Consider the following 56,153-nt stretch of genomic DNA (forward strand, 5'->3'; position numbering starts at 1 on the left):
CCACATGGAGTTGATGCGCAGCGCGAGTTCCGCGTGATCGTCCGTCTTGACCGACTCGTGGACCAGCATCGTGTGATGGCGGAAGGCGCCGGACGGGACGCCGTGGTCGGCGCGGAACAGCTTCAGGGCGCCCGCCAGGAGGAAGGCGTCCATCGCCTCCTGAAGACGGTCGTCGCCCGTCGTGTCCTCGTAGATGCCGCGGACGTGCGCCTTCTCCTGGGAGTTGGTGACGTCGCGCTCCTCGTACGGCACCGGGTTGTCCAGGTCGTGGAAGTCCTGGACGCCCATGTAACCGGCCGGGCGAGGCAGGGAGATCAGGAAGTCGGAGGGGAAGATGTCCTCGCCGTCGGACGGGTCGACGAAGACGTTCGCGAACGGGGTGGCCGTGTAGCCGACGTACTGGGCGCGGGGGAGCAGCGAGAGCAGCTGGGAGATCTGGGCGTTGATCGCCGTCCGGTCCGTGCTGCCGGCCTGCCACTTCTTGGGGTTCGACGTGTTCACCGACGCCTGATCGGACTCGTCGTCGATGATCAGCGTGGGGAGCTCACCGAGGAGAGCCTTGATCTGCTTGAGGTCCTTGACCAGCTTGCTGAGGACGGCCTTGTTCTTCTTCACGACCATCACGCGGGCCGCCGCGTGGTGCAGGTTCGCCGGGTCGTGCAGCGGACGGGTGGGGTCGCGCTTCTCGTACTCCAGGGCGCGGATGCCGGTGGCCAGCGACTTGTAGTCGTCGTCGCGGGTCGTGAGGCGTTCGATGTCGAAGGCGCCGCGGGTGGAGGGGCGCCCGCCGTGGGAGACGAACTTCGGCCAGTCCGGGTCGTCGTCACCGACGTAGTCCACACCGACGAGCGAGTCCAGATCGGTGGGGTCCGCCCCGCGCAGGATGTTCTCCTGCCCGATCAGTTCCATGTCGAGACGGCGCTGGGTCTGGGCGCGCAGCATGTTGAGGGTGCCGCCGAGAACGATGACCAGTCGGTAGCCGGCGTCGATGGCCTTCGCCGTGACGCCGGTGAAGTTGGCGGTCTTGCCGGACTGCACGTAACCGACGACCAGTCCCTTCACCTGGCGGGCCGCGGGCTGCTCCGGGTCGGCCAGGCGCTCGACGACGGCACGGCTCGCCTCGTCCAGGCTCGCGATCGCCTCGGCCGACCAGCCCTTGGCGCGGAGCTTGTCCTCGTAGGCACGCCAGTAGAAGGAGCGGGCCGCGGCGCGCTCGGGCGTGTACCAGTCGGGGAAGTCGCGGGTGATCACCGTGGGGGCCGGTATCTCGGAGACCGGTATCGCCGTGTCCAGCACCTTGCGCAGGTCGCCGCCCAGGCGCAGTTTCTCGTACGCGGCTTCACGGCGGGCCCGGGTACGGGGCGCGGTGTCCGGTGCCCAGGGCGCGTCCTGCGCGAAGTCCCAGTCGTTGAGGTGGCGTCCCCACAGGGCGGTGAGCCGCTCGTCGCCGGCGAGGACGCGGGTGCGGAAGACGTCCTCGGAGAGGTCGATGTCCGGGTGGTCCTCGTCGGCGACGAAGGCGGCGAACTTCTCGAAGTGGCGCGGCGTTCGGCCCATACCCGCGAGGGTGTCGGTGTGGATCTGGAGAAGGGCGTCGTCGGTGGTCATCGTGGCTGCGGACTTTCCTCGGGTGAAGGGGCGGGGCGCGGGGTGGAACGGCTCAGGCGTCGGTCGCCCGCTCGCGTCGTTCGCGCTGCGCGCGGACGGAGGCCAGCAGGATCGTGTTCCAGTACTCGATCCGGTCCTGGCGGGCCTTCTCCCAGCGGCCCAGGCCGAAGCAGTCCTCCAGAAGCAGATAGAGCAGCGTCTTGGTGACGGGGGCGTCGTTCGAGCCGCCCCTGCGGCCGTCGTTGAAGTCCTCGCGGTACGCCTTGTTGAGAAGGATGGCGTTGGTCTCGCGGTCCAGGGCGAAGAAGACGTCGTCGGGCAGGGACGACCAGGTGAACGAGATCGGGTCCTCGCCGGGCTTCTCGGGGAGCTCCTCCCTGATGACCCGCTTGATCTTGGGATCGAGGCCCTTGCCGGGCGGAGTGACCGGCTTGCGGACGATCTCGGTGCGCTTGGCGCCGTCGCGGTACGCCGCCTCCGCCTCGATGAGGAACTGGTGGAACGTACCGCCTCGGGAGTCGACCGCCTTGTCCACGCCGAGCGTGAAGGCAGGGGTGACGGTGACACCCTCCTTCTTCACGTCCAGGCTGAAGACACTGTTCGGCGTCGCCGGCAGATCGACTTCCACACGGGCCAGGACCAGGTGTCCTTCCGCGCTGCGCAGGTCGTTCCAGCCGCCTGCCTGGACGAGCCGGTCGTTGCGGTAGAAGTAGAAGCCCTGCCGGTCGGCGAGCGGGCCGATCTGGCGGAATCCTGCCTGCTTGGACTTCGCGGGCCACACATGCGCCGTGAGCGCGACATCGCCGACGCCCTCCACGGGCGCCGCGAACGTACGGGGGTAGCCCCTGTGGCCCGGCACCTTGTAGCCGAACGGGTCCAGGGGCGCGACGGCTATGTGGTCGACCTCCTCGCCGAAGCCGTCGCCCGCGCCGGTCACGTCCCACACCGCGATGTCCAGTTTCAGGCCGCGCTGGAGAAAACGGTGCAGGTAGAGGCCGAGGTGGGTTTCCAGTCGGGATATCGCCTTCGACAGGAACGTCTCGCTCTGGCCGCGTGCGACCGTCGCGAAGGCGCGCACCCCGTCCCAGCGCACGACCGTCCCCTGCCATTCGATGATGCCGTCGTAGCGGTCCACCATGTCCTGGGCGTAACCCGCGTCGACCGTGTCGCAGCGGAAGGAGTCCTCGATCCCCTCGGCCGTCAGGCGGCGCCCGGCGGCCCGGCTGCGCCGGGTGCGGCTGATCACGGTCAGCGACGACGCGTGGGACAGGGATGCCGCCTTCAGACCCGTCCCGTACATGCCGAGAGAGCCCGCGCCGTAGTCACGGCGCCGGCCCACGGTCATCGCCGCGTCGAGCCCGGCGTCGTCCATGCCCCGGCCGTTGTCGATGATCAGCAGAGTCAGGATGCGGTCGGTGTCGCGGAGGAAGTGCACGACGACCTCGTCCGCGCCCGCGTCGATCGAGTTGTCGATCAGGTCCGCGACGGCCACCTCGAACCCGTATCCCTGGTTCGTGAGGGCCTTGCCGTAACCGGCGTCCGGAGGGAGGTGGGTGCTTCCGGTGGTGGGTACGTCGTACTGCCACGCGGTGCCGGATCGGTACGCCATGTGATTCCTTGTGCACACAGGTCGGGGCCTGCGTGGGGGAAAGCGGCCCGACAACTACTTCAGTCAGTGCTTGTGACGGTACTGCAAAGGTGCGACATAGCGCTCTGAAGTGCGGAAACTCGAGACGTCGGTCCGGGCCTCCCGTCCCTGACCTGCGACGCTCCCCGGCGCGATGTGTGTCGGAGGGAGTGAACGGCGGCGCGCGCCGGCCCGAACCCGTCCCGCTCAAGACTTCAGGCCGTAGCCCCGTGGCAGCTCGCGTACGAGGTTCCCGACCCGCACCAACACCCCCCGTCCCCCGCCGGCGGCCAAGTCGCAGCGCGGCCGCGGGCTGCCAGGGTCGTTGCGTACTGGGGGAGCAGCGAGACGTCTTCCGGGGACGAGCCTTCAGATGCCGCGAATGCCTCGTACGACGGCACCGTGCCCGTGACGATGCCCAGGTTTCCCGTTCCGGAGGCGGACAGCTCCCTCAGCGATTCCTCTATTGAGGACAAGTGGGCCTCGTACGACGGGTATTCGGACGTGAGGGACGGGTACGCCGAGAGGAGTTCTGCGTATTCCGTCGACGGCCAGTGGAGGACCGCCACCGGGAACGGGCGGGAGAGGGCTTCGCGGTATGAGCCCAACTCCGCGCGCAGGCGGGTGATTTCGGCCCTCAGGTCCGCCGGGTTGGAGGAGCCGAGGGACCACAGGCGCTTCGGGTCGTGGAGTTCGTCGAGGGAGACCGAGGCGCGGTTGACGCGGTCGGCCAGGGCGTCCCAGTCGTCGTGCGAGGCGCCCAGGAGGCGGCGGACGCGGTGGCGGCCCAGGAGGAGGGGGTGCTTGGCGTAGGGAGGTTCGCCCGATTCGCGTTCGGACTGCGTGATCAGGAGTTCCAGGGCCTCCGTGAACGTCTCGTGGGCCTGGTCCAGTTCGTCGTGGGACTCCAGGGACTCCGCCGCGATCACCCACGGGGCGGGCTCGCGCGGGGCCGTCGTGCGGATGCCCGTGATGATCGCGCGGGCCTCGGCCTCGTGGCCGTACTCCCAGAGGTTCGACGCCTTGAGGGCGCGGATCAGGGCCGGGTCCTGGACGTCGGGCGAGGCGAGCAGGGCGTCGTAGTGGGCCGTCGCGCGCTCGCGGGCGCCCGCGAGTTCGTAGTGGGCCGCGGCCTGGAGGAGCAGGGGTTCGGCGTCCTCGGGGTACATCGCCGCCGTGCGCTCCAGGCGCTCGGCTTCCGCGACGTGGTCGGCGGACTCGTTCTCGGCGGGCGTGGCAGGCGTGTCGGGGCGCATGGAGGACACGGTAGCGCCGGACGGCGGGAGACGGACCGGATGGTTCGCGTCGGGCCGGCGGGGAACGGCAGGTGCCAGGGGCCGGCGTCCCGTGTGTGCGCGGGCCTGGTGAATTGCGGCCGCGCGATCTATCTTGCGCGCGTGCCGCGGCGTACGAGCGATACGAGGACGACCAGCAGCGATACGAGGATGCCTCGCGTCGTCGCCCAGGGGCGCCCCGGCCCGCTCCCGCGTGCCCGCCGCCTCGTCTGGACCGGCGCCGAAGTCGCCGTCACCCTCGGGCTCGTCCTGCTTCTGCTCGTCGTGCACCAGCTGTGGTGGACCAACCGGCAGGCCAAGGCCGACGCCGGGCACCAGGTGCAGGCCCTGGAGCGGGAGTGGGAGGCGGGGAGCGGCGCCGGGGCCGGCCACGAGGAGTCCCCGCCGAGCAGCCCCGCGTCCTCCGGGCCCGCCGGCCGGCCCGCCCTGTCCGCCGAAGAAAAGGGCACCCCGGGCCCAGGCACACCCCGCCCCCGCACCCCCGCCCCCCGCTGGGACCAGGCCTACGCCATCCTCTCCATCCCGCGCCTCGGCCTCCGCGTCCCCGTCGCGCAGGGCGTCAGCAAGGCGAACGTCCTCAATCACGGCTACGTCGGTCACTACCCGGGCACCGCGCAGCCGGGCCGCGCCGGGAACTTCGCCCTGGCGGGGCACCGCAACACCCACGGCGAACCCTTCCGGTACATCAACCGGCTGCGGCGCGGCGACACCGTCAGCGTCGAGACCAGGAGCGCGACGTACACGTACGTCGTCGACAGGAGTCTGGCCCGGACGTCCGCCGGCGACGGGGGCGTCATCAACCCCGTGCCGCGCAGCCGCGTGGTGCCGTCCGCCGGGTACAGCGAACCCGGGTACTACCTCACCCTCACCACCTGCACCCCCGAGTTCACCTCCAAGTACCGGCTGGTGGTGTGGGGGAAGCTCAGCCGGATGACGCCCCGATAGGCTGCCTTCCCGTGATCAAGCGGCCCCATCTCCTCTGGCTCCTCGTGCCCTTCGTGCTGTACATCGGCGCGCTCCCGTTCGTGAACCGGGTCGAGCCCGTCGTGTTCGGGCTGCCGTTCCTCTTCGCGTGGCTGCTCGCCGCGACCCTCCTCACGCCCGTCGCCGTCTGGCTGACCTGGCGAGGCGACCAGCGGCCGCGGAAGGAGCGCCGGTCATGAGTGACGGAGCCGTCGCCACCACCCTGTTCGGCGTCTTCATGGTCGCCACCGTCGCCCTCGGGCTGCTCGCCGTGCGCGGAAAGGGCAGCGGTGGCGGGCTCGCCGAGTGGTCCGTGGGCGGGCGGTCGCTCGGGGCCGTGTTCATCTGGGTGCTGATGGCCGGCGAGGGGTACACGAGCTTCTCGTACCTCGGCGCCGCCGGCTGGGGGTACAACTTCGGCGCCCCCGTGCTGTACGTCGTCGCCTACATGTCGTGCGGATACGCCGTCGGCTATGTCGTCGGGCCGACACTGTGGGCGTACGCGCGGCGACACGGGCTCGTCTCCATCACCGACATGGTCGCGCACCGGTACGGGAGGCCGTGGGTCGGTGCCGCCGTCGCCGTCCTCGTCACCGTGTTCCTGTTGCCGTACATCCAGTTGCAGATCACGGGCATGGGCGTGGTCGTCTCGACGATCTCGTACGGTGCCATCAGCCTCAACTGGGCCTATTTCATCGGCTTCGCGGTCACCACGGGGTTCGTGGTGGTGAGCGGGCTGCGCGGCAGCGCGTGGGTGTCCGTCCTGAAGGACGTGCTCGTCATCGTCACGCTCGCCTTCCTCGCCCTCTACGTTCCCGTGCACTACTTCGACGGCTACGGGGACTTCCTGGGGCGGATCGTCGAGGAGAAGAGCGCCTGGCTGACGCTGCCCGGGAGCGGCGGATCGCCTTATGGGGAGGGGTGGTTCGCGACGACCACCTTCCTCAACGCCCTTACCGTCGTCATCTTCCCGACCACCGTCGCCGGGTATCTGGGCGCCCGCAGCGCCGACGGGCTGCGACGCAACGCCATGTGGCTGCCCGCGTACAACATCCTTCTCTTCGTGCCGATGCTGCTCGGGATGGCGGCGCTGTTCGTGGTCCCCGGGCTGACCGGCGCCGAGTCGAACCTCGCGCTCTTCAAGCTCGTCGTCGACTCGCTGCCGGCCTGGGCGGTCGGCATCATCGGGGTCGCGGCGGCCCTCTCGTCGATCGTGCCGATGGCGGTGTTCATGCTGGTCATCGGGACGATGTGGGGGAGCAGCGTGTTCCCGCTCGTGCCGCGGTGGCGGGACGCGCCCGGTGGCGGCCGCAGTCCGCAGAAGGCCGGTTCGCAGATCGTGGTCGTCGTCGCGGGGGCGCTCGCGCTCGTCCTCACGTATGCGGCGCCCAACACCCTCGTACGGCTCTCCCTCATCTCCTACGAGGGGATGGCGCAGCTCGTGCCGATGCTGCTCGTGGGGCTTGTGTGGCGGCGGTTGAGTCTCGTGGCGGCGCTGAGCGGGCTGGCCGTGGGGGTGGGGGTCGTGTGCGCGCTGGTGTTCAGTGAGCACGATCCCGTCTTCGGGATGAACGCCGGGATCGTCGCCCTCGCCGCGAACCTCGTGGTCACGCTCGTGATGACGTACGTCGGTCCGGCCGATCGTGACGAACGGCCGGACCGTGACGTACTCGCCCGTGACCCGCTCAGTGATCCTGCCGGGTCGCCGGACGCCGTTCCCGCAGGGTGAGCAGGAGGCCGGCCGCCGTGAGGGCCAGGGCGCCGGAGACGACAAGCGCGGTGTTCGTGCCGTGGCCGAGGGCGTGCCGGGTGGTGCCCGTCGACGTGGAGACCGCGATCATCAGGGCGACGCCTGCGGCCGAACCGATGTAGCGGGCCGCGTTGTTGGCGCCGGAGCCCATGGCCGCCCGTCCGGCCGGGACCGACTCGACGGCGAGCAGCGGCAGCGCGGCGTTGAGCAGGCCGCTGCCGATGCCGGAGATGGCGAGGCCGGGCAGCAGCCGCGTCCACTGGCCCGAGCCCGCCGCGCCCAGCATCGTCACGACGGCGAGCGCGTGCAGGGCGAAACCGACCGCCAGTTGATGGCGCGGCGAGACCCGCCCGGCGAGCCGCCGGGCCTGGAGCGCGACGAGGAACGACATCCCGGACCAGATCACGAACAGCCCCGCCGTCCCCATCGGCGTCACGCCCATCGTGTGCTGGACGAGCGTGGGCACGTAACTGAAGAGCGCGATGACGGCCAGGCCGGTGAAGAGCGCGCCCGCCGTGGACGCGAGGAAGAGCGGGCGGCGGAGCAGGGTGAGGTCGAGCATGGGGGTCGTGCTGCGGCGCTCGACGGCGACAAATGCCGCCAGGAGTACGGCAGTTGCGACGAGCAGTACGGCGATGGGCGCGCGCAGCCAGCCGTCGCGGCCCAGCGTGAGCGCGGCCAGGAGGGCGACCAGGGCGAGGCCGAGGGTGAGGGCGCCGGGGAGGTCGGGGCGGCCGCCGCGCGGGGAGCGGGACTCGGTGAGCGCCTTCGGGGCGAGGGTCGCCACGACGAGGGTCACCGCGGCCAACACCCCGTACGACCAGCGCCAGTCGGCGGCGTCGGAGACGGCGCCCGCGACCAGCGGGCCGAGCGCGATGCCGCCGCTGACGAACGCGCCCCACACGCCCGTGGCGCGGACCCGGCCCGCCGCGGTCGGGAACGCGTGCACGATCAGGCCGAGGCTCGCCGCGAGGATGGCCGCCGATGCCGCGCCCTGCGCGATCCGGGCGAGGGTGAAGAGCAGCGTGTTCGGGGCGAGGGCGCCGAGCGCCGTGGTGAGGCCGAGCGCGAACGTGCCGAGCACGAACGCGCGGCGCCGCCCGTAGTCGTCCGCGAGGCTGCCCGCGACCAGGAGCAGTGCGGCGAGCCCGAGCGGGGTGCCGTTCAGGAGCCAGGCCTGCGCGGACAGCCCCGTGTGCAGGGAGGCCGCCGTGTCGGCGAGCGTGATCATCGGGGCGGTGTACGTCATGAGGGTCACGGCGGTCGCGGCGCTCGTGACGGCGAGGGTGGCGGCGGGGCGGACGGCAGGGGTGGCGGATGCGGATGCGGGCGCGGGGGCCGGGGCGGGCTTTGTGAGTTCGGGCTGCTGCATGGCGGACCCATCTGAAGTGGTGAGGTTCAGCGGAGTGGTGAGGTTCAGCGGGTGGCTGGGTTCAGCGATGGCTGGGTTCAGCGACTGGTTAGGTTCAGTGAATGAACTGACCGGGCGGCATGACCGTAGCACGGTAGGTTCGGTGACTGAACCAAGTCGCGGAAAAGTGGCTACAGTGGGGCCATGGCTCTCGGCAAGGACTACGCGGCACAGGAGTGCTCCATCGCCCGCGCGCTGGAGATCGTCGGCGAACGCTGGACGCTCCTCGTCGTCCGCGACGCCCTCTACGGCGTGCGGCGCTACAACGACTTCCTCGTCCACCTCGGCATCCCCCGCGCCGTCCTCGCCTCCCGGCTCCAGGCGCTCACCACCGCCGGCATCCTGGACAAACGCCGCTACCAGGAGTCGCCGCCGCGCGACGAGTACGTCGTCACCGAGCGCGGGCGCGAACTGTGGCCGACGCTGCGCGCGCTCGGCGCGTGGGGCCGTGGCATCTCCGGGACCGCCCCGTTGCGTGAGTTCCGGCACGCCGCCTGCGGCACCCCGCTCGGCGTCGTGGGGGAGTGCGCGACCTGCGGAACCCTGGTGCCGCCGGAGGACGTCGAGATGCTGCCGGGCGAAGGGCTCGACCCGGACCCCGCCGATCCGGTCAGCCGGGCGCTGCTCGCACCCCGACGGCTGCTTCAGCCGATCGTGACCGAGCCTGTATAACTGGAAACCGCATCACTGGCCCGAGAGCCCGGAGCCAGAGCCCGGAGCCCGGGAGCCCGACAGCCGAGAGGAGGAGCCCATGCCGCGCACCAACGCCTGGTCCACGACCCTGCGCCCGGTAGCCCTGCTGCTGTTCCTCCTCGTCGAGGCCGTCCTCGTCGACACCGGCAGCCTCGCCGGGGCCGTCGCGCTCGCCGCGACCGCGGCCGCGGGCTCCGCCCTCGCGGTCTGCTCCCTGCTGGCCGCGCGCTCCGCGCCCGCCGTGCCGCCCACCAGGGTGCGCACCGCGATCCGCGACCGTGAGCACCGCACCGCCTTCCTGCCGCAGCGCGATCCCGACGCCGCGGGGCGCACCAGGCCCCGAGCGCCCGGACGTCTCGTCCCGACGGTCTAGAGCCCCCTTTTTCCCGCGCGGGTCTCCAGCGCCGTCACGCCGAATCCCCTGCCGGCATCGATTCCGATCCCGGCGCCGTTTTGGCACGACGAGACCCCCGGAGGGCTCACCCATGTCGTCGTTCATGTCCGTTTTCGCGAGCCTGGTCGAGCACTTGGCCGACCTGCTCCAGCCGCTGTTCCACGCCTCGGCCGCGGCCGCCGCGATCATCCTGTTCACCGCGTTCGTACGGCTCCTCGTCCACCCCCTGTCGCGGGCCGGGGCCCGGGGCCAGCGCGACCGCCTCAAGCTCCAGCCGCGCATCGCCGAGCTGCGCAAGAAGCACAAGAAGAACCCGGAGGCGCTACAGAAGGCGATCATGGAGCTGCACCGGGAGGAGAAGGTCTCGCCGCTCTCCGGATGCCTGCCGATGCTGTTCCAGATGCCGGCGTTCTTCCTGCTCTACCACCTGTTCTCCAACAACAGCATCGGCGGCGAGCCCAACGCCCTGCTCGGTCACACCCTCGGCGCGGCCCCGCTCGGCGGGCGGTTCAAGGACGCGCTCGCGCACGGCGGGCTCTTCGGGGAGCAGGGGCTCGTGTACGTGGCGCTGTTCGTGCTCGTCGCGGCCGTGGCGACCTTCAATTACCGGCGTACGAAGCGGCAGATGGCGCTGTCGGCGGCCGCGGCGCCGGCGCCCGACCCCGACCAGCCGCAGGTGCCGGGCATGGGGGCGATGACGAAGCTCATGCCGCTGATGTCGTTCATGACGCTGTTCACGGTCGGCGTCGTGCCGCTCGCCGCCGCGCTGTACGTCGTCACGTCGACGACCTGGAGCGCGATCGAACGGGCCGTCCTGTACCGGGACATGCCGTACGGGGCCGGGGCCGCGCTGCCCGTCTGACGCACGAGCGGGTCCAGTCCGTGAACGGGGTATTGCGGACTGGACGCCGAACTTGGAGGATCGACCAGACCTCCGATGGCTGTCGGCCGCACCGGGCCATGGAGGCTCCTCCGAAAACAGAGGGAGTTACCTCATGAAGCTGCTGCGAGTCGGACCCGCCGGAGCGGAGCGCCCCGCGCTCCTCGACGCCGAAGGGACCCTGCGCGACCTGTCGGGCCTGGTCACGGACATCGACGGGGCGCTGCTCGCGGACGAGGCCGCCCTGGACCGGATCCGTGCCGCCGCCGCCTCCGCGGAGCTGCCCGCCCTTGATTCCGAAGGGCTGCGGGTGGGTCCGCCGGTGGCGCGGATCGGCAAGGTCGTGTGCATCGGCCTGAACTACCACGACCACGCGAAGGAGACGGGCGCCGAGCCGCCCGCCGAGCCCGTCGTCTTCTTCAAGGCGGCGGACACGGTGGTCGGGCCGTACGACACGGTGCTCGTGCCGCGCCGCTCCACCAAGACCGACTGGGAGGTGGAGCTGGCCGTGGTCATCGGACGTACGGCCCGCTACGTCGAGTCGGCGGAGGCGGCGCTCAGCCATGTCGCCGGATACGCGGTCGCGCACGACGTCTCCGAGCGCGAGTTCCAGATCGAGCGCGGCGGCACGTGGGACAAGGGCAAGAACTGCGAGACGTTCAACCCCCTGGGCCCGTGGCTCGTCACCGCCGACGAGGTACCCGACCCGCAGAACCTCGGCCTCAAGCTCTGGGTCAACGGCGAACTCAAGCAGGACGGCACCACCGCGGAGCAGATCTTCTCGGTGGCCGAAGTGGTGCGCTACGTCAGCCAGTTCATGACGCTGTACCCCGGGGACGTCATCAACACGGGCACGCCGGCGGGGGTCGCCATGGGGCGCCCCGAGCCGAAGCCGTACCTGCGGTCCGGGGACGTGGTGGAGCTGGAGATCGAGGGGCTCGGGCGGCAGCGGCAGGAACTCAAGGACGCCTAGCAGTCACCCCCCTCTGGAGCGCGGGTCACGGGGCTCTGCCCCGGACCCCGCTCCTCAATCGCCGGAGGGGCTATTTATTGGTCAATGCCTCCAGCGCCTGTACGACGAGGGCGTGGTCCTCGATCTGGGGGAGCCCCGAGACCACCACGACCCCCACGACACCCGCGCCCCGCACCGTGATCGGGAAGGCGCCGCCGTGGGCCGCGTACACGTCCGGGTCGAGGCGCGAGGACTCCTCGAACGTCGTGCCCTTGGCGCGGAAGCGGCTGCCGACCAGGTACGACGAGGCGTGCCAGCGCTCGACGACGCGGCGCTTGCGGGCGATCCACGCGTCGTTGTCCGGGGTCGATCCGGGCAGCGCCGCGTGGAACAGCTGCTGGCCGCCGCGGGTGATGTCGATCGCGACCGGGGCGCTGCGCTCCCGGGCCAGTTCGACCAGGAGCGTGCCGAGCCGCCACGCGTCGTCGTACGTGAAGGAGTCCAGCGTCAGGCGCTGCTCCTGGGCCTCCAGCTCCTCGATCGTCGGCGCGCTCACAGGGTCACCGTCACCTGCTGGTCGGCGGAGCGGCGGGCCGCCTCCAGGACGTCGAGCGCGGCGGCCGCCTGCGTGGCGGGCACCGGGTTCGGGGCGCCGTCGCGCAGGGCCGCGGCGACGGCGGCGTAGTACGCGGGGTAGTCGCCGTCGATGGTCGGGACCGGGCGGCCGCCGCCGGTCAGCGGGGACTCGCCGGAGCCGACCCGGCCCCACATCGACTCGCCCTCCGCGCCCCAGCGCTCACCCGGCACCGGGCGCCTGCCGTCGCGCAGCGCCGCCTCCTGCGGGTCGAGGCCGTACTTCACGTAACCGGCCTGCGAGCCCAGCACGCGGAAGCGCGGCCCGAGCTGGGCGGTGGTGGCGGAGACGTACAGGTGCGAGCGGACGCCGCTGACGTGGGTGATCGCGATGAACGTGTCGTCGTCCGCCTGGGCGCCGACACGGCGCACGTCGGACTCGGCGTACACGGCGGCCGCCGGGCCGAACAGGGTCAGTGCCTGGTCGACGACGTGGCTGCCGAGGTCGTACAGCAGGCCGCCGATCTCCTCCGGGTTCCCGGACTCGCGCCAGCCGCCCTTGAGCTGCGGACGCCAGCGCTCGAACCGCGACTCGAACCGCTGGATCTCGCCCAGCTCGCCGTCCGCGAGGAGCTTCTGGAGGGTCAGGAAGTCGTTGTCCCAGCGGCGGTTCTGGAAGACGGAGAGCAGCAGGCCGCGCTCGTCGGCCAGCGCCGCCAGCTCGCGCGCCTCGGCCGCCGTGCCCGCCACCGGCTTGTCGACGACGACCGGCAGGCCGGCCTTGAGGGCGGCCGTCGCGAGCGGTACGTGCGTCTTGTTCGGGGACGCGATGACGATCAGGTCGAGATCGTCCGCGCGCTCCCACAGCTCGTCGGGGGAGGCCGCGCACCGCAACGCGCCCCCGGCTGCGACATCTGAGTACGCGGCGCGGGCCTGGGCCTGCCGCTCCGGGTTCGACGTGACGACCGTGTCGAGAACGAGGCCCTCGGTCGCGGCGATCAGCGGCGCGTGGAAGACGGAGCCCGCCAGGCCGTAGCCGATCAGGCCCACGCGCAGGGGAGCACCGCTCTTATCGGTCATGTCAGTCATGCGTTCCATGCCCTCCACTTAAGCAACGGTGTTGCCAAAGTGCAAGCCAGAGAGACAATGGGCCCGTGAATGCGCATGTCACGCACGTACGGTCCACCGCGGGCGTCAACCTCTCCGCCCTGCGCGGGCACAATGCCGCGCTCGTCCTGGACCTGCTGCGCACCGCGGGGGAGCCCGGCATCAGCCGCCTTGAGCTCGCCGAGCGCACCGGTCTGACCCCGCAGGCCGTCAGCAAGATCACGGCGCGGCTGCGCGGCGAGGGCCTCGCCGTCGAGGCCGGGCGGCGCGCCTCCACCGGCGGCAAGCCGCGCACCGTACTGCGCCTGGTCGCCGGGGCGGGGCACGCCATCGGCCTGCACCTCGACCGGGACGAGCTGCGGGCCGTCCTCGCCGACCTGTCCGGCGCGGTCGTCGCCGACCGGCGTGCCCCGCTCGACCTGGGCGCGGGCGCCGAGGTGGTGCTCGCGGCGGTGGCCCGCGAGGTGGACGCGCTGCTCGGCGAGAGCGGCGGCTCCGTGCTCGGGGCGGGCGTCGCCGTCCCCGGACCGCTGGACCACGCCGACGGCGTGCTGCACCGGGTCACCGGCTTCCCGCAGTGGGACGGCTACCCGCTGCGCGACGCGCTCGCCGAGCGGCTCGGCATGCCGGTCGTCGTCGACAAGGACACCAACGCGGCGGCGCTCGGCCTCGCCCTCGACGCCGCCACCGGCGACTGCCGTGACTCCTTCGCCTATCTGCACCTCGGTACCGGCCTCGGCGCCGGGCTCGTCCTCGGCGGCGCGCTCTATCGCGGGGCGCGGACCGGGGCGGGCGAATTCGGCCACCAGGTGATCCAGTTGGACGGACCGGAATGCGACTGCGGAAACCGCGGCTGCATCGAAGCGCTCTGTCTCGCCGCCGTGGCGGACGGCACGGACGACGGCCTGGACGAGGCCGCGCGGGTGCTCGGCGAGGGCGCGGGGAACCTGGTCAGCCTGCTCGACATCGACGCCGTACTGCTCGGCGGACGTACGGTTTCCGCTGCCGAGGAGCGGTTCGTACGGGGAGTGGCCGGTGTGCTCGACGCGCGTGCGCGGCGCGAGGGCGGCGGGTCGGTGATACCGGTGAGGGCCGCGCCCGGCGGTGCCACGCTCGTCGTGGAGGGTGCGGCACAGCTGATCCTCGCCCCGCTGTTCGGCCGTGGGAACGTCGCCTTCCCCGCCAATCGAAAATCACTGAAAGTGAGCTGATCGAGGGGTCTTTGACCGCCATTGGGCCGTACGGGGGCGTGGCGCAAGGGTCGTGTCACGCGCGCGTGACAGATTCCTGGGCCATGGCCATCGGTGCCCGTGAGTCCGGCGATGGTCGTTCAACTCCGCGACCAGCAAAGGCTCTTCATGCGACTGCGCCGCCCGATCGCCCTCGGCATCACCGCCACCGCCATGACGCTCGCCCCCCTCGTCCCCGTTTCGGCGGTGGCGGACGGCGGCCTCCTGTCGAGCCGGGTGTGCGCGGTGGCGGATGTGCTCGGCGCGACGGTGCCCGGCGTGACGGCATGCGGGGGCACGGGGGCCGGGATCACGGCGCAGGACGTGGGCACGCGTCAGCCGGCGGGGGAGACGGGCACCGGTACGGATACGGATACGGGTACAGGTACGGGTGCGGACACGGTGACCGGTACCGGTGCGGACACCAGCAGGGGCACGGACACCGCCACGGGCACCGATACGGGCGCGGACCCGTCCACCGGCACCGACACCGGGCAGAGCGCCGACGACACGAGGGCCGTGCGTACCCCCTTCACCGCGGCCGACGTCGCCGTCCTCGCACCGCAGGGTGGCACCGGCGTCCGTGTCGAGCAGGACCAGGCCGGTGTCCAACAGCCCCTCGCCCACGACGCGTCGGCCGGCACCGGCACCGTCACCCAGGCCTCCGCCTCCCGCGAGTCCGCCTGCCAAGTCGCCCCGGACAGCAGCGAGTTCCCGATCGGGACGACCATCCACAAGGGCCCCGCCGTCTACCACCCCGGCGGCGGCCGCCAGAACTGGTCGATCGACCTCACCAACGCCACCGCCGCGAGCTGCGGCAGCATCCACCCCGTGCTCGTCCTCGTCGACCGGCAGCGGCAGTTGAAGCCGTCGCAGATCCGGCTGGAGTTCTTCGACGGGAGCGCCTGGCGCCCCGTGCCGTTCGAGAAGACCGGCGCGGACGAGATCGTGGGCGTCTTCGACGACGGGTTCCCCGGGTTCTCGATCGGCCCCGGCGGGACGGTCACCGTGAAGGTCCGGCTCGCGTTCACCTCCGGCACCGCCCCCAACCACGTCGTCGCCGACGCCGCGCTCGTGCAGCGCCGGGACGACGACGGGGACTGGGTGGGGGAGTCCGACGACTACCCGTTCGACATCCTCGCGGACGGCGCCGACCCGGGTGCGTCCTTCGCGGACGAGCTCGCCAGGACGGGGCCGGCCTCCCTGCTCGGGCTGGGGGCCACCGCCGGCGCCTTCCTCCTCGGCGGCGGGGCCCTCGTGGTGGGATCCCGGCGCCTTCGCGTCGGAAGGCGCTGAGATCCCACCGGGCCGTTCACCCCGATCTGCGAACATCCCTGCGTGGACTACCCGAACGACCAGGCCCCCGGCGCCCCGGTGCGCGGCGGCATCCCCGAGCACGGCCGCATCCCGAAGTACTACGCGGTCAAAGCCCAACTCGACCTGCTCATAGGTGAGTTGGGAGAGGGTGAGACGCTGCCGACCGAGCGCGATCTCGCCCTGCGGTACGCCGTGTCGCGCGAGACCGTGCGGCAGGCGCTGCGCGAGCTGCTCCTCGAAGGGCGGCTGCGGCGCCAGGGCCGGGGCACCGTCGTCGCGGACCCCAAGCTGGAGCAGCCGCTCTCCCTCGCCTCGTACACCGAGGGCGTCCGGCGCCAGGGGCGGCGCCCGGGCCGCACCCTCATCGGCCTCGAACGCTTCCCGTGCCCGCCCGCGCTCGCCGCCGAGATCGGCCTGGAGTGCGGCGCACCCGTGTGGCACATGGAGCGCGTCCTGCTCGCCGACGACGAGCGGGTGGGCCTGGAGTCCACCTACGTGCCCGTCGCGCGGATGCCGCGCCTCGACGTCGACTTCGACCCCGACTCGTCCTTCTACTCGTACGTCCATGAACGCCTCGGCATCGACTTCGGCTCGGCCGACGAGCGCATCGAGACGGTGCTCGCGACGCCGCGCGAGGCGCTGCTGATCGGGACGCCGCCCGCGCTGCCCATGCTGCTCATCCACCGGGTCTCGTACGACACCGCGGGGCGCGCCACCGAGCGGGTGCGGACGCTTTACCGGGGTGACCGGTTCTCGTTCACCACACGTTTGGGCGGCGACGGGTACTAACACCCCTTTTCCTTCCGAGAGTTGACCTCCGCCGACCCATATCGATAACGGGAATGTAACGGGTCTAGGCCAACCTTGGGTGCCCGTTCACCGTCCCGTTGCCGACCGGACCGGCGCGGGACACCCGTCCCGAGGAGCGTGGTCGCCGTGAGAGAACGGATATGCAGGGGAGTTGAGAGCTGATGGCGCAGCGGAGCAGCGGCATCCGGTTCGACCGGGTCTCCGTCGCGTACGGCGGCGGGAGCAGCGCCACCATCGCTCTCGACGCCCTCGATCTGACCGTCGAGCCGGGCGAGGTGATGGCGCTCCTCGGCCCCTCGGGGTCCGGCAAGACCACCGCCCTGCGCGCGGTCGCCGGGTTCGTGAGGCCCACGCGGGGGCGGGTGTTCATCGGCGAGCGCGACGTCACCGACCTGTCACCGCACCGGCGCGGCATCGGCATGGTCGTGCAGCAGTACGCGCTGTTCCCGCACATGCGGGTCGCGGACAACGTCGCCTTCGGGGTGAAGGCCCAGAAGGTGCCGAAGGGCGAGATCCCCGGGCGCGTCGCCGAGGCCCTGGAACTGACCGGCATGGCCGCGTACGCCCGGCGCCACCCGCGCGAACTCTCCGGCGGCCAGCAGCAGCGCGTCGCCATCGCGCGCGCCCTCGCCATCCGCCCCGGCGTGCTCCTCCTCGACGAGCCGCTCTCCGCCCTCGACGCCCAGCTGCGCTCCGGGATGCTCACCGAACTCGCCCGGCTGCACCGGGAGTTGCCCGACGTCTCCATCCTCTACGTCACCCATGACCAGGTCGAGGCGCTGACCCTGGCCGACCGGATCGCCGTCATGGACAAGGCGCGCCTCCAGGACGTCGGCACGCCGCAGGAGCTGTACCGGCGCCCGCGCACCGAGTTCACCGCGTCCTTCGTCGGCAACGCCAACCTCCTTCCGGTGACGGTCGGTTCGGCGGAGAAGGGCACGGTGTCGTTCGGGCAGGCCGAGCTGAAGGTGCCCACGCAGGACGTGGCGTCGGGCGCCACGGCGACGCTGTGCGTGCGCCCGCACCTCGTCGGGCTCGGTGACGGGCCCAACTCCCTGACGGGCGAGGTCACCGAGGTCCAGTGGCGCGGCTCGACCCATCGGCTCCACATCGATGTGGACGGGCATCGCGTCAAGGCCGACCTGCGCGAACTGCGGGAGCCGCCCGGCCTCGGCGAGCGGGTCACCGTGCACTTCGCACCGGAGGACGCGGTGCTGCTCGCGGCGGGGGTGGCCAAGGATGGCTAGCGCCGGCACCCTCGCCGCTCCGGTCAAGGTCGTCGCCGACTCCCGTAGAAGCATGGGTGGTTGGGTGTGGGCCGTGCCGCCTGTCGCCGCGCTCGCGGTCGTCTTCCTCTATCCGCTCTTCCTCGTCGTCCAGCAGTCCCTCCAGCCGGACACCGGCGGTACGTCCCTGAAGCCGTACGCCGATGTCTTCGCGTCGTCCGCGTTCCGCGAGGCGCTCGGCACGACGGTGTGGCTCGCGGTCGGATCGACCGTCGGCTGCCTGGTCCTCGGCTTCGTGCTCGCGCTCGTCATCGCGTTCGTGCCGTTCCCCGGCGGGAAGGCCGTCGCCAAGTTCATCGACGTGTTCCTCTCCTTCCCGTCCTTCCTGATCACGCTCGCGCTGCTCTTCGTCTACGGGCAGGTGGGCATGGCCAACGGGCTGTGGACGGACGTCACGGGCGCCGCCACCGGTCCTTTCCAGTTCCTGGCGACACCCTGGGGCGTGCTGCTCGCCGAGATCACGTACTTCACGCCCTTCGTGATGCGGCCGCTGCTCGCCGCGTTCTCCCAGGTCGACACGGCGCAGCTCGAAGTGGCCTCGTCGCTGGGGGCGCGGCCCGTGCGGATCGTGCGGCAGGTGATCCTGCCCGAGGCGCGGCCGGCGCTGGCCGCCGGCGGGGCGCTGGTCCTGGTGATGTGCCTGAACGAGTTCGGGATCGTGCTGTTCACCGGGGCGAAGGGGGTGACGACGCTGCCGATGCTCGTGTACGGCAAGGCGATCCTGGAGTCGGATTATCCGGGGGCCTGCGTCGTTGCCGTGGTCAACGTCCTTGTATCTGTCGGGCTTTACGGGGTGTACCGGGTGGTGAGTCGCCGTGTCGATGCTTGATCGGTTGTCGGGTGCGGTTTGTCGTGGGCTGGCCGCGCCCCGCGGCGGAGCCGCTGATCGTCACCGTCCCGCGCCCCTGAGGGGCTGTAGCTGATGCTCGTACACAGCAAGCCGGGCAAGTGGGCCGTCTGGGGCGTCTTCTTCGTCCTCTTCCTGCCCCTCTTCGCCCTGCCGTTGCTCGTCATCGTCGCCGCCTCCTTCGCCACGAACTGGAGCGGCGTGCTGCCCTCCGGGTTCACCGGCGGCCACTACGCCGCCGCGACCCGCGGTGACTCGCTGGCCGCGCTCACCACCAGCCTGGTCACCGCGGTGACGGCGAGTGTGCTCGCGCTCGTCGTGGGCGGGTGGGCCGCGCTGGCCGCGGCCGGGCTGGGGAAGCGGGGGCGGCGCGTCATGGACGCCCTGTTCGTGCTGCCCGTCGCCGTGCCCTCGGTGGTCGTCGGGCTCGCGGTGCTCGTCGCGTTCAGCAAGCCGCCGATGCTGCTCAACGGCACCCGCTGGATCGTGATCGTCGCCCACGCCGTCCTCGTCACCGCGTTCGCCCATCAGTCCGTCACGGCCGCCCTCGTACGGCTCGACCCGGCGTACGAACAGGCCGCCGCCTCGCTCGGGGCCCGGCCCGCGTACGTCCTGTGGAAGGTGAGACTGCCGCTCCTGCTGCCGTCCCTGACCGCCGCCGCAGGCCTCTGCTTCGCCCTGTCCATGGGCGAGTTGAGCGCCACGATGATGCTCTACCCGCCGGACTGGATGCCCCTGCCGGTGCAGATCTACGCGACGACCGACCGCGGCTCGCTGTTCACCGGCTCCGCGATCGCCGTCGTGCTGATGGCGGCCACTCTGGTCGTCCTGCTCGCCGTGTCCCGGATCCGCACCAAGGCCTCGTACCGCTAGAGCTTCTTCTACTTCTTCTTCGCCAACCCCCTTGACCTTGCCAGGAGTTCATCTCGCCATGCGCAGAAACACGCTCACCGCCGTGGCCGCCGCCACCGGCAGCCTCGCCCTCGCCGTCTCCCTGAGCGGCTGCGGAGGCAGCTCCGCGGCCTCCGACGAGAAGGTCGTCACCGTCTACAGCGCCGACGGCCTCAAGGGCGAGAGCGGCGACGGCTGGTACGACAAGGTCTTCAAGGACTTCACCGCGAAGACCGGCATCAAGGTCGAGTACGTGGAGGGCGGCTCCGGCGAGATGGTGCAGCGCGCCGTCCGAGAGAAGTCCAACACGCAGGCCGACGTGCTGGTCACCCTGCCGCCGTTCATCCAACAGGCCGACGGCAAGGGCCTGTTGGCGAAGTACCGGCCGCAGGGGTCGGACCAGGTCGACGGCGCCGACAAGTCGGCCGACGGCACCTGGACCTCCGTCGTGAACAACTACTTCGGCTTCGTCTACAACAAGAAGGAGCTGAAGACGCCCCCGCGGACGTGGGAGGAACTGCTCGACGGGAAGTACAAGAACAAGCTCCAGTACTCGACGCCCGGCGTCGCGGGCGACGGCACCGCCGTCGTCGTCAAGGCCCTGCACGACTTCGGCGGCCAGCGGCCCGCCATGGACTACCTGAAGAAGCTCCAGTCCAACAACGTCGGCCCGTCCGCCTCCACCGGCAAGCTCGCCCCCAAGGTCGACAAGGGCGAACTCCTCGTCGCGAACGGCGACGTCCAGATGAGCTACGCGCAGACGAGGACCATGCCGAACCTCGGCCTGTGGTTCCCGAAGAAGGCCGGCGGCAAGCCGACCTCGTTCGCGCTCCCGTACGCGGCCGGACTGGTCAAGAACGCCCCGCACACCGCGAACGGCAGGAAGCTCCTCGACTTCATGCTCGCCACGAAGCAGCAGCAGGAGGTCAGCGCCATCGGCGGCGGCTTCACGGCCCGCAAGGACGTCAAGGCCACCGACGACAACGCGATCGCCCTCGCCAAGGTCATGGACGGCGTCGAGATCTTCGAGCCCGACTGGGACGACATCGACAAGAACCTCCGGACGTACGTGGAGGACTGGAAGTCGGCGACCGGCAGCTGACCGGAGCCGATGCGCGGCCGTCCGGGTCAAGATCAGCCGTTCCTGATTAGGCTGGGGGGCGTCGGCACAATGTCGTCCCGGCACCCCAGACAGCACGGCTGTAACACCGCGGACCGCAGGAGTGCACGCATGGCAGAGCGCAAGCCCATCGATTCGTGGCTCACCGACATGGATGGCGTGCTCATCCACGAAGGTGTCCCGATCCCCGGCGCCGACGCGTTCATCAAGCGGCTGCGCGAGTCCGGCAAGCCGTTCCTGGTGCTGACGAACAACTCGATCTACACCGCCCGCGACCTCCAGGCCCGCCTCACCCGCATGGGCCTGGAGGTGCCGGTCGGGAACATCTGGACGTCCGCCCTGGCCACCGCCAAGTTCCTGGACGCCCAGCGCCCCGGCGGCACCGCGTACGTCATCGGCGAGGCCGGCCTCACCACCGCCCTGCACGACATCGGGTACGTGCTCACGGACCACGCCCCCGACTACGTGGTCCTCGGGGAGACCCGCACGTACTCGTTCGAGGCCATGACGAAGGCCGTGCGGCTGATCAACGACGGGGCCCGCTTCATCTGCACCAACCCGGACGAGACCGGCCCCTCCACCGAGGGCCCGCTGCCCGCCACCGGCGCCGTCGCGGCCCTGATCACGAAGGCGACCGGGAAGCAGCCGTACTTCGCCGGGAAGCCGAACCCGCTGATGATGCGGACCGGCCTGAACGCCATCGGGGCGCACTCCGAGACCAGCGCCATGATCGGCGACCGGATGGACACCGACGTGCTCGCCGGGCTGGAGGCGGGGATGCAGACCTTCCTCGTACGCACCGGTCTGACCAGTGACGCGGACATCAAGAAGTACCCGTTCACGCCGTCCCACGTCGTCGATTCCATCGCGGACCTCGTCGACCTCGTCGACCTCGTCTGACAGCCGCCGGCTGTTCAAGATGCGAAATGCCGCCGCGCGCGTGAACCTGCCAGTATCAGGAGGTTCACGATGCGTACTGGTCTGCTTGCTCTGAGTGCCGCAGGGGCGGCCGTCGTCCTGGTGACCGGGCCGGTCACCGCCGCCCAGGCCGCCGACAGCCGCGGATCCATCACCGTCACCCCGTACGCCGTGCCCCCGGGCACCGAGGTCGACCTGCGGGTCTCCGGCTGCGACGGGACCACGGGACGCGCCTACTCCGACGCCTTCGTCTCGCCCGGGGTGCTCGCGCCCTCCGCCGATCGGCCGACGCTGTTCGCCGAGGCCCGTGTGAAGTCCTCCGCGGCCCCGGGCAACTACGAGATCAAGGTGACCTGCGACGGCGTCGACGCCAAGGTCAAGGGCACCGTACGGGTCCTGGACCACAGCAGCCCGTCGCCGCGGCCCACTCCCACCGCGCCCGTGCACGCCGGGGGCGGCGGCGCCGCCGAGCAGCTCGCCGCCGTCGAGGAGGGGCCCGGCACCCGGCACGCCCTGATCGGACTCGGCCTCACCGCTGTCGCCGCGGTCGCCGTGGCCTTCCGCAGCGTCCGGCGCCGCCGGTCCACACGGCAGTGAGCGCGCCATGAGCGAACGGTCGGGCGGCGCCGGGCGCCTGATCACCGGCGTCGCCTGGGCGGTGCTGCTGCTCGGCCTGTGGCTGTGGGGCCGGGAGATCACCGACGTCAACCTGTCCTCGCCGACCACCGGCGACGCGGCCGCCGTCGGCCGCCCGCTCGGCGTCGAGCTGCCCGCCGCCCACAAGCCCGTCAAGGCCGCGAAGCCGCAGCGCATCGATGTCTCCGCGCTGCGCATCCAGGCACCCGTCGTCCCCCGCGGCCTGGACGCGGGCGGTGCCATCGACCCGCCGCCCTACGACCAGGCCGGCGTCGTCGGCTGGTACGGCGGCGGGACCGAGCCGGGGGAGCGGGGCACGTCCCTGTTCGTCGGGCACGTCGACACCGAGACCCGGCCGGCCGTCTTCTACCACCTCAGCGAGGCGCGGCCCGGCGACGAGGTGCGGGTGGTGCGCGACGACGGGTCGGTCGCCGAGTTCACCGTGGATGACGTCCAGGTCTTCTCGCGCCGCGACTTCGACCCGCACAAGGCGTACGGGCCGCACCATGACGACCGCGCCGAGCTGCGGCTGATCACCTGCGGCGGGACCTTCGACAAGGCGGCACGGACGTACACGGCGAACGTCGTCGTCTCGGCGTACCTGTCGGGCATCGAGGAAGCGCCGAAGAAGGCGGGATGAGGCACCTGGCCCGGCCGGCGACCCGCTCCCCCCGGAAGCCGCCGGCCGGGCTGGTCCTCGACCGCGCGCGCAGCGGGCTGCGGGAGTAACCCGGCGCCGGCGCGGGAGGTTTGAGGAGGTCATCCCACCCTGGACGAACTGGAGGCCGGGGGCTTGGGCCACTGGGAACGACTCTAGAACGGATGCGCGCCGCAGCCTAGGGGGCGATTGACGCCAAGTACGACAATGGTTGCTCAACGTGGTCGCCGCAGGTGATGGCCGGTCTCACGCGCGTCCGGAGGTGTCGGGGCGCAACTGCCCGTCGGCCAGGGTCCGTTGGGTCACGGCCCGGGAGACCTGGTCGAGCGGCAGCCGGTTCCTGCGCGCGTACTGCCGCAACGCCGTGAACGCGGTGTCCGGCTCGGTGTTCCAGCGCTCGGCCAGCATGCCCTTTGCCTGTTCGATCTGCACACGGCTGGCAAGTGCCTGTTGCAGCTGGCCGGTCAACTCCCTGTACTGGACGTAGGTGCGCTGATGGGAGAGGCCGAGGGCGGCGGCGTCGGCCAGTGACTGTGCGATCGCCAACTCCGCTTCGGTGGCAGGGGGTTCGGGCTTGAAGATGCTGACGGCGCCGAGCACCTCTTCGCGAGTGCGCAGCGGAACGGCGTAGGCGGCGGTGATGCCGTGGCGCAGTGCGACGGCCGTGAAGGTGGGCCAGCACACCGCGGCCTCCTCGGACGTGAGGACGACGGGCGGCACCGCCTTGCCCGTCCGCAGACTGTCGTGGGCGGGCCCGGACGTGGGGGACGCGGCGAGTAACGACCGTACGAGGTGCGGCCGTTCGGAGCTGTGGGCGAACGGCACGGGACGGCCGTCCGCCTCGAGGAGCGACACCCCCGCGCCCCGCGCCTCCAGCAGGTCCACGCACGTGTCGGCCAGACGTCCCAGGTACCGCTCCGCGTCGAACTCGTCGAGGAGTGTGTCCGAGAACTCCACCAGGGCTGTGGCAAGGCGCAGTTCACGGGGTACGTGCGACATGTCCTCAGTCCCTTCCGGACCACTGGCCGGGGCCCCGCCTGCCCGCCGCCTACCCATCGGCAAGGGGCTGTAACAGCTCTTTGACAAGCGACGTCCGCCCTCGTGACCCCGGCGGCACGTATGTCACGATTGAGAACACCAACAGTGCACCCAAGGGGGAGTGGATGTACCGGAAACTGAGGGCCGGCGCAGTCGTCGTGGGGGCAACGCTGCTCGTGACGGCGGTCTCGTCGTGCTCCTCCGGCGGAAAGGGCAACGACAACTCCGCGGAGCCTCCGGTCAAGCAGCAGCCGAAGAGCGCCGACCCGTTCTGGGTCAACCCCGAGAGCAAGGCCGCGAAGGCCGCGTCGGCGCTGAAGAAGGACGGCAAGGACGACGAGGCCGCGGCGGTCCGCAAGATCGCCGAGCAGCCCAGCGGCGAGTGGATCATCCCGGAGAACGCGGAGGAGCAGGCCCGCGGCTACACGGAGGCCGCCAAGAAGGCGGACAGGGACGCGCTGCTGGTCGTCTACAACATCCCGCACCGCGACTGCGGCAACTACTCGAAGGGCGGCGCCGCCGACGGCAACGCGTACCGGGCGTTCATCGACCAGCTCGCGGCCGGTATCGGCGACCGCCCCGCGACGGTGATCCTGGAGCCGGACGCGGTGCAGCACATGGTGGACAACTGCACCCCGGAGCAGTTCCACGAGGAGCGCTACGACCTGCTCAAGGGCGCCATCGGCAAGCTCAAGTCGCTGAAGAACACGACGGTCTACCTGGACGCGGGCAACGCGGGCTGGGGTAAACCCGACCAGATCTTCCAGCCGCTCCAGTGGTCCGGCATCGACCAGGCCGACGGTTTCTCGGTGAACGTGTCGAACTTCTACTCCACCGAGGAGTCCGTGAAGTACGGCAAGGAGCTCTCGGCGAAGGTCGGCAACAAGCCGTTCGTCGTGGACACCAGCAGGAACGGGAACGGTCCCTACACCGGCGGCAACCCCGACGAGCGCTGGTGCAACCCGCCGGGCCGCGCCCTCGGCGAGTCCCCGACGACGAAGACGGGCGACCCGCTGGTGAAGGCGTACCTGTGGGTCAAGCGTCCGGGCGAGTCGGACGGCACGTGCAAGGGCGGGCCCAAGGCCGGCGAGTGGTGGGGGGAGTACGCGGTGAAGCTCGCGAAGGCGGGCGACTAGAAGCACGGACGGACGAAGGGGCGCGGGATCAACTCCCGCGCCCCTTCCGTCTGTTCAACGGCCGTGCGCTACGGCACGTGCACCCACTGCGCCTTGCTGGGCGTGCCCTCGTCGTCCGTGACGAACAGCATGTACCAGCCCGATTCCACGAGTGCGCTGCTCTTCGGCACGGTCACCGTGACCGAGTCGGCGGACTTCTTCAGGTCGAGCGCCACGGACGTCTGGTCGACGTCCGTGACGTGCGTCGACGCGCTCGGACGGATCAGCCGCGCCGTCTTGATCGACGAGGCGTGGTCCGTCTGGTACGTCGCCGAGCCGCCGCGCCTGATGGTCTTCTCGCCGCCTTCGAGGGTCGGCCGCGAGTCCCGGTACAGATACGGCGGCGTGTAGATCTCGATGCGCTGCTCGAACGTGCCGGGCTTGGTGTTGGCCTTGTCCGCGTACAGCGAGTCCGAACCGAAGAACAGCACCCGGCCGTCGGGCAGGAGGAGCGAGCCCGAGTGGTAGTTGCGGCCCACCTCCGGGTCGGCGACCTGCTTGAAGGTGTTGGTCTTCGTGTCGTAGAGCCGTGCCTGGTGGATGTTCGAGTCACCGCGGCCGCGGTAGTCCTCCGAGCCGCCGGAGACCAGGATCGAGTCGTCGGGCAGGATCGAGGACTGCGGGTAGCGGGTGCCCTTCTCCAGCGTCGGACCGTCGACGAACTTCGGGTTCGGGTCCTTCAGGTCGACGATGCGCGTCTTGTTGCTGGAGAGCTTGGACTCGCCGACGCCGCCGCCGCCGATCACCATGTACTTCTGGTTCTGCGCGGGCGGCAGTTCGACCGTGCCGGCCGTCTCCATCATGTCGGCGTCCGACAGGCCGGGGATCTTCTGGAACTTGTTGGTCTTCAGGTCCCAGATGCCGGGCTTGCGGCCGACGTTGTCCGGGCCGTAGCCCGCGTTGGCGCCCGAGTAGAAGATCTTGCCGTTCTCCATCTGGAACAGGGCCGGGTACGTCGGGAACTGGCGCTGCTTGGACAGGTACGTCCACTTCTTCGTCTTCGGGTCGTAGATCTCGTTCTTGCCGGGCACCAGCTGCCCGATCTCGTCGAGGCCGGAGACGGAGAGGACCTTGCCGTCCGAGAGCGTGGTCAGCGTGGGGTACCAGCGCGCCTCGTTCATCGGGTCGACCTTGATGTACTTCTCGGCGACCGGGTCGAACTCGTAGGAGTCCTTGATCCCCTGGAAGTCCTTCTTGTCGAGGGCGAGCTTCTGCGCGATCCCGTACACGTTGCGCGCGTCGGCGCCGGTGAGGCCCTGCACCCGGTAGTTGTCCTGGGTGCCGGTCTCGTACTTGGCGCCGGACTTCTGCGCCTCCACATAGACGCGGCCGATGCCCGGTTCGTTGCGCAGGAACTTGCCGGTGTTCGGATCGAAGATCTTCTTGGCGCGCTCGACCGTGATGTTGATGTCGGAGACGAACGTCTTGCCGTTCTCCTTGCCGGTGAACTTCGTGCCGGCCTTGATGGTCTTGGGCGCGTCCGGGTCCTCGTTGTGGACGATCATCAGGCCGCCGGCCTTGGTGACGTCGCCCTTGAGCTTCTCGTACTTCTTCGTGCCGCCCGCGATCAGCAGATTGCCGTTGGCCAACTGCGTGTGTCCGGTGCAGAACAGGTCGCTGGGCGTCGGGATCTTCTTGATCGTCTTCTTGACCGGGTCGTAGAGCCGGGTGTCGAACTTCTTCGCGTCGAAGTTCTTCTGGTTGTTCCCGGAACCGGCGACCAGCAGGATCTTTCCGGTGTGGAGCAGCGCCGCGTGGATCGTGTTGAGGCGCATGTCCTTCGGGAACTCGACGACGTCCCAGTGCCCGTTCTCGGCCTTGTACTCCGGCCTGTTGATCTTGTACTCGTGGTACTTGGCCGACCCGAAGCGATACAGCCAGGGTCCGTTCATCCCGGCCAGCGCCAGTACCACCACCGTGCCGATGGCTATGCGTCGGGCACGGCGGCGGCTCGCACCGTCTTTCACTTGTTACGTCCCCCCAGGGAGATCTGCATGGTCTGGTCGTTGCCGCCGTCACCGCGGCCCGCGGCCCAACTGGGCTTCTGCTGCGGGACACCGTGCGGCTGCGCGGCCTGCTGCACCGGCTGCTGCTCGGGGGCGGCATCGACGGGCGGCTTGGGCTTCTTCCTGTCCTGCCGGAGCATGTAGCGCCAGGCGAACATCGGCGTCGCGGTGATCAGGAGCGCGAAGCAGGCCCAGGTGATCATCGCCGGGTGCGCATGGCCGAGGGCGATGCCCGCACCGATCGAACCGGCGAAGATCAAGATGAAGTACCAGTGGTAGCGGAACGTCCCGAACCAGCGGTCGGGGCTGGCCGAGTCGCCCTTGGGGGTGACGACGAACTTGCTCTTGCGGCGCAGCAGCGAGTCGATGAGCGCCTTGGCGTACAGCGGCGCAGAAAGGGCGGACATCACCATGCCGGCGACACCGCCCGAGCCCTCGGGCTCGTGCGGCGAGACGTTGTGCCGGCGGTTCCAGATGTAGAGGCCGATCTGGAGCGCCGACGCGTTGCCGTACAGCATCAGCCAGATCGTCGGGTCGATGTTCACACCCGAGGCGCCCAGGCCCAGGAACAGCGCACAACTCAGCGCCGCCAGGATCCAGTTCATCGCGGCCATCGGGTAGAAGATGATCATCATCGTGTAGTTGAAGAGCTTGCTCGGCGGGAGCGTGAAGAAGCCCTTCCAGTACTGCTTGAGGATCGTCTCGTACGTACCGCGCGACCAGCGCATCTGCTGCGTGAAGAAGTCGGTCCAGGCGCTCGGGCCCTCACCGACGGCGAGCACGTCCGGCGTGTACACGGAACGCCACTTCTTGCCGGTGGCCGGGTTCTTGGCGCGGTGGATCTCGAAACCGGTCGCCATGTCCTCGGTGATCGAGTCGTACAGACCACCGATCTGCTTGAGCGCCCTGATCCGTACGGCGTTCGAGGTGCCGACGAACATCGGCGCTCCGTAGCGGTTGCCCGCGCGCTGGATCAGCGCGTGGAACAGGAACTGCTGGGACTCGGCGGCCTTGGTGACGAAGTTGTCGTAGTTGCCGTAGACCTGGGGGCCGATGACGAAGCCGACGTTCGGGTCGCGGAAGAAGCCGAGCATCCGCTCCAGGTAGTTGGGCAGCGGTACGTGGTCGGTGTCGACGGAGGCGAAGAAGTCGTAGTCGTCGCCGTGCGCGTCCAGCCAGGCGTTGTAGTTGCCGTGCTTGGTCTTCGCGCGGTGCGGGCCCTTCGGCTGGTTCCACTTCGCGACTCCCTTGCGGGAGAAGTGGTGCACGCCGAGCCGCTCGCAGACCTCCTTGACCTCCGGGTCGTCGCCCTCGTCGAGCAGCCAGATGTGCAACAGGCCCCGGTGGCGCAGCTTGACCGCCGCCTCCAGGGTCTTCGTCACCATCTCGAGCGGCTCCTTGCCGGGCACGAACGAGGTCAGGAACGCGACTCTCGTGCCGGTCTCGGGCACGACCGGGATCGGGTCGCGGGCGACGAGGGTGGCGTGCGCGTTCGACAGCACGTTCATGCAGCGGAAGAACTCGATGAGGCCGATCGCGACCAGCATCACGATGTCGAGCGCGGGCAGGAAGTCGTACTGGACGTAGTCGCGCTCGGTCCAGTGCTCGGGCTGGAGCAGCCAGAACAGCAGCACGAGGGAGAGCAGCGGCGCGGCGCCCAGCATGAGTGCGGCGCGGATGCGGTGCGGCTCCTGCGAGAGCAGCGAGCGGTACTGCACCTCGTACGGCTTGTTGGGGTCGGGCTGAGTAAGGGGCCCGGCCAGCCGGCTGTAGTGCTCGTAGTCGTACCGAGGCAGCGTCTTCTTGATGCGCCGGAAGCCCCCTGTGCGGTGCGGTGGCACGCGCAACTGGGTGGTCTGGGACGGGTCGAAGCCCTCGCGGGCGCCCGTCGGCGTCGACGTCATGATGAGTCATCCCCCCGCACGCGAGTCACCGCGTGGTCGTCGGTCCTTCCGTCGGAGTCCGGTCCCCCTCGACCTTTCCCTGACGTATCAGTGGCAGGCCACCGTCCCACCCTCTCTAAGACTGGAACGACAACCTTCCGGTTGCATGATGCCCCCCTCGACATCGCTTCATGAACGGGGCCCCTGCCCCGCGCTCCGCAACCGGCTCGCTTCGTGCCGCAACTGCCTTGCACCGTAAGCCTCATGGGAGCCAATGGCTCCAGGATAGGGTCCTGCGCCCCGCATCATGATCGCAAGGGCGATACGGAGCGAAACACGGTGTTTACCGGTCTTGCTGGGGGGTTGCTGTCAGTCGCTGACGAATATTGCCGAAGTGTGCGCGTATGGCCTGTTCCGCCCGCAGGACGTCGCCGGAGCGCACGGCGTCGAGGATGTCCCGGTGCTGACGGTGCGTCACCTCTGGATCCTGCGGTACGTCCACGAGGTCGGTCCGCACCCGGTGGAAGGCCTCCCAGAACGCCTCCATCACCTCGACGAGCAGGGGGTTGCCCAGGCTGCGGTAGAGGGTGGCGTGAAAGGCGCGGTCGGTGGCGGCGGCGACGGGCCCGCCGGCCTCGGCCTCCTTCTCCATCCGGCCCACCAAGGAGCCGAGTTCGGCCAGATCGCCGTCCGGCACGCGCCCCGCGAGCCGCGCCACGAGCCCGGTCTCCACGGCCTCGCGCAGTTCGAGCAGCTGAAGCAGGCTGTCCTCGCCGCGGTAGTGCCCGGCGACGGTCCGGAACGCGAGGCCCTCGACCATCGGGGCCATCGACATCGCCCCGACGTACGTCCCGAACCCGTGCCGGATCTCGACGATCCCCATCGCCTGCAACGCCTTGAGCGCCTCCCGAACGGAGTTGCGACTCACGCCGAGCAGTTCCATCAGCTCAGGCTCGGTGGGCAACGAGTCCCCCGGCCCGAGCCGCCGGCCGACGATCAGCTTCTTGATCTGTTCCTGGAGGTCACGGGGCATGGGGTCACGTTAGCGGCGCGCCGTGGGCGCCGGGCGCGATCAGGCTTCGCTCGCCGACGCGGAGGGCCTGCGACCAGGGGGATGCGGGTGGCGGAGTCGTGCACGGGCGACGTCGAAGGCCCGCCGATCGCTCGGGGGCCTTCGACTGTCGGTGCGCCGTCAGGGACTCGAACCCCGGACCCGCTGATGCCGCGTTTCCCGGGGGATGACCCCCGGACCCCCAGCCGGCAAGGCGATCGGCGTCTTGGGGTGTGCAGTTGTGGGGCGCGGGCTCTCGGTGCTGGCGCGCCAGGGCTTGGGGTCGTCGGGAGGTGCGGTGGCGGAGCCCCCGCAAGCAACGACGAAGGCCCCCCGATTGCTCGGGGGGCCTTCGACTGTCGGTGCGCCGCCAGGGACTCGAACCCCGGACCCGCTGATTAAGAGTCAGCTGCTCTAACCAACTGAGCTAGCGGCGCCTGCTGACCTGCATAACTTTACCCGACCCCTGAGGGTGCTCCTGACCACCAGGCGCGCCGGAGTCGTGGGCGATTTGTGGGGATTTCCATCAGTCGGACCGTCAACATGCGATTTGCCGGGACAGTTGAGACGCTGCCTGCGTGCGAACACGAGGCTCATTAGTCCAACGGCCGGCACAAGAGTGTGAGGGGAATCGCATGGATGCTCCGGTTTTCGAGGACGTCGACCCGGCGGGCGACTGCGGTTGCGCGGGCTGCGTCCAGTGGCGGCGTTCCGTCCCGCACCCCGTGCGTACCAAGGTCGGCGCCCGGCACGCGCTGGTGATCGCGGCAGCGGCCGGCACCGTCATCGGCGGCATCCAGGCGACCCCGGCCACTGCGTCCGAACATCACGAGGCCAGACCGGGCGACCCGACCCCGGACGGCCGCCCCGACACCCCCCAGGGCGGAACCAGCCCGCTGCACGGCGCGCCCGGCGTCGCGGCAGGCTCGGTCGACCTGGCGCAGCAGAGCGCGCTGCGCACCACGACCCGGGCCGCGATCATCAACCGGGCCAAGACGTGGGTCGCGGCGAAGGTCCCGTACGACATGGACAAGTACTGGAAGGACGGGTACCGGCAGGACTGCTCGGGGTTCGTGTCGATGGCATGGGACCTGCCGGGGAACGAGTGGACCGGCAGCCTGGCGACGTACGGCACCCGGATCACGAAGGCGCAGTTGCAGCCCGGCGACATCCTGCTCTTCCACAACCCCGCCGACCCGGAGAAGGGCTCGCACGTCACGATCTTCGGCGGCTGGACCGACTACACGCGGACGTACTACATCGCGTACGAGCAGACGCGGCCGGGGACGAGGAAGCAGGCCACCCCGTACGCGTACTGGAAGAACTCGGACCGCTATCTCGCCTACCGCTACAAGGGCGTGAAGGCGGGCGGCACGTCGGGGTCCGGGTCGTCGACGACCCGGTACCCGGGGGCCGGGTCCTTCGGGCCGGGGGCGAACAACGCGTACGTCACCCAGCTCGGGCGGCTGCTCGTGGAACGCGGCGGCAAGCGGTTCTACAGCCAGGGCCCGGGCCCGCGCTGGGGCGACGCCGACCGCAGGGCGACGCAGGCGTTCCAGAAGGCGCAGGGCTGGAGCGGCGGGGACGCGGACGGGCTGCCCGGTCCGACGACGTGGTCGTACCTGGTGAACGGGAAGGGCAAGGACATCCCGGGCGCCGGCGCGGGCGGGAGCGGGAGCGGCGGCGGCTCGGCGGTGAAGGTTCCGGCCTTCCCGGGCACCGCGACGTTCCGGCCCGGATCGAGCAGCACGGCGGTCACCCAGCTCGGCGAGCAGCTCGTGAAGAAAGGTTTTGGCAAGTACTACACCCAGGGCCCCGGACCGCGCTGGGGCGAGGCGGACCGGCGGGCCGTCGAGGCGTTCCAGCGGGCCCAGGGCTGGCGGGGCGCGGCGGCCGACGGATATCCGGGGCCCGAGACCTGGCGGCGGCTCTTCTCGTGAGGACCGTTCCTGTTCCTGTGGCCGGCATCTCAGTACGGAGGCATGGATGAGTACGACGGCGGAGCAGCCGGAGCGGGCCGTGCGCCGCCCGGCGGCCGTGACGGACGGCGACCGGGCGGCGGACGGCCGCGCCGAGGCGGGCGGAGACCGGGGAGGTGGCCGCGGCGCCCGGCTCATCCACAACGAGGCGACCACCGAGATCCCCGTCCACCTGCTGTTCCGGGACGACCCGGACCCGGTGCCGGTCCCCGTGCGGCCGGCCGTGGTCGGCACCGGCACCGGCGGCGGCCGGCCCACCCCGCCGCGCCCGCATCTGCGGACACCGCCGCGCCCCGTGCCGTCCGTCGACCCGGAGGTGAAGGAGCGGCCGGGCCGGGCGCTGCCCGGGGTGTTCGGGCTGCTGGGCGGCGCGGTGGGCGCGGCGGGCGCCGTCGCCTCCGTGGGCTGGGCCGGGGCCCTGCCGCAGATCATGACGGAGATCGCCGGGCTGTCCGGGTACGAGGGGGTCGGGCTCGGCCCCGCGCAGTGGGCGGCGGCCGCCGGGTCCGGCATGCTCGCGCTGTTCGGGTTCGGCGGCCTGGCGCGCGGGCACACCGGGCGGGCCTGGGTGCTCACCCTCTTCGGCCGCTACCGGGGCAGCGTGCGCAAGTCCGGGCTGCTGTGGGTGAACCCGCTGCTGCTGCGCCGCCGGGTCGACGTACGGCTGCGGCACTGGCGCAGCGAGCCGATGCCCGCGGTCGACGCGAACGGGGTCGCGCTGCGCGTCGTCGTCCTCGTCGTGTGGCGGGTCAAGGACGCGGCGCGGGCGACGCTCGGGGTCGAGGACCACGAGGAGTACCTGCGCGAGTGCGTCGAGGCGGACCTGGCGCGGGTGCTGTCCCAGCTGCCCGCCGACGCCTTCCACACGGACGCCCCGACGCTGCGCAACGCCGAGGCCGTCGGCGACCTGCTCACGCGCAAGCTGGCCGCCGACGCGGAGCCGGTCGGCATCGAGGTCTTCTCGGCGCAGCCCACGCGGATCGAGTACGCGCCCGAGGTGGCGGCCGCGATGCAGCGGCGCCGGATCGCGGCGCTGGACGCACAGCACCGCGACAGCGTCCTGACGTCGGTCGTGGACTCCGTGGAGGACACGGTGACGCGGCTGACCACGCGGGGTCTGGTGGAGCTGGACGACTACGAGCGCAAGGCGCTCGTGAAGGATCTGACGGTGGCGTTCTACACGGGGCGGGGGGAGTGACGCGGTTCTTCCAGGTCTTCTAGGGCTTCTGGGTCTTCCAGGGGAGCGCGGCTTTCCGCAAGACCGTGATTGGTATGGACATGCTCAAGTTCCGTCCCTACATTGGGCGTTGCTTGGTCTAGACCTGAACCATCGCTGTGCGCACGGCTTCCGGAACTCCCCACACCCCCAGGAGCGGCAGCATGCGGAAAACCTCTGCGCGTACCAGGACGTACGCGGCCCTGCTCGGGCTGACCACCGCCGGGGCGTTCGCGCTCTCGGCCGGCGGCGCGAGCGGGCACGGCTACACCGATCTGCCCATCAGCAGGCAGAAACTCTGCGCCAACGGCACCGTCACCGGCTGCGGCAACATCCAGTGGGAGCCGCAGAGCGTCGAGGGCCCCAAGGGGTTCCCGGCGGCCGGCCCCGCCGACGGGCAGATCTGCTCGGCCAACCACGGCGAGTTCGCCGCGCTCAACAGCCCCAAGCAGCCCAACGGCACCGCCTGGCCCACCACCAAGGTGACGGGCGGTCAGAGCTACACGTTCCAGTGGCAGTTCACCGCGCGGCACTCCACCACGGACTTCCGCTACTACGTCACCAAGGACGGCTGGGACGACAGCAAGCCGCTGACCCGGGCGGCCCTGAACACCACCCCGTTCCTCACGGTGCCCTTCAGCGGGCAGCCCCCGGCCACGCTCTCGCACTCCGGAACGCTGCCGTCCGGCAAGTCCGGCCACCACGTGATCCTCGCGGTGTGGACGATCGCGGACACGGCGAACGCGTTCTACGCCTGCTCGGACGTCACATTCTGAGCGTGCCGAGCGTTCTGAGCTTGGCTTGAGGCTCTTTCGGGTCCCGCGCGGGTACGTTCCCTGCACGCCGTGCCGATCGTGGTGCGGCGTGCGGGGGAGTACAAGTACGGGGGACTGTCATGGACTTCATGTTCTACGTGATTCCGGGGATCATCGCGGCCGTGGCCCTGGCGATCGGCTACCGGGTGCTCGGCCGCGCGTTCCAGCTGCGCGCCGCGTGGCGCAGCGGGCTCACCGCCGAGGCGCGCTGCCTGCGGACGTACACGAGCGTCAGCGGCGGCGAACGCCCGACCACGACGCAGCACCACGTCTTCGAGTTCACGACGCCCGAGGGCCGCACCGTCCGCTTCGACGAGGCCAACGGGCCCGCCACGGTCGTCCAGGGCGACGTGGTCGTCGTGCACTACACGGCCGCGCACCCCGAGCGGGCCACGGCCGGCCCGCCGCGGCCGTTCGCGAACGCCGCGGGGACGGTCTTCCTGCTCGGGTTCGTGGCGCTGATGCTGGCCTTCTGCGTCTACTTCGTGAGCAGCCTGCCGAGCGACGGCTTCTGAGCCGCTCGCCCTCCACATCTGACGGAACGTCAATTATGGTGCGCGGCCATGGGATCCATCACCGGCACCTTCGCGGAACTCGTCCGGGCGCGGTGGGGCGACCACCGGCCGGGACTCGCCTACGAGGACCAGGTTCTCAGCCATCACGAGGTCGCGGCCGGCGCGGCGGCGCGGGCCGCGCTCCTCGGCGACCTGCTGCCCCGGGGCGCCGAGCCGCACATCGGCGTGCTGCTCGACAACACCCCCGAGTTTCCCCAGTGGTTGGGGGCCGCCGCGCTCGCCGGAGCCGCCGTGGCCGGGATCAACCCGACCCGGCGCGGCGCCGAACTCGCCCGCGACATCACCCACACCGAGTGCCGCGTCCTGGTCACCGAGCGGGCGCACCTGCCGCTGCTCGACGGACTGGAGCTGCCCGGCGTGCGCGTCCTGGTGACCGACACCGGGGCGTACGCCGAACTGCTGGCCCCGTACGCGGGAGCGGAACCGGAGATCGCCGCGGGTGTCTCGCCCCGTACGCGCATGCTGCTCTACTTCACCTCCGGGTCCACCGGCGCGCCCAAGGCAGCCGTGTGCACGCAGGGGCGGCTCGCCGCGGCCGGACGGTCGCTGGTCGGCACGTTCGGGGTGCGGCCGGACGACGTGCACTACATATGCATGCCGCTCTTCCACGGCAACGCGGTCATCGCCGACTGGGCGCCCGCGATGGCGGCGGGCGCGGGTGTGGCGCTCAGGCGGCGCTTCTCGGCGTCCCGATTCCTGGACGACGTACGGAAGTTCGGGGCGACGTACTTCACGTATGTGGGGCGCGCCGTCAGCTACGTACTGGCCACTCCGCAGCGGCCCGACGACCGGGACAATCCGCTGCGGGTCGGCTTCGGCACGGAGGCCGGGGCGGTGGACGCGGCGCGGTTCGAGGAGCGGTTCGGGGTGCGGCTCGTCGAGGGGTACGGGTCGTCCGAGGGCGGCGCCGCGGTGACGCGCACGGCGGACACCCCGGCCGGGGCGATCGGCCGTTCCGCGCCCGGCGATGACCTGGTGGTGCTCGATCCGCGGACCCGGCAGGAGTGCCCGCCCGCCGTGTTCGACGGGGGCGGGCGGCTCGTGAACGGCGGTGTCGCGATAGGGGAGTTGGTCAACCGCGGGCGCTCGCCCTTCGAGGGGTACTGGCGCAACGAGGAGGCGTACGCCGAGCGGGTGCGGGAGGACGGCTGGTACTGGACCGGCGACCTCTTCTACCGGGACGCCGAGGGGTTCCTGTACTTCGCGGGGCGCGGCGACGACAAGATCCGCGTCGACAGCGAGAACCTCGCCCCCGCGATGATCGAGAACATCCTCGCCCGGTGGCCCGAAGCCACCGCCGTCGCCGTGTACGGGGTGCCCGACCCGGTCGCGGGGGACCAGGTGATGGCGACCGTCGCACTGCGCGAGGGGAGCACCTTCGACCCGCTCGCCTTCGGTGAATTCCTGCTGGGGCAGCCCGACTTGGGGACGAAGATGGCGCCTCGGTTCGTCCGGGTCGTGGGCCGGATGCCGGTGACCGCGACGAACAAGGTGCGGCGGGGCGAGCTGCGGCGCGAGGGGTTCTGGAGCGGCGGCGAGGTGTGGTGGCGGCCGCCCGGGGAAGCGGCGTACCGGCAGCTCGGGGACGACCGACTCGGCCTGCTGCTCAAGGAGTTCGAGGAGCGGGGCGGGCCTCAGTGGCGCAGCAGCCAGGCGATCCGGTCGAAGGACGCGGCGTGGTAGACGATCAGGACCACGGCGAGGGCGGCGGCCGTCGGGTGCGCCCCGGCCGCGTAGAGCACGGCCGCGCCGCCGAAGAAGACCGCGAGCTCCAGGAGGAGCCGCAGGGCTCCGGGCGTGGCGACGACGGTGTCGCCGCTGCGGGACTTGTCACCGGGGGTGGCGAACACACCCCAGGCGACGGTCACCACGAGCGGCGCCGCGACCACGGCGACGTACCGGAACGCACCGGGGGCGGTCCGCCACGCCCAGTAACCGAAGCAGGCGAGCGCCACCAGCTCCAGCGCGAACCGCAGACCGAGCACAGCGGGGTGGAACCCCAGCCCCTTGGACGCGTCCATCCCGTTCGCACACTCCCCCTGAGACCCACGCAACCGACGGCACATCGTGTCGCTCCGCCGGGACTGGTGTCCAGCCTTTGCCGGCAGGGGGGCCTGCGGCCGCGGGGGTGGGGTGGCGGCACGCCTTTGCCAGCAGGGGGGCGTGCGGCCACGGGGGTGCGGGTGGCGGAGCCCCCGCAAGTAACGACGAAGGCCCCCCGATTGCTCGGAGGGCCTTCGACTGTCTGTGCGCCGCCAGGGACTCGAACCCCGGACCCGCTGATGCTGCATCTCCCGGGGGATGACCCCCGGACCCCCAGCCGACACGACGGCCGGCGTCCCGCGAAGTGTGCTGTCTGCACGACGAAGGCCCCCCGCGCGAACGGAGGGCCTTCGACTGTCTGTGCGCCGCCAGGGACTCGAACCCCGGACCCGCTGATTAAGAGTCAGCTGCTCTAACCAACTGAGCTAGCGGCGCCTGCTGACTCGTAAATCGTACCTGGTCCCAGGGGGTGCTTTTGACCAGCCTCAGATCGCCAGGGACAGCAGGACCGGGGCCGCGCCCCTGTTCAGGCGGTCCGCCGCGTGGTGGAGGCGGTGGGCGTGTTCGAGCGGGAGGGAGAGGGCCAGGCAGCCGACCGTGGCGCCGGCGGTGATCGGCACCGCCGCGCAGACCGTGCCGACCGCGTACTCCTGGAGGTCGAGGACGGGGACCGTCGGCGGCTGGGCGGCGAGGCGGGACAGGAGGACCTTCTCGTTCGTGATGGTGCGCGAGGTGAGGCGGGCCATCTTGTGCCGGGAGAGGTGGTCGCGCCGCCCGTTCAGATCGAGCTGGCCGAGGAGGCTCTTGCCGATCGCGCTGGCGTGGGCCGAGGAGCGGAAGTCCACCCACTCGTTCACCGCGGGTGTCTCGGGTCCCGCCGCGTACTGGGTGACGCGGATCTCCCCGTCGACGTACCGGCTCATGTAGACCGCCGCGCCGACCGTGTCCCGCAGCTCGTCCAGCGTCCGCTGGAGCTGACCGGCGAGCGCGGCCTCGCGGCCCTCGGCGGAACCGAGCCGGTCCAGGGTCTCGCCGGTGACGTACGCCCCGTCGGCGGTCTGCCGGACGAAGCCCTCGCGCCGGAGCATGCGCAGCAGTGTGGTCAGCTGGTCCGCGGGCAGTTCACAGACGCGCGCCAGCTCCACGTCGGTGACACCGACGCCCCGGTGGGCGACGGTCTCCAGCACACGCAGTGCGTGCTGCACCGACTGGTGCGGTTGGTACGACGACGCGCTCGGCTCGTGCTTCAGCGCCACGGGATCCCCCTGCATGGAACGGTTCCGGACAGCTGGGCTCCGTCCACGATAGCCGCCAACACACCCAATAGGGGCGGCTGTTGGGGAGATTGGTGGCGCATCCCGTGCCTCTCAGCAGGAACGCGCCACCCTGACATATGCCAAAGTCATGCCCCATTCCGTGAGCGGCTGGTCACAGGACCGCGCTCAGGAATTCCCGGGTGCGATCGTGCTCGGGGTCGTTGAAGATCTTCTCCGGCGAACCCGACTCGATGACCCGCCCCGCGTCGAACATCAGCACCTGGTCCGAGATGTCCCGGGCGAAATTCATCTCGTGGGTCACACAGAGCATGGTGATGTCCGTGGTGTGCGCGATGTCGCGCAGGACGTCGAGGACGCCCGCCACCAGCTCGGGGTCGAGCGCCGACGTCACCTCGTCCAGGAGCAGCACCTGCGGCCGCATGGCGAGGGCCCGCGCGATCGCGACCCGCTGCTGCTGACCGCCGGAGAGCTGCGTCGGGTACGCGTCGCAGCGGTCCCCGAGGCCGACCATGTCGAGCAGCTCGCGCGCCCGCTGCTCCGCCTCGTCCTTCGGCATCCCGAGCACCGTGACCGGCGCCTCCATGATGTTGCGCAGCACCTTCATGTTCGGGAACAGGTTGAACTGCTGGAACACCATGCCGATGTTCTTGCGGACCTCGCGGACGTGCTTCTCGCCGGCCGGTACGAGCGTGCCGTTCTTCCGCTCGTGGGTCAGGTACTCCCCGCCGACGCTGATGGTGCCCTCGTCGGGCTTGATCAGCGTCATGAGGAGCCGCAGGATCGTCGTCTTGCCGGAGCCGGACGGGCCGATCAGCGTGACGTGCTTGCCGGAGGCGACGGAGAAGTCCAGCTCGTCGAGGACGGTGTTGCCGCCGAACCGCTTCACGACCTTGTCGAAGCGGATCAGCTCGCTGCCGTCCACCTTGGGGTTGGGCTGGTCCTTCGAGAGATTGGTGTCAGCGGACAAGGCGGCGCTCCAGAGTTCGCAGGAGAAGGGATGCGGTGTACGAGATGACGATGAAGGCGACACCGACGACCGTGAGGGCCTCCGTGTACTGGAACGTCTGGGCCGCTTGCAGGCGCGAGCGCTGCAACAGCTCCAGGACGCCGATCCCCGCGAGCAGCGGGGTGTCCTTCAGCATCGCCACGACGTAGTTGCCGAGTGCGGGCACCACACGGCGGATGGCCTGCGGCAGGATCACCGCGGTCCACGTCCTGCCGTACGGCAGGCTCAGCGCGCGGGCCGCCTCCCACTGACCGGCCGGGACCGCCTCGATGCCGGCGCGGTACACCTGCGCCGTGTACGTCGAGTAGTGCAGGCCGATCGCGACGACACCGGTGGTCAGCGCCGAGAACTGCACGCCCCACTCCGGCAGCACGAAGTAGAAGAAGAAGAGCTGGACCAGGAGAGGGGTGTTACGGATGAACTCCGTGACGAGCCCGACGGGCCAGCGGACGAAACGGGTGGGCGCACGGAACGCGATGGCCCACACCAGGCCGACGCTGAACGAGATCAGCGAGCCGAGGACGAGGGCCTGGAGCGTGACGAGCAGCCCGTCCCAGAAGTGCGGCATGAAGTCCGAGACGGCGTTCCAGTCCCAGCCGGACGCGGTGGTGATCATGCGCCGCCACCTCCCGAGCTCGCCGGGACCTGGGAGACGTCCGTCGTCTGGCGCATGTTGAGCTTGCTGCCCATGATTCCGTTCCTGCGCGCGGGCCGCTGCCCGATGCCCGCCTTGGCCTTGCGCTCCACACCGCGCATCACGCGCGTGAGCAGGAACGCGATCACGAAGTAGATGACGAGCGTGAGCGAGTAGATCTCCGCGCTCTCCGTCGTCGCGAGCCGCACCAGGTTGGCGGCGAACGACACGTCACCGATGCCGAGCAGCGACACCAGGGCGGTGCCCTTGAGCAGCTCGATCAGCAGGTTCGAGAACGGCGGGATCATCTCCGGCACGGCCTGCGGCAGCAGGATCAGCCGCATCCGCTGCCACGGGGTGAAGCTCAGCGCGACCCCCGCTTCGCGCTGCGCGGGCGCCACCGCCTTGAGGGCGCCGCGCACGATCTCGGCGCCGTACGCCCCGTAGGACAGACCGAGCGCGAGGACGGCCGCCCACATCGGGACCAGCGACCAGCCCGCGAGCTGCGGCAGGACGAAGAAGATCCAGAACATCAGGACCAGGGCGGACGTGCCCCGGAAGACCTCGGTGTAGAAGCCGGCGACGAACCGTACGATCCACAGCCGGTGCGTGCGCGCCATACCCGCGGCGAACGCCACGACGGTCGCCAGCGCGGCGCTGTACACGGTCAGCTGGATGGTGATCCAGATGCCGGGCAGTACCCAGTGTTCCCACAGTCCGGAGGTCATCGGCACAGCTCCTTGGCGGTCAGCGTCGTCATCTCCGCCTTGGTGAAGCCGAACGGCTGGAGAATCCGGAACAGCTCGCCGCTCTTCTTCATCTTGTGGATCTCGACGTTGAAGGCGTCGCGCAGCGTCGTGTCGGTCGGCCGGAAGGTGAAGCCGCCGCCGTCGACGTGCTTCTTGCCGCCGACCAGCGGGGCGAACGGCTCGGTGTGCTCCGCCTTGCGGCTGTTCTTGGTGACCTCGCGCGTGGTCAGCGCGGTCCCGGCGAAGACGTCGATGCGGCCTGCCTCGACCGCGTTGAGACCGGCGACCTGATCCTGGAGGATCACGATGTCGGACTCCTTGTACCCGGCCTCGACGGCGTACCCGATCTCGGCGTACCCGGTGCCGGTGCCCAGCTTGGCCTTGGCCTTCACGCAGTCCGCGTAGTCGTGCAGGTTCTTCGGGTTGCCCTTGCGGACGATGAACGAGTCCAGCATCTGGTACTCGGGGTCCGCGAAGATGACCTGCTGGCAGCGCTCCTTGTTGATGTACATCCCGGCGGACACGACGTCGAACTGCTGCGTGTTCAGGCCGGGGATGAGGGAGGCGAAGTCGGTGGCCACGGGCTGGACATGGCCGACTCCGAGCCGTTTGAAGATGACCTTGGCCAGTTCGACCGCCTCGCCGGTGAACTCCCCGCTGTCGTCGATGTACCCGTACGGGACCTCTCCCGCGATGCCCAGACGGACCGTGCCCTGCCCCTTGAGGCGGGCCAGCGTGTCACCGTCAGGGACCCGGCTGCAGCCCGCGGCGCCCAGGGCGCCCAACGCGCCGAGCGCGCCCGCGCCGACGAGGAGTGAGCGTCTGCGTACGGATCGTTGGTGTCCTGTCTCCTGCGTACGTATCTCAGTTGGTGGAGCCATGGGCGCGCGGCTACCCGACTCGACTCAACCTATGCCGATCAATTCCCGCCCTTGATACGGGCGATGCGGTCTTGACCGGGAGGGGTGGGTGAGGTCGACCATGGAGCGTATGGCTGCGAATGCTGCGAATCCGGACCGGTACATCCAAGTGACCCTGGCCAAAAGGGGAGTTTCCTGTACGGCGAAACTCCTCGACGACCGCGCGCCGCTGACCTGCGCCGCCGTGTGGGACGCACTCCCGCTCGTCTCCGACGTGTACCACGCCAAATACGCCCGCAACGAGATCTACGCCCTGTTCCCGGCATTCGCGGAACAGGAGCCACCGCTGGAGAATCCGACGGTGACGCCCATTCCGGGTGACCTCTGCTATTTCTCCTTCAACGGAACGCAGTTGGGCACCCAGTCGTACGGCTACGGCAGCGGCGCCTCCCTCGCGGCCGGCGCCCCCGTCATCGACCTCGCCCTCTTCTACGAGCGCAACAACCTCCTCCTCAACGGAGACGTCGGCTGGGTCCCGGGCATCGTGTGGGGCCAGGTGGTCGAGGGCCTGGAGGACATGGCAACGGCCTGCCAGGACTTGTGGCGGGCGGGGGCGGTGGGGGAGACGCTCGGGTTCAGTCGCATCTAGAGCGACTCCGGCAAATCAAGCCCCTCCGGCGATTGAGGAGCGGGGTCCGGGGCGGAGCCCCGCAACCTAGGCGACAGCGCCGCTGACCGGCAAAGCCCCGGCCACCCCCGCCTCGTACAGCGCATGCGCCACCCGCAGAACAAGCCCATCCGCATGCCGAGCCCCCACCACCTGCAACCCCACCGGCAACCCGGCCCGATCCACCCCCACCGGCACGGACGCCGCCGGCTGCTGCGTCATGTTGAACGGATACGTGAACGGCGTCCACCCCGTCCACCGCCGCAGCCCAGACCCACGCGGCACCTCCACCCCGGCCTCGAACGCCGTGATCGGCAACGTCGGAGTGAGCAGCACGTCGTACGTCGAGTGGAAGACCCCCATCCGCCGCCCGAGCTCCATCCGCACATCCACCGCCGCCAGATAGTCGAGCGCGCTGTACCGCGCCCCCTGCGCACAGATCTCCTTCAGCCCCGGATCGAGCAACTCCCGCTGCGCCGCCGACAGCCGCTGCGTCACCCGCGCCGCCCCGCTGAACCACAGCGCGTGGAACGCCTCGACGGGGTCGGTGAAGTCGGGGTCGACCTCCTCCACGTACGCCCCGAGCCCCGCGAGCCGCGACACCGCGTCCCGCACCCGCGCCGCGACGTCGGGCCGCACCGCGACCTGCCCGCCGAGCGACGGCGAGAACGCCACCCGCAGCCCGCGCACCCCGCCGCTCAGCCCGTCCAGGAAACTCCCGGCGGCGGGCGCGAGGCCGGACCAGTCGCGCGGATCGGGGCCCGAGATCACGTCCATCATCAGCGCCGCGTCGGCCGCGGTGCGCGTCATCGGCCCCACGTGCGCCAGCGTCCCGAACGCCGACGCCGGATACAGCGGCACCCGCCCGTACGTCGGCTTCAGCCCGAAGATCCCGCAGAACGCGGCCGGGATGCGGACCGAACCCCCGCCGTCCGTCCCCAGCGACAAGGGCCCCGCCCCGACGGCAACGGCCGCCGCGCTCCCGCCACTTGAGCCGCCGGACGTGCGCGAGGTGTCGTACGGATTGCGCGTCGCGCCCGACAGCGGCGAGTCGGTGACGCCCTTCCAGCCGAACTCGGGCGTCGTCGTCTTCCCGACGAACACCGCGCCGTGCTCCCGAAGGCGGGCCACGGACGGCGCGTCCTGCGTCCATGTCCCGTCCGTACGCGACGACTTCGAGCCCCGCAGGGTCGGCGCCCCGCGCTGCAACAGGATGTCCTTCACCGTCACCGGCACACCGTCGACCAGGCCCTGCGGCTCCCCGCGCCGCCAGCGCCGGCCGCTCTCCTCCGCCTCGGCGAGGGCGCCCGCCGCGTCGATCCGCACGAACGCGTTCAGCGCGGGTTCGGTCTCCTCGATCCGGGCGAGGACGGCCCGGGTGGCGTCGACGGGGCTGAACTCGCCCTTGCGGTAGCCGTCGACGAGTTCCTGCGCGGTCAGTCCGGTGAGCTCGGTCGTCATCCGCTCTCCTACGGTTGCGGTCGTACCGGAAGATCAGTTCCCGGGGACATACCCACGTTTCTTGTCCACTACATTCATCAGCGGCTGCCCGCTCTCCCAGCGCCCGTACAACTCCAGGAACTGGCGCCCCAGTTCATCGCGCCAGCCCACCGTGTCCCCACTCATGTGCGGCGACACGAGCAGCCCAGGCGCCGACCACAGCGGGCTGTCGGCGGGCAGCGGCTCGTGCTCGAAGACATCGAGCGCGGCACCCGCGATCCACCGTTTCTCCAGGGCTGCCACCAGGTCGGCCTCCACCACCAACGGCCCACGCCCCACGTTGATGAAGCGCGCCGCAGGCTGCATCACGCCGAACCGGCGCGCGTCGAACATGCCGCGCGTGTCCTCGGTCAGCGGCGCCGCGCACACCACCCAGTCCGCGCGGGCGAGCAGCCGGTCGAGGTCGTCGGGGCCGTGGATCCCGGCCCGCGGCCGCCGCCCCACGAGCGCCGTCGTGATCCCCAGTGCCTTGAGCTGCTTGACGATCGCCTGCCCGATGGGCCCCGAACCGACCACACAGGCCCGTGTCCCCGCGATGCGCTGCGACTCGCGGTGCCGCCAGGTGCGCTCCGCCTGGAAGGCGAGGGTACGCGGCAGGTCCTTGCCCATCGCGAGGACGAGCGCGGCCACGTACTCGGCGATCGGCAGGTCGAAGACGCCCCGAGCGTTCGTCAACTGCGCGTCGGAGTCGATCAGTTCGGGGAACATCAGCCGGTCCACGCCCGCGCTCGCCGTGTGCACCCAGCGCGGCCGCGCGTCACCGGCCGCCGCAGGCCAGGCCTCGCGTACGGCGTCCGACAGGAAGTCCCACACCAACAGCACATCGGCGGACGGGAGTTGATCACGCAGCTCGGTGGCGTCCGCCGCGTGCACGACGCGGGCGCGGCCGGTCAGGCTGCCGAGGCGCGGTGGCGGTTCGGACGGGGCGGCGTCCAGAACGAGCACGGTCGGAACGGCAGGGACATCGTTTCGCAACGAAACTCCGCTTTCCTGGGTAGACAGATGGAACCCTTCTGACATGCGCGGATTGACCACGCTGGCACCTGAACCTACCTTCGTCAACAGGGGTACTCCGCGCCGCCTCTCCTGTGCGGACACGGACCCTTTCTGTCCCGACGTCCCGGCGGTTCGCCGGCTCCGGAATCACCCGGGCACCACCCCGCACCTGTCACGTCAGCTGAACTTGGGGCCTGCTATGGACGTCTCTTTCCTGGGGGGACCGCAGCCGCAGCGCGGCGTGGGCGTCGTCGCACCGTTCGACTTCGCCCTCGACCGTGAACTGTGGCGCTGGGTACCCGACGAGATCTCCCTCCACCTCACGCGCACCCCGTTCGTCCCGGTCGAGGTCAGCCTCGACCTGGCGCGCCTGGTCAGCGAACACGAGACGCTCGGCGAGGCCGTACGGGCACTGGGCGCCGCCGAGCCGGAAGTCCTCGCCTACGCCTGCACGTCGGGCAGTTTCGTCGGCGGCATCGCCGGTGAACGCGCCATGTGCGAGGCGATGCGCCGCTCGGGCGAACTCCCCTCGCTCACCACGTCGGGCGCGCTCCTCGAAGCCCTCGCCGAACTGGGCGCGCGCCGCATCGCCCTGGTCACCCCCTACACCCGGTCGGTGACCGAGTCCCTGGAGGAGTACCTCGCCGAGGCGGGCATCCTCGTCACCGGGCGCGCGTATCTCGGCCTGACCCGGCACATCTGGAAGGTCCCGTACCGGGACGTCGCCGAGATGGCCCGGCAGGCGGTGCGCGGCGCGGCCGACGCGCTGTTCATCAGCTGTACGAACCTGCCGACGTACGACGTCATCCCGCAACTGGAGGCCGAGCTGCGGATGCCGGTGATCTCGGCGAATCAGGTCACGATGTGGGCAGCACTCGCGCGACTGGGTACGCGTGCGGTGGGGCCCTATCAAGCACTCCTCGATCCGGCGGCGCGGCACCAGTGGCCCCTGCCAGGCACGCCAGGGCTGCCAGGCCTCCCGGAACTCCCGGAGGGCCAGGAAGGATGGGCATAGAGCATGACCGCGCTCGGATTTCTCTACCCCGGACACTCCGCCGAGGACGACTACCCGCGCATCGAGATGCTGATCGACAGCGACGTACGCCTGCCCGTCGTCCACACGGACATCGGTGAGGACGCGCACCGGGTCGACGCGCTGCTGCGCATGGGCGCGCCCGAGCGTCTCGCGGCGGGCGTCGAGGAACTGCGCCTGTCCGGTGCGGAGGCGGTGGTCTGGGCGTGCACGTCCGGCAGCTTCGTCTTCGGCTGGGACGGCGCGCACGACCAGGTCCGCGGCCTCGCCCGCGCCGCGGGTCTCCCCGCCTCCAGTACGTCCTTCGCGTTCGCGCACGCGATCCGGGAGCTCGGGGTGCGGCGCGTCGCCGTCGCCGCGACCTACCCGGAGGACGTCGCCGCCCACTTCGCCACGTTCCTCAAGGCGTCCGGCGCGGAGGTCCTCTCCGTACGCGGCAGCGGGATCATCACCGCGGCGGAGGTCGGCACCTGGGGGTGGGACGAGGTCCTTGCGATGGCCCGGGCCGGCGACCACCCCGACGCGGAGGCGGTGCTCCTGCCGGACACGGCACTGCACACCGCGGCGTACGTCAAGGACCTGGAGCAGACCCTCGGCAAGCCGGTCCTCACCGCCAACCAGGTCACGGTCTGGGAGGCCCTGCGCCTGGTGGACCGCCGAGTCAACGCCCCCACCCTGGGCACCCTCTTCACGAAACAGCCCTTGATCCAGGCCTGACCCGGAGCGCGGGGCGGCGCCCGTCCCGGGGCGGGGCGGCGGGCGCCCTTCCCGTCGGGCCCGGGACGCGGCCCGCCGGTCGACCCGCGACGCCGCGCACCCTCCCGGCCGGAATAAAACGGAGCAGCCCTCCGTTACGAAGGGGTTGCACCAGACCCACGCCACCAGGAGGACCCCGTGCCGGCCAACCACGACGAGAGCCAAGACGAGATCCGCGGCGTCGCCCACGGTTCCGCCCCCACACCTCTCTCCGTCCTGGACCTGGTCACGGTCGGCGCCGGCCGCACCGCCACCCAAGCGCTGCGCACCAGCGTCGACATCGCCCGCCTCGCCGAACGCCGCGGCTTCCACCGCTACTGGGTCGCGGAGCACCACTCCATGCCCGGCGTCGCATCGAGCAGCCCCGCCGTGATCCTGGCCCACCTCGCCGCCCACACCGACCGCATCCGCCTCGGCTCCGGCGGCGTCATGCTCCCGAACCACGCCCCGCTCGTCATCGCGGAGCAGTTCGGCACGCTCGAAGCCATGGCCCCGCACCGCGTCGACCTCGGCCTCGGCCGCGCCCCGGGCACCGACGGCGCCACGGCCGCGGCCCTGCGCCGCACCGACCGCCTCAACGAAGGCGCCGACGACTTCCCCCAGCAGCTCGCCGAACTCACCCGCTTCCTCGACGACGACTTCCCGGACGGCCACCACTACGCCCGGATCCACGCGGTCCCCGGCCCCGTGCAGGCCACGTCCCCCGGCGGCGTCCAGGACCCGCACCGCCCGCCGATCTGGCTGCTCGGCTCGTCCGGCTTCAGCGCCCGCCTGGCCGGAGTCCTCGGCCTCCCGTTCGCCTTCGCGCACCACTTCTCCGCGCAGAACACGATCCCGGCGCTCGACCTGTACCGCGAGTCCTTCCAGCCGTCCGAGGTGCTCGACAAGCCCTACGCCCTCATCGGCGTCTCCGCACTCGCCACCGACGACGACGGCACCGAGGCCCGCCGCCAGGTGCTGGCCGCCGCCCTCAACATGGTCCGCCTGCGCACGGGCCGCCCGGGCCTGGTCCCGACCCCGGAGGAAGCCGAGGCGCACGTGTTCAACGAGATGGAGCAGGACTTCATCCGCTCCTGGAACTCGAACGTCATCCACGGCGCCGTCGACGAGGTCCGCTCCGGCCTCGACGACCTCCAGAAGCGCACGGGCGCCGACGAGTTGATGCTCACGGCCAACGCCCACAGCGGCGACATCCGCCTGCGCAGCTACGAACTCATCGCCGACGCCTACGGCCTCCCCACGGCCTGACACGAACGCCGCCCCTCACTCTTGAGGGGCGGCGCCTTCATCCTCGTAGAGCCGTCGCTCGGGTCCGCCGGCGGACCGGCAGTGGTGCACCTCGGTGACGTACGGGGCGCGGTGGTCCCGGAAGAGGACGTCGCCCAGGATCCCGGTGCGCAGCGCGTGCAGGTTTCCGGTCGCGTGGAACCCCGGCGAGTGGCTCACCGCCATCGCCCACGGCCACGGCGTCTCCCTCACCCCCGAGGCCACGGCCCGCTTCTACCAGCGCCCCGACGTCGTCTACCGCCCGGTGCGCGGAGTGAGCCCGAGCGAGGTGGCGGTGGCCTGGCCGAGGACAGCTCAAGTGCCGGACGAGGTACGGGAGTTCGTGGCAGCGTGCACTGCCGTGGCCGCGGACGGCGACATATCCAGCCCGTCCGGCGTCTGAGGACGAGCCCGCAGGGCGATCAAGCGGACGCAGTCCGCTGCCCACCCACGGTCGAGCAGCGAAGAAGACCGCTGCCTATCCACGGTCGAGCAGCGAAGAGATCCGCTCGGCCGCGACCGGCCGCGAGTACAGCCACCCCTGCCCCGTGTCGCACCCGATCGCCCGCAACCGCTCCGCCTGCTCCGCCGTCTCCACGCACTCCGCGGTCACCGTGAGCCCGAGCCGGTGGGCGAGCCGTACCAACGCCTCCACGATCATCGCGTCCGCCGGATCCGCGGGCGCGCCCCCGCCTTCCCCGCCGTCCTGGAACCCCCGCACGAACGCCCCGTCCAGCTTCAGCACCGACACCGGCAGCCGGCTCAGATACGCGAGGTTGGAGTACCCGGTGCCGAAGTCGTCGATGGCGATCCGTACGCCCATGTCGCTGAGCGCCTGCAACGCCTGCAACGGCCCCCCGGCCGACCCCATGACAGCAGACTCCGTCAGCTCCAATTGGAGGAGACCGGGAGCGAGTTGAGTCTCCGTCAGGATCTGCGCGACATCCGCCACCAGGTCCGAGTCCCACACCTGACGCACCGCCACATTGACGCTCACGAACACCGGCGGCACCCCGGGGTGCGCCACCTGCCACTCCCGCGCCTGCCGGCAGGCGGTCCGCAGTACCCAGCGCCCCAGCTGCACGATGGAGCCGTCCTCCTCGGCGAGCGCGATGAACCGATTCGGCGTCAGCAGCCCGAACTGCGGGTGCCGCCAGCGCACCAGTGCCTCGACACCCTGTACCCCGCCGTCCTCAAGGCGCACCAACGGCTGGTAGTCCAGGACGAATTCGCCCCGCTCGACGGCCGGACGCAGGCTCGACGCGAGGGCCTGCCGGGTCATGCGGTGCGCGTTGCGCTCCGGGTCGAAGAGGGTCCAGCGGGCCTTGCCGTCGGCCTTGGCCCAGTACAGCGTGGTGTCGGCGGCCTGCATCAGGCCCGTGCTGGTGGTGCCCGCGACATGCCGTTCGACGACGCCGATGGAGGCCGACACCGACAGCCGCTGCCCGTTCAGGTCGAACGGCTCCTGGAGCGCCTTGAGCACGGCCTCCGCGAGATCCGCCACCTGCTCCGTGCCCGTCGAGTCCTCCACGAGCAGCGCGAACTCGTCCCCGCCGAGCCGCGCCACCAGCGGGGCGCCGGTGGCCTGCCTGGCCCGGTCGGCGCAGCGCGTGAGCCGTTCGGCGACGGCCGTCAGGAGGCGGTCGCCGACGTGGTGGCCGAGGGTGTCGTTGACCGCCTTGAACCCGTCGAGGTCGAGGTAGCACAGACCGATCCGCCCGGTCGTGCCCGTTCCCTCGTACGCCCCCGCTTCGAGCGCGGCGCTGAGCCGCTCGAAGAACAGGGCGCGGTTGGGCAGCCGCGTCACCGGGTCGTGCATCTGCAAGTGCCGCAGCCGGGACCGGAGTTCGCGGTGCGCGCTGATGTCGCTGAGCGAGATCAGGACGACGTCGGCGTCCGGTACGGGGGAGACCGTGACCCGTGTCCACACCGAGTGGCCGGCCGCGTGCTTGAGACGGCGGGTGCGGCTGAGCCGGGCCTGCCGGCCGCGCAGCACCTCGCGGTAGGCGTGCCAGGTGCGCGGGTCGGAGACGAGGTCGAGCAGGTCGGCGGCGGGCAGTCCGGTCAGCGGCTCGTGGCCGTCGCTGCCGCCGCGCAGCAGGGTGCGGGCCGCGGTGTTGGTGTCGACGACCGTTCCGGCGCGGTCGACGACGAGCAGCGGCTGCGGTGCGGCGAGGAACGCGGCCCGAACGGCGGACGCGGGCAGCGGTGACTGCGGCCGGCCACGCTCCGTGAGGGGTTCGAGGCGCGGGCCGGGTGGAGAGGCCTCCGTCGCGGTCGTGGGCCCATCGGGCTGTGCGCTCACCGCTCGCTCCCGCAGTGCGAAGAAGAAACGTCTGGTTGCGTGATCTTGTGCAGCCGGGTCCCGGCAGGAAAGTGTGCCGATCATAGAGGCAGGTCGGACGGCCATCCAGCCTTGTCCGCGGGCCGGTCACGCACCGGATTGACGTCATCCGCCCCGACAGATCGTTTCTGCTCGCCCTCTGTCTGGGTTCTTCGTTACCTCGATCACCTGTGACGGTCTGTGACCGCTCCCTTGACCCCCGCTCACTCGTCCGGGCCAGATAAACAGGGCGAACAACAGCAAATCCCCACACTCTGGGTGAGGTGTTCCGCTTTCCCCTCCCGGAGGTCGACTTGCCGCGTCCGCAGCCACCCGGGGGAGTGGAGAGGCCCCGCCTGCGCGCAGCCGCGGCGGCGCTGACCGCTCTCACCGCCCTGGCCGCCACAGGTCTGGTCGCGGGTCCCGCGGCAGCCGCCCCGTACGCGGGCCCCTGCGCCCTGGAACGCACCCCGGCCCACCACTCCGAGGGCGTGGACACCTGGAACGCGTCCTATCCGCGTCCGCAGCACACCCTGAACGCGGTGATGGTCTTCCTCTCCTTCCCCGACTCGGCGCCGCTGACGACGCCGGAGGAACTGGCGGCCGACTACTTCCCGGACACCAGCCGCTTCTTCGACCGGGCGTCGTATGGCAAGTTCCACCTGGTGCCGCACCCGCAGCACGCGTGGATCGAGATGCCGAACGACTCGACCTCGTACGAGATACAGCGTGACTGGAGCGCGGCGCACCGCAGCGCGTATCTGCGCGACGCCCTGAAGGTCGCCGATCCGCACACGGACTTCAGCAAGTACGACGTCGTCTACTTCGTCGCCGACCCGGACGCGCCCGGGGTCGACTCGGACGCGACGAAAGTCGTCAACTTCGACCGGCCGATGCGGGCGGACGGCGTGGACATCCGGCGGATCGTCACGGTCTTCGAGCAGCACCCGCCGGACCGCAACGTCCTCGCGCACGAGACGGGCCACGTCTTCGACCTGCCCGACCTGTACCACCGGCCCTCCGACGGCAAGGGGGACTGGGACACGTACGTCGGGGACTGGGACGTCATGGGCAGCCAGTTCGGGCTGGCGCCGGACTTCTTCGGCTGGCACAAGTGGAAGCTGGGCTGGCTCGATCCGCGGCAGGTGGCGTGCGTGACCCGGACCGGGTCGACGCGGCTGACCCTGGAGCCGCTGAACGCGGCGGGCGCCCCGTTCGGCACGGGCGCCGGCACCAAGCTCGCCGTCGTCCGCACCGGCCCCGCCAGCGCCATCGCTCTGGAGGCGCGCGGCGCGGGCGGCAACGACGCGGCGACCTGCACGCAGGGCGTCCTCGCGTACCGCGTCCGCAGCGACTCGTCGTCCGGTGGCGGCCCCATCCAGGTCCTCGACGCCCACCCCTACACCGAGGCCTGCTACGGCGACTCGGTCTACCCCCCGCTGGCCGACGCCCCGGTCGGCGTCGGCGAGAGCTTCACGGTCCCCGGCGAGAACGTCCGCGTCGAGGTGGAGGACCGCACGGGTTCGGGTTCGTGGACGGTCAAGGTGACGACGGGCTGACCCTCGCCGGCCCACCTGGCCGAGCACGCTTCGGTGGGCGATCAGGGACTCGAACCCCGGACACGCGGATGCTGTGTCCGCCGGGGGTGACCCCCGGGCCCCCAGCCGGGGCGCTGGTGTCGCCGGTGCGTGGCGGCAAAGAAGAAGCCCCCCGCCGTAGCGGGGAGCTTTCGTCTTCGGTGGGCGATCAGGGACTCGAACCCCGGACACGCGGATGCTGTGTCCGCCGGGGGTAACCCCCGGACCCCCAGCCGGGGCGCTGGTGTCGCCGGTGCGTGGCGGCAAAGAAGAAGCCCCCCGCCGTAGCGGAGGGCTTTCGTCTTCGGTGCGCCATCAGGGACTCGAACCCCGGACACGCGGATTAAGAGTCCGCTGCTCTAACCAACTGAGCTAATGGCGCCGGTTGACGTCGTAGACATTAGCACCCTGATCGGCAGCAGGAAAAATCGAAATCCGTACGGCGGCCTCGGCCGTCGCGCGGGCCGCCCGGACGCAGGCCCAGAGGAGCACCTCGGGGCCCGGCAGCCAGGGGCGGCGGGTGTCGGGGGCGACCACCCAGCGGGACTCCAGGTGCTGGTCGGCGCGGGGGGCGGCGCCGGTCATGGGGGCGGGCACGGTGACCGCGTCGCCGCTGCCGTGGCAGAGCAGCGGCGGCACCGCGGGGCCCCACTCCTCCCACTCCAGGAGCGACGGGAGGCGCTGCGCGGTGCCGGGTGCGCAGAACAGGAGCATGCGGCCCCGGTGCGCGGCGACGGGTCCCGTGCCGGGGCCCTCGTCCCAGAGCCGGTCTAACATCCGGCGGCCGAAGATCGCGGGCACGTTCACCACGTCGAAGACCGAGCCGCAGGGCAGCACCACGGGCGCGGTGGGGCGGGACTCCCAGTGGGCGAGCGTGGAGCGCGGATACGTTCCTGCGGAGGCCAGCCAGGCGGCGCCCTCGGGCGTGACGCCGGAGACGTCGAAACGGTCGTGGGGGATGGGGGCGGCCGGGGAGACGTGGGGGTACGTAGTGCTCATGACCCCTACATCTACAGGGGGTGAGGGGTCAGCTCCAAAGGGTTGCGGGAAATCGGGACAGGAGGGTGCGGGGTGGAGTATCTTGCCCCTCTGGCATATGCCAAACGATCTTTACGGGGATGATCAAGGGGTGCGTTCGGCGGCCCCGCGCAGCAGGTCGCGGCCGAACTCGACCATCTTCTTGGCATAGTCCTCGGTCCACTGGGCGCGCTCGGCGATGTCGGCCGTGGTCAGCCGGTCGAAGCGGCGCGGGTCGGCGAGCTGGGCGGCCGCGATCGCCTGGAACTCGACGGACCGGTCGGTCGCCGCGCGGAACGCGTGCGTCAGTTCCGTGGCGCGGGCGAGCAGCTCGCGGGGGTCCTCGATGGACTCCAGGTCGAAGAAGTGCTCCGGATCTGCGGCGGCCTCGGCCGGCTCGAAGATCAGCGGGGCGGGCCGCAGCCGCGGCTGCGGGGTACGGGGCCGCTCGGGCTCCGCCATGGTGGATCCTCCTCGGTACGGGTGCGGCCCGCTCGCTGCGCGGGCCACCTTCCATTGTCCGTCGGTGCGCAAGTGGGCCTCGGACCCACACCTCATCGCCTACGGCGCCCACGCCACCCTCCGTCCGGCGGAGGGGGAGGGGACGCCTTCGTCGCCTGCCGGACAGCCGGCGCAGGAGCGGTCAGGGGTGCCAGATCACCCGATGCCGTTCCAGCCGCGCGAGCACCGCGTGATTCGCCTCCCAGCCGTCCGGGAACTTCACCGTCACCCCCAGTTGCACCGGCTCCGTCGACGGGTGCTCGTCCAGGAGGTCCGAGACGCCCGCCCGGCACACCACGATGCACGCGTGCCGGTGGCGGGAGGCCAGGACGCAGAGGCGGCCCGTCTCCAGATGGAACGCCGTCGCGTCGGGGCGCCCGGACAGCGGGTGCAGGACGACCGTGACGTCGTACTCGCGGCCCTGAAGACGGTTCGCCGTGTCGACCGTGACGTCCCGCACGCCCAGCTCGGCGAGGGCCGCGCGGACCGCCGCCGCCTGGTCGCGGTGCGCGGTGCCGACGCAGATCCGGTCCGCTGTCAGGGGGGCTTGCGCCGGGCCCCGCTCGGAGCGGCTCACGCCCTCCCGGTCGAGCAGTCGCCGTACGACGAGGGCCACCGCGCGGACGGCCTCCGGGTCCGTGCGCGGGGTGTGCGCCGGGGGCAGTTCGAGCAGGCCCCAGCCCGCGGCCGCCGCCTCGTCGATGACCCGGTCGGGGCCCGAACCGTCCGACGGGACACGGAAGTTCAGCTCGCGGTCGCCCTCGGACGTGCCGCTGCGGAACCGCGTGAACGGGTAGAACGCGTCCGACACCAGCGGCGCCGCCGACGCCGGAAGCCGCCACGACACCGGCAGCCGGTGCTGCGGCAGCTCCGGATTGTGGGCCAGGAGTGTGGAGACCGCCGACGCCGACGGGTCGTACGACAGCCCCGCCCACTGCTCGGAGCCGACGATCGCGAACGGGTCCAACTGCCCCGGGTCGCCCACGAACAGCGCCCGCTCGAACAGCCCCGCCACGGCGAGCAGCGCGTCCGAACGCATCTGGTACGCCTCGTCGACGATCGCGTGCCGCCACGGCTCCACGTTCTTCACGTGCGCCCACTTCGCGGCCGTCGAGATGACGACGGGCAGCGGCGCGAGGTCGGCCGCTTTCGTCGACGTCCGCACGCTCGGCAGGTCGTCGAGCGCCTTGTCGTACGCGTCCGGGTCGCTGCTGTGCAGCCGCCCGACGGGCAGCTCGGGATTCTTCTCGTGAAGGCGCAGGACGAGGTCGTCGACCTGCGCGTTCGTCTGCGCGACCACCATCAACGGCCGCCCCGCCTCGGCCAGTTCGAGCGCGGCCCGCACGACGAGCGTCGACTTGCCTGCGCCCGGCGGCGAGTCCACGACGACGCCGCGCGCGGTGCCGTGCAGTGTGTCGTGCAGGATCGCGTCGGTGGCGCGTCCCGCCGCCGCGGAGGGCGCCAAGTCGTCGGTCGCCACAGCAGGCTCCGCCACAGCAGGTTCCGTCACAACGGGTTCCGTCACGGCCGGTTCCGTCACAGCACATCCTCCGTCGTCACGGCGTCCGGCGCCTCCGCGTCCGACCCCGGCGGCCCGCCGTGCGTCCACGGCGTCGCCTCCGGATCCGGCAGCGTCGGGCCGCCGCGCTGCTCGTGCTCGAACAGCGTCCAGCACACCAGGTCACCCTTGACCGGCAGGGACCCCTCCTCGGGCTCCTTGCCGCGGCCCATCTTGTCCAGGACCCGCAGTACGACGAGGCTCTCGCCCTCGGCCTCGTACCCCACGAACTCGGCCGTCTGCGGCTTGCCTTCGAGGGAGCGGTAGACCTTCACGCGCTCCCCGAGATGCGGCCGGTCGTCCGTGCGGACGGTGACCAGCGGGCGCGGGCGCTTCTTTTCGTTGTACGCCGCCACGACCTCGGTCACCTCGCCCGCGAACGCCTCCCCGGCGAGCCGGCGCCCCGCCATCACGAGCGGGTCGTCGAGCGCCTCCTGCGCGTCCAGGCGGGCCTGTTCGCGCTCGCGCGTCGCCAGCTTGTTCGCCGCGGTGACCGCGTCGTCGCGGCGCGGCTGCGGCGGCTCACCGGCCGCGACCCGGTCGCGGTGGCCGGTGAACGACCAGCGGTCGCGCGTCCAGCGCTCCGCCGCGCGCGGGCCCTCCGGCAGGGTGCACAGCACGTCGAGACCGCGCCACACCGCGTCCCACGTGGGGCGAGTGCGCGACTCGACGAGGGCGTGGATCTCCCGCTCCGCGGCGGTGAGTTCGGCCAGGCGGCCGTCGGCCTCGACCGCGTCCTCGGCCGCCGCGAGGCGCGTACGGGCCTTGTCGTAGCGCTCGATCGCGGGGGCGAGGAGCTTGTTGTCGAACGCCGGGTCGGTGGCCGGGCCTGCCGGCGGGCACCGCAACTGCCCCTGCGCGTCGCGGTCCAGCTCCGCACGGAGCGCCGCCTCCGCCCCCGACGTGCCCTCCGGCGCGTCGATCCAGGCGAGCAGCGCGCCCAGGTGCTGGTCCTCCAGGCTCGACTGGCCGGTGGCCCAGTGCCGGGACAGCAGGTCCGTCATCGCGAGCAGGAGCGACGAGCCGGGGACGCGGGCCCGCTCGCCGTAGTGCGTCAGCCAGCGGCCGAGCAGCGGGACGTGCGGGGGAGCGGGGTACGGGGTCTCGGGGTCCTGCTCGGCGGTGCGGCGAAAGCGCATCGAACGGCCGAGGAGGCGGACGAACTCGATGCCCGCGCGGCTCGGCACGATCAACTGCGGTGCGTCCGCGCACAGTTCGACCTCGACCTTGACCTTCTTGCCGGTCTCCGGGTCGGTCTCGCTGCGCTCGGCGGCCTCGACGTCGGCGGCGTACGTGTCGATGTACGGCAGGACCGTCTCGGCGAGCCGGGTCAGGAACGCGAAGCGCAGATCGCGGTCGCGCGGCTGCGGCACGACGAGGAGGCGCGGCGAGGTCCGCTCCGTGCCGACCAGCGCGCCGAGCGGGGCGCCGGTCTCACCCGCGGTGGTCAGCGGTACGAGGACCAGCGGGCGCTGCGACAGATGCCGGTGCCGGGTGGTGGCGATGGGCTGCGCGCGGCCGGTGTCGACCGCTTCGAGCCGGGCGAGGTGGTTGATCAGGCTCACGGGGAGGGCTCCTCGCCGAGGACGCGGGGGGTGGTCGGGTGGGAGGACAGGGCGCTCAGCACCGCGCACCCCCGAGTGCCTCCGCCCGCAGCCGCGCCGCGCGGCGCAGCGCCGCCACCGTC

Annotated in this window: 52 protein-coding genes, 3 tRNA genes and 1 pseudogene (2 of these 56 running past the window's edge); 29 read left to right on the top strand and 27 right to left on the bottom strand. The window is 71.1% G+C overall.

The window, feature by feature from the left end; genetic code table 11:
• The 3 genes from AB0L37_RS09005 to AB0L37_RS09015 all read right to left on the bottom strand — a co-directional run.
• A protein-coding gene (locus AB0L37_RS09005; protein ID WP_365501914.1) for a Z1 domain-containing protein crosses the window boundary here: on the bottom strand, positions 1-1,608 show its 5' portion. 1,368 nt of this gene lie to the left of the window's left edge; only the first 1,608 of its 2,976 coding nucleotides appear in the window; the start codon lies at positions 1,606-1,608; its stop codon lies beyond the left edge, outside the window.
• 52 nt (positions 1,609-1,660) lie between these two features.
• Entirely contained in the window at positions 1,661-3,217 is a 1,557-nt protein-coding gene (locus tag AB0L37_RS09010; RefSeq protein ID WP_365501916.1) for an ATP-binding protein, read from the bottom strand.
• 233 nt (positions 3,218-3,450) lie between these two features.
• Positions 3,451-4,491 carry an SEC-C domain-containing protein gene (locus tag AB0L37_RS09015; protein WP_365501918.1) on the bottom strand — a complete coding sequence of 347 codons (1,041 nt, stop codon included), beginning with the start codon at positions 4,489-4,491 and terminating at the stop codon, positions 3,451-3,453.
• Positions 4,492-4,680: 189 nt separating this feature from the next.
• Here AB0L37_RS09015 and AB0L37_RS09020 point away from each other — a divergent pair, with 189 nt between their 5' ends.
• Genes AB0L37_RS09020 through AB0L37_RS09030 form a run of 3 tightly spaced genes read left to right on the top strand, consistent with a single transcriptional unit; the run spans position 4,681 to position 7,222 of the window.
• A complete protein-coding gene (locus AB0L37_RS09020; protein WP_365501920.1) occupies positions 4,681-5,475 on the top strand; it encodes a class E sortase in 795 nt (264 codons plus the stop codon).
• A gap of 11 nt (positions 5,476-5,486) precedes the next feature.
• Complete coding sequence (locus AB0L37_RS09025) at positions 5,487-5,693, top strand: DUF3311 domain-containing protein (RefSeq protein WP_365501922.1); 207 nt, start codon at positions 5,487-5,489, stop codon at positions 5,691-5,693.
• Positions 5,690-7,222, top strand: a complete 1,533-nt coding sequence (locus tag AB0L37_RS09030; RefSeq protein ID WP_365501924.1) for a sodium:solute symporter family protein — start codon at positions 5,690-5,692, stop codon at positions 7,220-7,222. The genes AB0L37_RS09025 and AB0L37_RS09030 overlap by 4 nt, the downstream gene beginning before the upstream one ends.
• Here the strand turns inward: AB0L37_RS09030 and AB0L37_RS09035 are convergent.
• Entirely contained in the window at positions 7,179-8,615 is a 1,437-nt protein-coding gene (locus AB0L37_RS09035; protein ID WP_365501926.1) for an MFS transporter, read from the bottom strand. The genes AB0L37_RS09030 and AB0L37_RS09035 overlap by 44 nt on opposite strands.
• A 183-nt stretch (positions 8,616-8,798) precedes the next feature.
• On the opposite strand from AB0L37_RS09035, the gene AB0L37_RS09040 reads away from it, so the two are divergent.
• The 4 genes from AB0L37_RS09040 (at position 8,799) to AB0L37_RS09055 (ending at position 11,594) form a co-directional block, all read left to right on the top strand.
• Positions 8,799-9,326, top strand: coding sequence for a helix-turn-helix domain-containing protein (locus AB0L37_RS09040; RefSeq protein ID WP_365501928.1), 528 nt, complete (start codon positions 8,799-8,801; stop codon positions 9,324-9,326).
• A gap of 79 nt (positions 9,327-9,405) precedes the next feature.
• On the top strand, positions 9,406-9,720 hold the full coding sequence (locus AB0L37_RS09045; protein ID WP_365501930.1) for a DUF6412 domain-containing protein: 315 nt from the start codon (positions 9,406-9,408) through the stop codon (positions 9,718-9,720).
• A gap of 112 nt (positions 9,721-9,832) precedes the next feature.
• The gene (locus tag AB0L37_RS09050) at positions 9,833-10,603 is read left to right on the top strand and encodes a YidC/Oxa1 family membrane protein insertase (RefSeq protein WP_365501932.1); all 771 of its coding nucleotides are present in this window, start codon (positions 9,833-9,835) and stop codon (positions 10,601-10,603) included.
• Between the two features lie 133 nt (positions 10,604-10,736).
• A complete protein-coding gene (locus AB0L37_RS09055; RefSeq protein ID WP_365501934.1) occupies positions 10,737-11,594 on the top strand; it encodes a fumarylacetoacetate hydrolase family protein in 858 nt (285 codons plus the stop codon).
• 70 nt (positions 11,595-11,664) lie between these two features.
• Here the strand turns inward: AB0L37_RS09055 and AB0L37_RS09060 are convergent, their stop codons facing one another.
• Both AB0L37_RS09060 and AB0L37_RS09065 read right to left on the bottom strand, forming a co-directional pair.
• Complete coding sequence (locus AB0L37_RS09060) at positions 11,665-12,129, bottom strand: heme-degrading domain-containing protein (protein ID WP_365501936.1); 465 nt, start codon at positions 12,127-12,129, stop codon at positions 11,665-11,667.
• Positions 12,126-13,226, bottom strand: a complete 1,101-nt coding sequence (locus AB0L37_RS09065) for a Gfo/Idh/MocA family oxidoreductase (protein WP_365501938.1) — start codon at positions 13,224-13,226, stop codon at positions 12,126-12,128. Before AB0L37_RS09065 ends, AB0L37_RS09060 begins: the two co-directional genes overlap by 4 nt.
• A 74-nt stretch (positions 13,227-13,300) precedes the next feature.
• On the opposite strand from AB0L37_RS09065, the gene AB0L37_RS09070 reads away from it, so the two are divergent.
• The 10 genes from AB0L37_RS09070 to AB0L37_RS09115 all read left to right on the top strand — a co-directional run bounded on the left by AB0L37_RS09070 (position 13,301) and on the right by AB0L37_RS09115 (position 22,947).
• Entirely contained in the window at positions 13,301-14,464 is a 1,164-nt protein-coding gene (locus tag AB0L37_RS09070; protein WP_365501940.1) for an ROK family transcriptional regulator, read from the top strand.
• 111 nt (positions 14,465-14,575) lie between these two features.
• Complete coding sequence (locus AB0L37_RS09075; protein ID WP_365501942.1) at positions 14,576-15,778, top strand: hypothetical protein; 1,203 nt, start codon at positions 14,576-14,578, stop codon at positions 15,776-15,778.
• 42 nt (positions 15,779-15,820) lie between these two features.
• Positions 15,821-16,588 carry a GntR family transcriptional regulator gene (locus AB0L37_RS09080; protein ID WP_365501944.1) on the top strand — a complete coding sequence of 256 codons (768 nt, stop codon included), beginning with the start codon at positions 15,821-15,823 and terminating at the stop codon, positions 16,586-16,588.
• Positions 16,589-16,770: 182 nt separating this feature from the next.
• On the top strand, positions 16,771-17,856 hold the full coding sequence (locus tag AB0L37_RS09085; protein WP_365501946.1) for an ABC transporter ATP-binding protein: 1,086 nt from the start codon (positions 16,771-16,773) through the stop codon (positions 17,854-17,856).
• On the top strand, positions 17,849-18,724 hold the full coding sequence (locus tag AB0L37_RS09090; protein ID WP_365501947.1) for a 2-aminoethylphosphonate ABC transporter permease subunit: 876 nt from the start codon (positions 17,849-17,851) through the stop codon (positions 18,722-18,724). The genes AB0L37_RS09085 and AB0L37_RS09090 overlap by 8 nt, the downstream gene beginning before the upstream one ends.
• A 93-nt stretch (positions 18,725-18,817) precedes the next feature.
• Entirely contained in the window at positions 18,818-19,615 is a 798-nt protein-coding gene (locus AB0L37_RS09095; protein ID WP_365501949.1) for an ABC transporter permease subunit, read from the top strand.
• A gap of 58 nt (positions 19,616-19,673) precedes the next feature.
• Positions 19,674-20,735, top strand: coding sequence for a 2-aminoethylphosphonate ABC transporter substrate-binding protein (locus AB0L37_RS09100; RefSeq protein WP_365501951.1), 1,062 nt, complete (start codon positions 19,674-19,676; stop codon positions 20,733-20,735).
• 129 nt (positions 20,736-20,864) lie between these two features.
• On the top strand, positions 20,865-21,653 hold the full coding sequence (locus AB0L37_RS09105; RefSeq protein ID WP_365501953.1) for an HAD-IIA family hydrolase: 789 nt from the start codon (positions 20,865-20,867) through the stop codon (positions 21,651-21,653).
• 69 nt (positions 21,654-21,722) lie between these two features.
• Entirely contained in the window at positions 21,723-22,268 is a 546-nt protein-coding gene (locus AB0L37_RS09110) for a hypothetical protein (RefSeq protein WP_365501955.1), read from the top strand.
• A gap of 7 nt (positions 22,269-22,275) precedes the next feature.
• Positions 22,276-22,947, top strand: a complete 672-nt coding sequence (locus AB0L37_RS09115) for a class F sortase (protein WP_365501957.1) — start codon at positions 22,276-22,278, stop codon at positions 22,945-22,947.
• A 264-nt stretch (positions 22,948-23,211) separates the two neighbouring features.
• Here AB0L37_RS09115 and AB0L37_RS09120 read toward each other — a convergent pair whose 3' ends face one another.
• Complete coding sequence (locus AB0L37_RS09120; protein WP_365501959.1) at positions 23,212-23,964, bottom strand: GAF and ANTAR domain-containing protein; 753 nt, start codon at positions 23,962-23,964, stop codon at positions 23,212-23,214.
• 164 nt (positions 23,965-24,128) lie between these two features.
• On the opposite strand from AB0L37_RS09120, the gene AB0L37_RS09125 reads away from it, so the two are divergent.
• Positions 24,129-25,139, top strand: coding sequence for a glycoside hydrolase family 6 protein (locus tag AB0L37_RS09125; RefSeq protein WP_365501961.1), 1,011 nt, complete (start codon positions 24,129-24,131; stop codon positions 25,137-25,139).
• A 68-nt stretch (positions 25,140-25,207) separates the two neighbouring features.
• Here AB0L37_RS09125 and AB0L37_RS09130 read toward each other — a convergent pair whose 3' ends face one another.
• The 4 genes from AB0L37_RS09130 to AB0L37_RS09145 form a co-directional block, all read right to left on the bottom strand.
• Positions 25,208-27,145: a kelch motif-containing protein gene (locus AB0L37_RS09130; protein ID WP_365501963.1), complete on the bottom strand. Its 1,938-nt coding sequence runs from the start codon at positions 27,143-27,145 to the stop codon at positions 25,208-25,210.
• Positions 27,142-29,088, bottom strand: a complete 1,947-nt coding sequence (locus AB0L37_RS09135) for a glycosyltransferase family 2 protein (protein ID WP_365501965.1) — start codon at positions 29,086-29,088, stop codon at positions 27,142-27,144. Before AB0L37_RS09135 ends, AB0L37_RS09130 begins: the two co-directional genes overlap by 4 nt.
• A 322-nt stretch (positions 29,089-29,410) precedes the next feature.
• Positions 29,411-30,100 (bottom strand): FadR/GntR family transcriptional regulator, encoded by a 690-nt coding sequence (locus AB0L37_RS09140; RefSeq protein ID WP_365501967.1) that lies wholly within the window; start codon positions 30,098-30,100, stop codon positions 29,411-29,413.
• A gap of 381 nt (positions 30,101-30,481) precedes the next feature.
• Positions 30,482-30,555 (bottom strand) — tRNA-Lys (locus AB0L37_RS09145).
• Between the two features lie 198 nt (positions 30,556-30,753).
• Here AB0L37_RS09145 and AB0L37_RS09150 point away from each other — a divergent pair.
• From AB0L37_RS09150 to AB0L37_RS09170, 5 genes are all read left to right on the top strand, one after another.
• A complete protein-coding gene (locus AB0L37_RS09150; RefSeq protein ID WP_365501969.1) occupies positions 30,754-32,058 on the top strand; it encodes a peptidoglycan-binding protein in 1,305 nt (434 codons plus the stop codon).
• Positions 32,059-32,104: 46 nt separating this feature from the next.
• The gene (locus AB0L37_RS09155) at positions 32,105-33,295 is read left to right on the top strand and encodes an SPFH domain-containing protein (RefSeq protein WP_365501971.1); all 1,191 of its coding nucleotides are present in this window, start codon (positions 32,105-32,107) and stop codon (positions 33,293-33,295) included.
• A gap of 182 nt (positions 33,296-33,477) precedes the next feature.
• Positions 33,478-34,089: a lytic polysaccharide monooxygenase auxiliary activity family 9 protein gene (locus AB0L37_RS09160; RefSeq protein WP_365501973.1), complete on the top strand. Its 612-nt coding sequence runs from the start codon at positions 33,478-33,480 to the stop codon at positions 34,087-34,089.
• Between the two features lie 119 nt (positions 34,090-34,208).
• Positions 34,209-34,643 carry a DUF3592 domain-containing protein gene (locus AB0L37_RS09165; RefSeq protein ID WP_365501975.1) on the top strand — a complete coding sequence of 145 codons (435 nt, stop codon included), beginning with the start codon at positions 34,209-34,211 and terminating at the stop codon, positions 34,641-34,643.
• Between the two features lie 48 nt (positions 34,644-34,691).
• A complete protein-coding gene (locus tag AB0L37_RS09170) occupies positions 34,692-36,386 on the top strand; it encodes a long-chain-fatty-acid--CoA ligase (protein WP_365501977.1) in 1,695 nt (564 codons plus the stop codon).
• Here AB0L37_RS09170 and AB0L37_RS09175 read toward each other — a convergent pair.
• The 7 genes from AB0L37_RS09175 to ehuB all read right to left on the bottom strand — a co-directional run bounded on the left by AB0L37_RS09175 (position 36,338) and on the right by ehuB (position 41,293).
• Entirely contained in the window at positions 36,338-36,724 is a 387-nt protein-coding gene (locus AB0L37_RS09175; RefSeq protein ID WP_365501979.1) for a YrdB family protein, read from the bottom strand. The two genes, AB0L37_RS09170 and AB0L37_RS09175, sit on opposite strands and share 49 nt — an antisense overlap.
• Positions 36,725-37,107: 383 nt before the next feature.
• Positions 37,108-37,181: transfer RNA gene (locus AB0L37_RS09180), tRNA-Lys, on the bottom strand.
• Between the two features lie 50 nt (positions 37,182-37,231).
• Positions 37,232-38,002, bottom strand: a complete 771-nt coding sequence (locus AB0L37_RS09185) for an IclR family transcriptional regulator C-terminal domain-containing protein (protein ID WP_365501981.1) — start codon at positions 38,000-38,002, stop codon at positions 37,232-37,234.
• Between the two features lie 172 nt (positions 38,003-38,174).
• Positions 38,175-38,990 carry an ectoine/hydroxyectoine ABC transporter ATP-binding protein EhuA gene (gene ehuA / locus AB0L37_RS09190; protein WP_365501983.1) on the bottom strand — a complete coding sequence of 272 codons (816 nt, stop codon included), beginning with the start codon at positions 38,988-38,990 and terminating at the stop codon, positions 38,175-38,177.
• Positions 38,980-39,645, bottom strand: coding sequence for an ectoine/hydroxyectoine ABC transporter permease subunit EhuD (ehuD, locus tag AB0L37_RS09195; RefSeq protein ID WP_365501985.1), 666 nt, complete (start codon positions 39,643-39,645; stop codon positions 38,980-38,982). Before ehuD ends, ehuA begins: the two co-directional genes overlap by 11 nt.
• Positions 39,642-40,391: an ectoine/hydroxyectoine ABC transporter permease subunit EhuC gene (gene ehuC / locus AB0L37_RS09200; RefSeq protein ID WP_365501987.1), complete on the bottom strand. Its 750-nt coding sequence runs from the start codon at positions 40,389-40,391 to the stop codon at positions 39,642-39,644. Before ehuC ends, ehuD begins: the two co-directional genes overlap by 4 nt.
• Positions 40,388-41,293, bottom strand: a complete 906-nt coding sequence (gene ehuB / locus AB0L37_RS09205; protein WP_365501989.1) for an ectoine/hydroxyectoine ABC transporter substrate-binding protein EhuB — start codon at positions 41,291-41,293, stop codon at positions 40,388-40,390. Before ehuB ends, ehuC begins: the two co-directional genes overlap by 4 nt.
• A gap of 109 nt (positions 41,294-41,402) precedes the next feature.
• On the opposite strand from ehuB, the gene AB0L37_RS09210 reads away from it, so the two are divergent.
• Complete coding sequence (locus AB0L37_RS09210; RefSeq protein ID WP_365501991.1) at positions 41,403-41,921, top strand: DUF3830 family protein; 519 nt, start codon at positions 41,403-41,405, stop codon at positions 41,919-41,921.
• 66 nt (positions 41,922-41,987) lie between these two features.
• Here the strand turns inward: AB0L37_RS09210 and AB0L37_RS09215 are convergent, their stop codons facing one another.
• Complete coding sequence (locus AB0L37_RS09215; protein WP_365501993.1) at positions 41,988-43,400, bottom strand: amidase; 1,413 nt, start codon at positions 43,398-43,400, stop codon at positions 41,988-41,990.
• A 33-nt stretch (positions 43,401-43,433) separates the two neighbouring features.
• Positions 43,434-44,459, bottom strand: a complete 1,026-nt coding sequence (locus tag AB0L37_RS09220; protein WP_365502125.1) for a D-2-hydroxyacid dehydrogenase — start codon at positions 44,457-44,459, stop codon at positions 43,434-43,436.
• A 175-nt stretch (positions 44,460-44,634) separates the two neighbouring features.
• Between AB0L37_RS09220 and AB0L37_RS09225 the strand changes: the two genes are divergently transcribed.
• The 4 genes and pseudogenes from AB0L37_RS09225 to AB0L37_RS09240 form a co-directional block, all read left to right on the top strand.
• A complete protein-coding gene (locus AB0L37_RS09225) occupies positions 44,635-45,450 on the top strand; it encodes an aspartate/glutamate racemase family protein (RefSeq protein ID WP_365501995.1) in 816 nt (271 codons plus the stop codon).
• A 3-nt stretch (positions 45,451-45,453) separates the two neighbouring features.
• Positions 45,454-46,185, top strand: a complete 732-nt coding sequence (locus AB0L37_RS09230) for a decarboxylase (protein WP_365501997.1) — start codon at positions 45,454-45,456, stop codon at positions 46,183-46,185.
• 177 nt (positions 46,186-46,362) lie between these two features.
• Positions 46,363-47,472, top strand: a complete 1,110-nt coding sequence (locus AB0L37_RS09235) for an LLM class flavin-dependent oxidoreductase (RefSeq protein WP_365501999.1) — start codon at positions 46,363-46,365, stop codon at positions 47,470-47,472.
• Positions 47,473-47,653: 181 nt separating this feature from the next.
• A pseudogene (locus AB0L37_RS09240) lies at positions 47,654-47,893 on the top strand (LysR substrate-binding domain-containing protein); the annotation flags it as partial.
• Positions 47,894-47,968: 75 nt separating this feature from the next.
• On the opposite strand, the gene AB0L37_RS09245 reads toward AB0L37_RS09240, so the two are convergent.
• Positions 47,969-49,795 carry an EAL domain-containing protein gene (locus AB0L37_RS09245; RefSeq protein ID WP_365502001.1) on the bottom strand — a complete coding sequence of 609 codons (1,827 nt, stop codon included), beginning with the start codon at positions 49,793-49,795 and terminating at the stop codon, positions 47,969-47,971.
• A gap of 359 nt (positions 49,796-50,154) precedes the next feature.
• Here AB0L37_RS09245 and AB0L37_RS09250 point away from each other — a divergent pair, with 359 nt between their 5' ends.
• Positions 50,155-51,372, top strand: a complete 1,218-nt coding sequence (locus AB0L37_RS09250; protein WP_365502003.1) for a M6 family metalloprotease domain-containing protein — start codon at positions 50,155-50,157, stop codon at positions 51,370-51,372.
• Between the two features lie 326 nt (positions 51,373-51,698).
• Here AB0L37_RS09250 and AB0L37_RS09255 read toward each other — a convergent pair.
• The 6 genes from AB0L37_RS09255 to AB0L37_RS09280 all read right to left on the bottom strand — a co-directional run.
• Positions 51,699-51,772 (bottom strand) — tRNA-Lys (locus AB0L37_RS09255).
• Positions 51,763-52,389, bottom strand: a complete 627-nt coding sequence (locus AB0L37_RS09260) for a bifunctional DNA primase/polymerase (RefSeq protein WP_365502005.1) — start codon at positions 52,387-52,389, stop codon at positions 51,763-51,765. The genes AB0L37_RS09255 and AB0L37_RS09260 overlap by 10 nt, the downstream gene beginning before the upstream one ends.
• 123 nt (positions 52,390-52,512) lie before the next feature.
• Positions 52,513-52,869 (bottom strand): hypothetical protein, encoded by a 357-nt coding sequence (locus AB0L37_RS09265; RefSeq protein WP_365502007.1) that lies wholly within the window; start codon positions 52,867-52,869, stop codon positions 52,513-52,515.
• Between the two features lie 181 nt (positions 52,870-53,050).
• A complete protein-coding gene (locus AB0L37_RS09270) occupies positions 53,051-54,388 on the bottom strand; it encodes an AAA domain-containing protein (RefSeq protein WP_365502009.1) in 1,338 nt (445 codons plus the stop codon).
• 56 nt (positions 54,389-54,444) lie between these two features.
• Entirely contained in the window at positions 54,445-56,031 is a 1,587-nt protein-coding gene (locus AB0L37_RS09275; protein ID WP_365502011.1) for a hypothetical protein, read from the bottom strand.
• 55 nt (positions 56,032-56,086) lie between these two features.
• Positions 56,087-56,153, bottom strand: partial view of a hypothetical protein gene (locus tag AB0L37_RS09280; RefSeq protein ID WP_365502013.1) — the 3' portion only. The gene runs 1,109 nt beyond the window's last position; only the last 67 of its 1,176 coding nucleotides appear in the window; the start codon falls outside the window, past its right edge; its stop codon occupies positions 56,087-56,089.

Origin of the sequence: Streptomyces sp. NPDC052225 (assembly GCF_040679615.1) — a bacterium.
Taxonomy (GTDB): Bacteria; Actinomycetota; Actinomycetes; order Streptomycetales; family Streptomycetaceae; genus Streptomyces.

Excerpts from the sequence above, each read along its gene's own strand:
- AB0L37_RS09010 (WP_365501916.1), bottom strand. The coding sequence starts at position 3,217 with ATGGCGTACCGATCCGGCACCGCGTGGCAGTACGACGTACCCACCACC.
- AB0L37_RS09015 (WP_365501918.1), bottom strand. The coding sequence starts at position 4,491 with ATGCGCCCCGACACGCCTGCCACGCCCGCCGAGAACGAGTCCGCCGAC.
- AB0L37_RS09020 (WP_365501920.1), top strand. The coding sequence starts at position 4,681 with ATGCCTCGCGTCGTCGCCCAGGGGCGCCCCGGCCCGCTCCCGCGTGCC.
- AB0L37_RS09030 (WP_365501924.1), top strand. The coding sequence starts at position 5,690 with ATGAGTGACGGAGCCGTCGCCACCACCCTGTTCGGCGTCTTCATGGTC.
- AB0L37_RS09035 (WP_365501926.1), bottom strand. The coding sequence starts at position 8,615 with ATGCAGCAGCCCGAACTCACAAAGCCCGCCCCGGCCCCCGCGCCCGCA.
- AB0L37_RS09040 (WP_365501928.1), top strand. The coding sequence starts at position 8,799 with ATGGCTCTCGGCAAGGACTACGCGGCACAGGAGTGCTCCATCGCCCGC.
- AB0L37_RS09045 (WP_365501930.1), top strand. The coding sequence starts at position 9,406 with ATGCCGCGCACCAACGCCTGGTCCACGACCCTGCGCCCGGTAGCCCTG.
- AB0L37_RS09050 (WP_365501932.1), top strand. The coding sequence starts at position 9,833 with ATGTCGTCGTTCATGTCCGTTTTCGCGAGCCTGGTCGAGCACTTGGCC.
- AB0L37_RS09055 (WP_365501934.1), top strand. The coding sequence starts at position 10,737 with ATGAAGCTGCTGCGAGTCGGACCCGCCGGAGCGGAGCGCCCCGCGCTC.
- AB0L37_RS09065 (WP_365501938.1), bottom strand. The coding sequence starts at position 13,226 with ATGACCGATAAGAGCGGTGCTCCCCTGCGCGTGGGCCTGATCGGCTAC.
- AB0L37_RS09075 (WP_365501942.1), top strand. The coding sequence starts at position 14,576 with ATGGTCGTTCAACTCCGCGACCAGCAAAGGCTCTTCATGCGACTGCGC.
- AB0L37_RS09085 (WP_365501946.1), top strand. The coding sequence starts at position 16,771 with ATGGCGCAGCGGAGCAGCGGCATCCGGTTCGACCGGGTCTCCGTCGCG.
- AB0L37_RS09090 (WP_365501947.1), top strand. The coding sequence starts at position 17,849 with ATGGCTAGCGCCGGCACCCTCGCCGCTCCGGTCAAGGTCGTCGCCGAC.
- AB0L37_RS09095 (WP_365501949.1), top strand. The coding sequence starts at position 18,818 with ATGCTCGTACACAGCAAGCCGGGCAAGTGGGCCGTCTGGGGCGTCTTC.
- AB0L37_RS09100 (WP_365501951.1), top strand. The coding sequence starts at position 19,674 with ATGCGCAGAAACACGCTCACCGCCGTGGCCGCCGCCACCGGCAGCCTC.
- AB0L37_RS09105 (WP_365501953.1), top strand. The coding sequence starts at position 20,865 with ATGGCAGAGCGCAAGCCCATCGATTCGTGGCTCACCGACATGGATGGC.
- AB0L37_RS09110 (WP_365501955.1), top strand. The coding sequence starts at position 21,723 with ATGCGTACTGGTCTGCTTGCTCTGAGTGCCGCAGGGGCGGCCGTCGTC.
- AB0L37_RS09115 (WP_365501957.1), top strand. The coding sequence starts at position 22,276 with ATGAGCGAACGGTCGGGCGGCGCCGGGCGCCTGATCACCGGCGTCGCC.
- AB0L37_RS09120 (WP_365501959.1), bottom strand. The coding sequence starts at position 23,964 with ATGTCGCACGTACCCCGTGAACTGCGCCTTGCCACAGCCCTGGTGGAG.
- AB0L37_RS09125 (WP_365501961.1), top strand. The coding sequence starts at position 24,129 with ATGTACCGGAAACTGAGGGCCGGCGCAGTCGTCGTGGGGGCAACGCTG.
- AB0L37_RS09135 (WP_365501965.1), bottom strand. The coding sequence starts at position 29,088 with ATGACGTCGACGCCGACGGGCGCCCGCGAGGGCTTCGACCCGTCCCAG.
- AB0L37_RS09140 (WP_365501967.1), bottom strand. The coding sequence starts at position 30,100 with ATGCCCCGTGACCTCCAGGAACAGATCAAGAAGCTGATCGTCGGCCGG.
- AB0L37_RS09150 (WP_365501969.1), top strand. The coding sequence starts at position 30,754 with ATGGATGCTCCGGTTTTCGAGGACGTCGACCCGGCGGGCGACTGCGGT.
- AB0L37_RS09155 (WP_365501971.1), top strand. The coding sequence starts at position 32,105 with ATGAGTACGACGGCGGAGCAGCCGGAGCGGGCCGTGCGCCGCCCGGCG.
- AB0L37_RS09160 (WP_365501973.1), top strand. The coding sequence starts at position 33,478 with ATGCGGAAAACCTCTGCGCGTACCAGGACGTACGCGGCCCTGCTCGGG.
- AB0L37_RS09165 (WP_365501975.1), top strand. The coding sequence starts at position 34,209 with ATGGACTTCATGTTCTACGTGATTCCGGGGATCATCGCGGCCGTGGCC.
- AB0L37_RS09170 (WP_365501977.1), top strand. The coding sequence starts at position 34,692 with ATGGGATCCATCACCGGCACCTTCGCGGAACTCGTCCGGGCGCGGTGG.
- AB0L37_RS09175 (WP_365501979.1), bottom strand. The coding sequence starts at position 36,724 with ATGGACGCGTCCAAGGGGCTGGGGTTCCACCCCGCTGTGCTCGGTCTG.
- ehuD (WP_365501985.1), bottom strand. The coding sequence starts at position 39,645 with ATGATCACCACCGCGTCCGGCTGGGACTGGAACGCCGTCTCGGACTTC.
- ehuC (WP_365501987.1), bottom strand. The coding sequence starts at position 40,391 with ATGACCTCCGGACTGTGGGAACACTGGGTACTGCCCGGCATCTGGATC.
- ehuB (WP_365501989.1), bottom strand. The coding sequence starts at position 41,293 with ATGGCTCCACCAACTGAGATACGTACGCAGGAGACAGGACACCAACGA.
- AB0L37_RS09210 (WP_365501991.1), top strand. The coding sequence starts at position 41,403 with ATGGCTGCGAATGCTGCGAATCCGGACCGGTACATCCAAGTGACCCTG.
- AB0L37_RS09215 (WP_365501993.1), bottom strand. The coding sequence starts at position 43,400 with ATGACGACCGAGCTCACCGGACTGACCGCGCAGGAACTCGTCGACGGC.
- AB0L37_RS09220 (WP_365502125.1), bottom strand. The coding sequence starts at position 44,459 with ATGTCAGAAGGGTTCCATCTGTCTACCCAGGAAAGCGGAGTTTCGTTG.
- AB0L37_RS09225 (WP_365501995.1), top strand. The coding sequence starts at position 44,635 with ATGGACGTCTCTTTCCTGGGGGGACCGCAGCCGCAGCGCGGCGTGGGC.
- AB0L37_RS09230 (WP_365501997.1), top strand. The coding sequence starts at position 45,454 with ATGACCGCGCTCGGATTTCTCTACCCCGGACACTCCGCCGAGGACGAC.
- AB0L37_RS09260 (WP_365502005.1), bottom strand. The coding sequence starts at position 52,389 with ATGAGCACTACGTACCCCCACGTCTCCCCGGCCGCCCCCATCCCCCAC.
- AB0L37_RS09265 (WP_365502007.1), bottom strand. The coding sequence starts at position 52,869 with ATGGCGGAGCCCGAGCGGCCCCGTACCCCGCAGCCGCGGCTGCGGCCC.